Below are 45,761 nucleotides of genomic sequence, written 5' to 3'. Positions count from 1 at the left end.
ATCCAATCGTTCTTGGTCGAAAGATCGGATCTCGGAACAGGCATTTAGTTCAATTTTCTTAAACGAGATTCAGGTTATATAAAGTTGATGAGAACACTATGAAAAGCATGATAAAAATAACCGGATTAAGTTTAATTTTATTGTTTAATAATGTGGCATTGGCTGCTCAACAAAATGTAGTGTTAGTCACCCTTGACGGCGTACGCTGGCAGGAAGTATTTAATGGTGCCGATAAAAACCTGCTCAATAATAAAGAATTTGTTAAGCAACCAGCACAGTTAAGCAATGAATTTTGGGATGAAAGGGTGCAACAGCGCCAGCAATTATTAATGCCGTTTTTAACACAAACGATTGCCACTCAAGGCGTAATTATGGGCGACAGAGCAAACGGCTCAGCGATGTCAGTGAGTAATCCATGGTATTTTTCATACCCTGGTTATAACGAAATTCTTACCGGCGAAGTGGATGAAAACATTAACAGTAACGATAAAGTATTTAATCCAAATAAAACCATTTTAGAGCGATTAGATGCGCAGCCTGAATTTAAAAACAGCACGGCTTTATTTGGTAGCTGGGATGTGTTTCCTTACATTGTAAATACTAAGCGTAGTCATGTGTATGTAAACGCAGGATTTATGCCTATTGCCGATGATTTATTTGCCGATGCCCCCCTGTTAAACGCATTACAAACAGAAATCCCCAGCCCATGGCACAATGTGCGGCTTGATAGTTTTACCTATCGATTTGCTAAAGCCTATATGCTGGCGAAAAAGCCAAGATTATTGGTTATTAGCTTAGGAGAAACTGACGACTTTGCTCACGATGGCCATTACGATGCTTACTTAAAGTCGGCCAAACAAAGCGATGCATTTTTAAAAGATTTATGGCAAACCATTCAAAGCACAGCAGGTTATAAAAATAATACTACGTTAATTGTTACTACCGATCATGGCCGTGGCAGCTACGCAAACGATTGGCAACATCACAGCTCTAAACGGGCACTAGCGAAGTCGGAGCAGGGTAAAAAGGCATTTCCTGAGGGAATTATTGGCTCAGAGCATATTTGGCTTGCTGCCATTGGCCCTACAATTAAAGGTAATGGCTTAATAAAAACCGATAATGAGCTTAAACAAGCGCAAATTGCCGCCACCGTTTTAAAAGCACTTGGGCAAAACCCAAACACGATTAACCCTAATATGGCACCGGCTATTAACGAGATTTTAAAATGAAACAGTTACTAAAAACTTTTAATCATTCAGCGCTGTTACTTGCTTTTGTTATTAGTGGTGGCGCAATGGCTGCGCCGTCTAAAATATTGTTTGGCTCGTGTGGGCATCAAGATAAAGACATCCCCATCTTTAATGCGATTAACAAAGAGCAGGGTGATTTATTTATATTTTTAGGCGATAACATTTATGGCGATACTAACGACATGGCCGTGCTTAAAAATAAATACCAACGATTAGGGGCAAAGCCTGGCTTTAAAACCTTAAAAGCAAATACACCCCTAATAGCCATGTGGGACGATCACGACTATGGTCAAAACGATGCGGGTAAAGAGTATCCGCAAAAAGAAGCATCACGGCAAATTATGCTCGATTTTTGGCAAGAACCTGCTAATTCAAAACGCCGTACCCGCCCTGACGGCATTTATACCTCGTACATGTATGGCGAAGGCGAGCAAACCGTGCAGGTGATCATGCCTGACTTACGCTTTAATCGCGATAAGCTTAATTCAGTGAGCGAACTTGAGTATTTTACAAAGCGTAAAGCAAATAACCAAGGACCGTACAGTCCAACCGAAGTAAAAGGCGCGTCTATGCTTGGAGAGGCGCAGTGGCAATGGCTTGAAGCCGAACTTAAAAAGCCAGCAGCGATTAAACTAATTGCATCAAGCTTGCAGTTACTGCCTGATTTTACTGGCTGGGAATCGTGGGCAAATTTTCCAGAGGATAGAAACCGTTTATTTTCGTTAATAAAAAAACACCACGTAAATGGCGTGGTGATCATCAGCGGCGATACTCATTGGGGGGAAATTTCAAGGTATCAACACAATCTTGATTACCCACTCTTTGAAATGACCAGCTCAGGCCTGACTGAAAAATGGAAAGACGTTAGCCCAAATAAACATCGTGTCGGTGATTACACGCATAATGTTAACTATGGCGATTTAACCATTGATTGGCAGCAAGCAGATCCAGGCTTGTCACTTAAGCTCAAAGGCATTGATGGTAACGTAATAATGCAAAGTGACTTTAGCTTATCTAGCATAAGCCCATACCAATAGTTGGTTTAATATAAAAACGCACAGTGACTAAAGTGAGTCCTGTGCGTTTAAAAAATCAGCTAGCTACTGGCTAACATGCTGATTTATTAACGCCAATTCCTCCTTAGCGCTACCGCTTAAATTGAAAATACCTTACACTGGCTTTATCTCAAGTAAGGCTGGTATCGTATGCTCAATATTATTCAATCAAACCGTATGGAAGCCCTGCAAGCGCAGTTTCATCAACTGTTAAAGGTAAACCCGTTGCAAAGCCCATTTGATAAAGAAGTGGTGTTAGTGCAATCGCCGGGTATGTCGCAGTGGCTAAAAATTGGTTTAAGTGAAAATTTAGGCGTGGCTGCGCAGGTAGACTTTCCGCTGCCGTCGAGCTTTATTTGGCAGTTGTACCAGCAACTATTGCCAAACGTGCCTAAAGAGTCGGCGTTTAATAAACCGAACCTTGCTTGGAAACTGTTTGCAATTTTACCTACTTGTATTGACGAGCCACTGTATTTACCCCTAAAAACTTATTTAGAGGGGGATATTGACGGCCAAAAAACCTTTGCCCTATGTGAAAAAATAGCCGATGTGTACGACCAATATTTAATGTATCGCCCCCATTGGATAGCCACTTGGGATAGCGGTGTTGATACGCTTGACGATGTAGATATCAGCATTGCTCCTTGGCAACCCGATTTATGGCGCCGCCTTGTCAAATTAAGTAAAACACTTGGGCAAAGCCAATTTCACCGCGCCAACATGCAAGGACAATTACTCAGCGCCCTTGAGAGTATGGATAGCAGCTTATTGCCAAAGCGTATTAGCCTATTTGGTATATCTGCGATTGCCAGCTCACAGCTTGACGTGTTTGAAGCCTTGAGTAAAAAAACTGAGGTGTTTTTATTCTTTTTTAACCCCAGCGAGCATTATTGGGGCGATATAATCGATGAAAAAACAGCGGCTAAAATAAACGCTAAATACGCCAAAATGCCGCTGGTGGAAGCGCAGCAAAAAAAGCAAACGAATCCTGATGAAGAATACTATTTTATTGGTAATCCGTTGTTGTCGTCGTGGGGTAAACTCGGCCGCGATTATTTTGAGCAACTGGTGCAGCTTGATGCCCGTTGGATTGATGGTTTTATTGATGCGTTTGACGATACCTTACTTGGGCAAGTGCAAAGTGAAATATACCAACTTGCCTTTAAAGGTGAATCGCTTACCGATAACAAAGAATGGTTTATAAACGATGAGGGTAAACTGCCCATAAGTGCACACGATACCAGCATTACGTTAAGTGACTGCCACACGCCATTAAGGGAAGTCGAGCGCCTGCACGACTACTTACTCAATTTGTTTAATCAAAACCCAACGCTTACCCCCAAAGACATCATTGTGATGATGCCTGATGTAGGTATTTATAGCCCTTACATTGAGGCCGTTTTTGGTGGTGCGCAGGGCAGCCGATTTATACCATACGCCCTTGCCGATTTAGCCATAGAGCAAGAAAAACCAGTACTGAGCTCGTTTGCCAGTTTAGCTAATTTACCGTTTTCGCGCTTTGGCGTGTCGGATATTCTTGATTTATTACAGGTTACGCAAATTGCCGAAAAATTTGGCCTAGAGGCCCATGAATACGAGCAAATACATTATTGGCTTGAGCGAGTAGGGGTAAAGTGGGGTGTAAACGCTGAGCATAAACAAAGCTTTGATTTACCCGCCATTGATTTAAATACCTGGCAACATGGCTTGAACCGCTTATTACTGGGGATTGCCATGCGCGATGAACAGTGCCCATTTAATGGTATTTACAGTGCCGATGAAGTAGAAGGTATGGCGCTCGATACACTCAATAAGCTGGTGCATTTTATTGATGTGCTTCAAGACTTTAAAGCGAAACTCACCCCAGATGATACGCTTACCAATAAAGCCCATATATTAAGTGAATTACTCAATGCCGTGTATGAGAGCGAAAACGATGATAGCTGGGATTTATTAGTGCTGCAAAAAGTGCTCGAAGACATTGCGAAGCACCACGACAACGGCGACTATAGTAAAGCCGTTTCGCAGCGCATAGTGAGCTATCTAATCAAGCAAGGTATACAAGAAAAAGGTGTAGGCCAGCGCTTTTTAGTAGGACAAGTGAACTTTTGTACTCTCATGCCCATGCGTGCCGTCCCTTTTAAAGTGGTGTGTATGCTAGGCTTAAACGATGCCGATTACCCGCGCACGGTGCAGCCAATCGGATTTGATTTAGTGCCGTATTCTAAAAAGCAAAAAGGTGACCGTTCACGTAAACTCGATGACCGTTACCTCTTTTTAGAAGCGCTCTTAAGTGCTCGAGATAATTTATATATGAGCTACATTGGCCGCTCGTGTTTTGACAACCAGCCGCGCATGCCATCAACACTTGTCAGTGAATTGTTAGAATACATAGGTCGCAGCTTCAAACTTAGCGAACCCAGTGATAAACCCTTGCCTGAATGCCTTATTACGCAGCAGCATTTGCAGCCTTTTAATAGCCTGTATTACTCAGCTCCTAGCGATGAACAGGCGGGAGTAAATAATCACAGCTATAACCCAATTTGGCTGCCTAGCGAGGCCATTGAGCCAAAAGCAATCACTGCGCTTGATGTAACACCCCCAGAGCTACTTGATCTTGATGTGTTTATTCGTAGTGTATGCCATGCCCAAGAGAGCTTTTATCAACAAAGTTTAGGGTTACGCTTGCCGCAATTTAACGATATAGCGAAAGACGAAGAACCGTTTAGCCTAGATGCGCTGCGCCGTTATTTTTACCTTGACGAAATACTTGATGCAAACATTAACAATACGCCGCTCAGTACCGAGCAAATCCTGCAGCGCGGTGAGTTGCCGCAAGCCCATATTGGCAGCTTAATTTATGAGAGCATGCAACATCGCGTTGATGCGCTTGCAGGGCAAGTAAAACAACAAATAAAAGCGGGTAAAAGCGAACCGATAGAAGTGTTACTGTCGCTTGAAAATACCACTATTGAAGGCTGGCTAAACCATGTGTATATGCAAAAACAAGTGTTTTATCGCAGTGCCAGTATTAAAGCTAAAGATTTAATTAAAGGCTTTATTTATCATCTTGCTGCACAAAGCATGCAACAAGAGGTTGAAACTTTATTACTGGGTTTAGATAAACAAATTAGCTTTGCCCCTATGAGTAAAGCCAATGCCGACTTGCTGCTTGCAGATTGGTTTGAACTATATAAAGCATTGCGAAACGCGCCGGTGGCGTTTTTTCCGGTGAGTGGTTACGAATATGTGAAAAGCGGTGGCGATATGGCAAAAGCTAACAGTAAATTTAGCCCACAGTATATTGGCCGAGGTGAAGGGGAAAACCCTTATATTCGTCTCACGGTGCAATCGCTCAATGATTGCCAAGAGGAGTTTATACAATGGAGCGAAAAATTACTCGCCCCGTTATTTGAGCACGCCAAGGAGAGTGACTATGCAAGCGCTTAACCCACTCACTATGCCATTAAAGGGCCAAAGCTTAATTGAAGCCAGTGCTGGCACAGGTAAAACCTACACGATCACGGGTTTGTATTTACGCTATTTATTAGGCATGCAAATACCCGGTGAGCTGAGTACGCCATTGAGTGTTGAGCAAATTTTGGTGGTCACCTTTACCGATGCCGCCACGCAAGAAATTAAAGACCGCGTTCGTAGCCGTATTATTGCCGCGCGTGATGCGTTACTTGGGCAAGTACCTAATGATGAGCTAATTGAGGGTGTAATAGCAGGCGTTGATGACAAGCACCGTGCATTTGACTTACTCGATGCCGCAGCTAAATCAATGGACGAGGCGGCTATTTTTACCATTCATGGTTTTTGTCAGCGGATGCTAAAACAACATGCGTTTGAATCTGGTGTAGCATTTAACTTAGAGTTTATTTTAGATGAGCGCGAGATACTGCTTGAGACCATAAAAGATTTTTGGCGCGCGTTTGTCTACCCGCTTAATAAGCAAAAAACAAATGCAATTTTAGCTGTATTTGCCGCACCTGAATCATTATTTAGCCAAGTAAGCAGTATTTTAAATAAAGCGAACGCAGAGATAACACCGCAAGTAAATTTAGAGGATGTGTGGCAAGCGCGAGATGAATACTTGGCGCGTGTTCCTGCCTTAAAAAAAGCGTGCCTAGAGCAAGAGTTTATTGGTGCTGTGAAAGCATCCGATTTAAGCGGCTCAAAAACACCTGGGCGAAAGGGCAGTCTTGCTGCACTTGAAGCATTTTGCTTAGGCAATGATGACTTTTTTGAATTTGGTACCAGTAAGTATTCGTTTGAGGTGTGGAGTAGCGAGAACTTAAGTAATGCAGCTAATTATAAAAAAAATGGCACATTACTGACTCATCCACTTATTAGTCAATTCGATGCCTTAGCCGCACTTAACAACACCATCAACCAAGGGCTAAAAATTGCGATAGTGCAATATGCGGCGAGCTGGGTAAAAGCGGCCATAGTTAAACGCAAACAAGAACAAAGCGTGATCACCCCTGACGATTTACTGACTAATTTACACAGTGCCTTAAAGAGTGAACAAGGTGATGTGCTCGCACAAAAAATAGCGCAGTTATTTCCGGTGGCAATGATAGATGAGTTTCAGGATACTGACCCGATTCAGTACGGTATTTTTAGTAAAATTTATGCTCAAAGCAATACCACTTTAGCTATGATAGGCGATCCCAAACAAGCAATTTATGGGTTTAGGGGCGCAGATATATTTACCTACATTGGTGCCAAAGAGGCCGTAGAGCAGTCGCAACAATTTACCCTAGGCACTAATTTTCGCTCCAGCAGCGATATCGTCAACAGCGTAAATAGCTTGTTTAGTAAATACGACAACAGCTTTATTTATAACGACGCCATTCCATTTAATAAAGTGAAAGCCAAGGGTAAAAAAGCAGATGAGTCGTTTTTAATTGACGATAAACCTGCCACCGCGTTTGAATTTAATGTGTTTGTAGATGAAGCCGGCGATGAAAAAAATAAGCCCACCAGTAAAGGCATAGGGCAAGCACATTTAGCCACCCATTTTGCTAATAAAATAGTTACTTTACTTGAGCAAGCAAACCAAGGTGTTGCCTGTATTGGAGCTAACCCTGTCAGTGCTGCTGATATTTGTATTTTGGTGCGCGACCGCGTTGAAGCACAAATAATGAAGCAGGCCTTGAGCAAAGCCAATATTGCCAGTGTGTATTTGTCTCGCGACAGTGTATTTAGCCAAGAGTTAAGTCATCACTTGCTCAATTTTTTAACGGCTTTGCATGGTCAGTACGATGAGACATTACTTCGCGGTGTATTAGCCGGCCCGTTATTTTGTTTAAGCTATAACGATATTTTTGCTTTGGCCGATGATGAAAATGCATGGCAAGAACACTTAAACTTTTTTGCTCAACTTAGCCATATTTGGCACAAGCAAGGGGCTATGGCCATGCTTGAGCGCTTACTGAGTCATAATCAACTCAGTGCCAAATGGAAAGGCTTGGGCTATAACGTAGAACGTTGGCTTACCGACTTTAGACACCTTGGCGAAATACTGCAGCAAAAACAAATAGAGCTTGAAGGGACACTTCGTTTGTTGCGTTGGTTTGCGCAAAAGGTGAGCCAACAAGATGGCGAAACTGTGCAAGTACGTTTAGAGAGCGACGCAAATTTGGTTAAAATTGTCACTATGCATGCCTCAAAGGGGCTTGAATATCCATTGGTATTTATGCCCTTTGCCAGTGGCTGTCGTGAAACTAAAGACGCGCTTTATCACCATAACGGCAAGTTAATTTTTGATTTAAGTAAAGACGAAGACGCCTTGCAACAAGCAGAGCAAGAGCGCCTAGCCGAAGATTTACGCCTATTGTATGTCGCACTGACCCGTGCAGTGCATTTTTGTGCCTTGGGTGTATATAATATCGGGCAAGGGCAAAGTAGCCGCTTAGCGATTCAAAGTAGTGCGCTGGGGCATGTGTTGTTCTCAGGGTTAGCGTTAACCAGTAGCCAAACATGGCGCACTCACTTAAGTGAGTTTTGTGATGCCAATGATTCGATGGAATATCTGCAATTTACCTCGGGTGAATTACTCGAGCAGGGCATACTTCGCTTTAATAATGAACACGTTGAAAAGCAGGCGCTGAGTATTAATACTGTAACCACGCAGATTGAACGCGATTGGCGAGCAACCAGTTTTAGTGCCTTAAGCTTTAAAAAGCATACTGACCAACTGGCACCTGGGCGCAGCGATGAAGATCATCAAAGAGATGAGTTTGCGGTGCAACAAGATGAACTTCTCTCACCCTATAGTTTTCCAAAAGGTGCAAAACCAGGAAGTTGCTTACACGAAATATTCGAGCAACTTGATTTTACCAGCCCGCTTGTTCACCCCTCAAATCCAGAGCAAAACTTATCGGCAGTAATTAAACGTGCCTTTGAAAAATACCACATTAGTGAGCAATGGCAGCAAATTACCGAGCAATGGATACTCGATGCGCTTAGTTGCCCGTTAAATAGTGAAAATAATTTAAGCTTGAGTCAATTATCACCGAGTGATTGTCTTGTTGAAATGGAGTTTAACTTACCGCTTGCTAGCCTAAGTGCGCCTAAACTCAACGAAATGCTGATTAAACACTTTGGTTTTAGCCAAAGCAAACTTGAATTTGCCCATGTAAAAGGCTTATTAAAAGGCTTTATAGATTTAATTTTTTGCTACCAAGGCAAGTATTATATTTTAGATTATAAATCGAATTATTTGGGCAGTATCCCCGCAGATTATGAGCCAGAGCAGCTTGAGCAAGCCATGACCAGCCACCAATATCATTTACAGTATTTAATTTATACCGTAGCGCTGCATCGATTACTTAAACAACGTATTCCTGACTATGCCATAGAGACGCATTTAGGCGGCGTGTATTATACCTTTTTACGCGGTATGCCAGCGGGTGAAGGGGTGTACTTTAAACAGTTAAGTACAGAGCAAGTTATTATTTTAGATGGTTTGTTTAGCCAAGGAGCCATGCTATGAGTGATTTAAACCAACAACCCGGTTTGTTTGATGACTTTGACGACGCGCCTGTTGATGAGTCGTCGTTACTCAATGAACAAGCAGCGGACTCTGTAACTCAAACACCGAAAGTTGTGCCGCTGCTTAGCTATTTAACTGAGCAGCATCGCGTACGTGTTGTGGATGTAAAGCTGGCCGAATTACTCAGTGGTAACAATACTGAGCATGATCATGACGAATTATTTTATATTATTTTAATGCTGTGTTTATCGCAGCAAAGCCAGCATAGTTGTTTAACTCTAACAGAGGTTGATTGGACTAATCCGTTTAATTTACGCCAAAGCGACTTTACTAAATTAGAAGGCACCGTACCTGACACTCTCACCCCATTTAGTGACGATTTTACGACTGAGGCGGCAATAAATTACTTACACGCGCATCACAGTGTGGGGGATCACAAGCCGCTGCAATTGTTTAATCAGCGGTTGTATTTTACGCGTTTAGCAGGGTATGAGCAAACCTTAGCGCAGCGATTACTGGCAATGAGTGAGCGACAACTCAATATTGATGATGCAGTCCTTACTGAGTTATTAACACGCTACTTTCCTGATAATCCAACGCTTGATATTGATTGGCAAAAGGTCGCTTGTGCCATTGCCGCTACAAAAGGTTTTAGTGTGATCACGGGCGGGCCTGGTACAGGTAAAACCACCACGGTAACAAAGCTGTTAGCGATTTTGCAGTCGTTATATCAAGCGGCGCCATTGAGCATTAAATTAGTAGCACCCACCGGTAAGGCAGCGGCTCGGCTAACCGAGTCAATTTTAGGGGCTAAAAATAAGCTGAGTGAAATACCGGCTGATATTAATGCGTTGATCCCGCAAAGTGCGCAAACCATTCATCGGTTGTTGGGAGTTAAGCCATTTACCAATAAATTCCGGCACGATAAAAGCAATCCGTTGCATGTTGATGTATTGATTATTGATGAGGCCAGTATGGTCGACTTATCACTTATGGCTAAATTAATTGAGGCCTTGCCAGTGCATGCCCGATTGATTTTACTCGGCGATAAAGACCAACTCGCCTCGGTTGATACCGGCAGCGTAATGAGTGATTTATGCCAAGGGTTAGTGCTTGGGCAAACACCGCAATATTCAAAAGCACGCTGTGAGCAATTAAATAAGGTGTGCTTTAATGGCGCAGCTAAACTTGGCGCGCAAACTCAGAGTGAGTTTAAACTAGCTGATTGCATTGCCTTTTTACAACATAGTTATCGCTTTGATGCCAAAAGTGGCATAGGCCAATTGGCTTTGGCTGTTAATACCAATGATCGGGGTATTTTAAATTACGTTGAACAACAAAGTACGCAAGGGCATTTTAGCGATGTGATTTTAGACTACGATTTTGTCTCTACACCGATTGAAAAGCTTATAAACAGCGCGGCAAGTCACTACGGTGATTATTTAACACTGATTGCCCAAGGAGCTAGTGTTGCCAAAGTGCATGAGGCTTTTGCCCGCTATCAATTACTTGCAGCAGTGCGTGAAGGCGATTACGGCGTTAATAGTTTAAATCAACGTATTGAGCGGGTATTGCAACAGCAAGGGTTAATTAGCGTTAACCCTAATCAGCGGCATTACACGGGAATGCCTATTATGATTAGCCAAAACGATTATCAACTTAAACTTTTTAACGGTGATATAGGAATTTTAATGCCCGATGATAGCGGCCAACTCAAGGCAGTGTTTATTGATGAGCAGGGTAATGAACGGGCATTTTCACCCGCACGACTCCCAGCGCACGATAAAGTGTATGTAATGACCATTCATAAATCGCAAGGCTCAGAGTTTAGTTATACCGCGATGGTGTTACCACCGCTCAAGCAGGCGAGTATCGGTATTAATAGGCAATTAGTGTACACGGGAATTACCCGCGCAAAACAGACCTTTGAGCTGGTAGCAGATAAAAAAGTGCTGCAACTGGCGATGGGTAAAAGTGTGTCACGGGCATCAGGACTCTATGAGCGATTAGTGTAACGCAATGCTTATACTAATCGTTTATTTTTGGAGTTCGTTTTCTAAATAGGTTGGGTTGCCAGCCAAAATGGAGTGCGCCCAATCTTAAAAAAACACTGACCAACAGCGAACCAAGAATGCACCATAAATAAGGGGCTTCTAATAAAAATAGCGCGGCATAGGTCAAGCCTCCTGCAAAACAGGCGGTGGAGTAGAGCTCTTCTCGCATTACCAACGGCACTTCTCGACAGATCACGTCGCGTATTAAGCCACCAAATATCCCCGTCGTCATTCCCATTGTAAGCGCAACCACCATGGTTGTGCCTTCAATGAGCGCTTTTTCAATACCGACCACATTAAAGATAGCCATACCAATCGCATCAACCAACAACATGTAATAGTTAGACACATCGGGTAAGTGGCGAATAAACATAACAGTGACAAAAATAGCGCCATAGGTGACATATAAAAAATCTGGGTTGGCTATCCAAAAAACGGGTTGGTTAAGAAGAATATCTCTGAGCGTGCCACCGCCAAGCGCGGTGACTGAGCCAACCACCACCACTCCAAATCCGCCAATATCTTTATCATGGCCTAATAACGCACCTGAAATTGCAAAAAAAGCCACACCAATTAGGCTTAAAAAATTAAAATATTCTGCTGTCACTAAGGCGTCCTTTCCAATTTGAGAATTTATATAATTAAAGGTAAGCGAAAGGGGATTTATATTAGCTGAATAACACTAGGGTCTGTTTACCTTTCAAGGTTGAATTTGCAGCAGTCTGCTTGGTATTAAAGCAAGGCAGAGCCTGTGTGGTGTGGTTATTCCCCATAAATAGGCGATAACGCAGCATCAATGCCAAACAGGCGCTGCCCGAAGGGTTCTGCCTAGGGGCGATTTACTCTTTGTTGCCTACATGGATGTAGGTAAGGGGCGTGAGCAGGACGCGGAAGCTTTGCTCGGTTTTTACTTAGTCCACTAGGTTACAAACCTCGCGCCGTGATTAAACCGCCCCTAGCTTGAACAAATATTAATCCGCAAAGGTCAACAGACCCTAGCTTTACAAGCACAAGGTTATTACCCCTGTGCTTGTTACGTTGAGTTGTTATTGTAAGTAGTCAACAACCAGTTGAGATAATGATTCTACGCCGAGTTGTAAGGCGCTTTCGTCAACATAAAACTGAGGTGAATGATTACTTGCTGCCGTTTTAGCGTTTTGATCTTTTGGAGTGACGCCTAAAAAGTAAAATAGCCCAGGGGTTTCAAGCGCATAATAACTAAAGTCTTCTGCGCCGGTAATTAAATCGGTGGTAATAATGTTGTCAGCACCAGCAATACGGGCAAGCGTTGGGGTCATTTTTTGGGTGAGTGCTACATTGTTTAATGTGACAGGGTAGCCGTGATCTATATGCACATCAGCTTTAGCCCCCGCGGATTCGGCAACCAGCTCAGCGGTTTTAGCTAAACGTTTTTTAATATCGGCGCGCATAGTTTGATCAAAGGTTCTAATGGTACCAATCAACTCTACATTATCAGGGATTATATTTGAGCGTATGCCGCCATTAATTGCGCCAAACGAAATGACTGAAGGTGCTTTAGTTACATCAACTTGGCGAGAGGCGATTGTTTGAGTTGCCATAATAATTTGTGATGAAGCAACAATTGGGTCTACGCCATTCCATGGACGTGAACCATGTGTTTGACGCCCCGTTACGTTAATTGTGAAAGAATCTTCACTGGCCATTAGTGGCCCTTCACGAAAGCCAATTTGCCCTGTATTGAGTGAGCTGGTGACATGTAAACCAAACACGGCCTCAGGCTTTTGCTTAAATAAGCCTTCTTTTAACATCAGCTCAGCGCCACCTTCTTCGCCCTCGGGGGCACCTTCTTCAGCCGGTTGAAATACAAACAGTACTTCGCCCGCTAACTGATCTTTTATTTTTACCAGTGACTCTGCCACGGCCATTAAAATAGCAACATGAGTGTCGTGCCCGCAGGCATGCATAACGCCTACTTCATTGCCACGATAGGTTGATGTTTGTTTAGAGGCAAAGGGTAAATCAACTTGTTCGGTAACCGGTAAAGCATCCATATCAGCACGCAATGCGATTAGAGGGCCTTTTTTACCGCCACTTAATTTAGCCACAACACCGGTATGAGCAACACCGGTTTGTACTTCAAGACCCAGTGATTTTAAATGTTCAGTAATGTACTTGGCGGTTTCAAATTCGCGATTACTCAGCTCTGGATATTGATGTAAATGACGACGCCATGTAATGACTTTTTCACTCACACTTTGTGTTGCTTGTTCAAGTTGGGTGTTAACACTCGCGGCAAAACTAGGGGCGGAAATGGCGGTTAATAAAAAGCCACCACATATTATTTTTTTTATCATTATGATTCCTTGGTTGTTCGTATGTAACTAACTTACGCTATTACGCTGATAAAAAGTAGTGCCGTGCGATAGTTAACAAAAAAGTTCACGGTGTTTTCAATGGCGGTTTATAAAGCCCATAAACTGTTCCAAATAGCACAATAGTTTAGCGCTTTTGTCGTATTTTAACGCAGATATTTAGCCTTAACAGCGAAAATGATAACAAAATGTTGCATTTTTCAACTTTGTTCCCAATACTGGTCAATGCGTTACTTTTACCATGCACCGACAACAGCGTGTAACAAGCTAAGCATAATAAAAATATTGAATCAGTTAAGGATTAATATGAACAACACACACATATTTAAACGCGTCTCTTTATTTGCAGCAGCATTAAGCCTGCTAATGAGTTTTTCTGCGCTCAGTAAAGAGTATAAAGTAATTTTAATTCATGGTTTGCAGGTATCACAACTTACCAATAGAGCAGCCAGTGATGTGGTAAACGATGGACAAAGCTATTGGCAGTCTTATTGGGTGAATCGCGCAGATGAGCGCATCGATTGGCCTGCATATGAACGAATAGAAGGAAAAATCACCACCGATTGGGTATGGCCTAAACTACAGCAAATTTCTCGCTCAAATCTATGCGAGCTAGGCTGTGTATTTGTGACTCATTCAACCGGTGACTTAGTTGCCCGATATATTATAGATAACCAAGAAAACTGGCTTGAAAATGCCGGATTACAGCCGCTTAATATTATTGCCACCTTTGATTTAGCCGGTGCTGGTGGCGGCAGTGAATTGGCCGACTTAGCGGTGAGTACATTAACAGGCGCATCGTGGAATTTTGCTGTAGATGCCGCGCTAACGTGGTGGTTAGGCAGTGAAGTTAATGAGGCGGTAGGCGTATTGCACGATTTAAAAGTAAATAATGCACGCAGAATTGCGCCATTACCTGATGCACGCACACCTCGTTTACGTTTTGTAGCCGATGGTAATGCTTACTTAGGTTTAACGGCTGGATTTTTACGCGGTAATGACGACTCGGTAGTGGCTACTCACTCATCATGTGGTGCAAGCTCGGTAAACTCATTTGGTAGCTGTAGCACCAATATTGACACTAATGGGCGTTTAAAATCGCAAGGTGATGCTGTTAATAGTTTTATGCCATATCATTATCCATTAATGATGACTAACAGTTACAGTCATAATGAGATTCAACAAGCGCAGCGCCAAGGAAATGTAACGATTGCGATGAATAACATTACGGTAGCTGGCGACACGCTAGGGTTTGAAACCGAAGATGAAACCACAGGTAGTTGGTTTTGGAAGAAACAATATCGTTATGTAAAAGACTCAGATAATTTGAGTGCATCGGCACTTATATATAATGTGATCCCGTGATATAAGCATACTTAAAACATCGTGTAGTATACGTACTACACGTTTTATATAGGATAACTAACCGATGAAAAAGTCCTACGTGATTGGCTTTGCTATCAGCATGGGCCTACTTATGTGGTTTTTAATTGATGAGGGTCATGCAAGTTACCCCCTAAAACAAGACCCTCTCAATGATAAAAAGCCGATATCGACACCTCCTGCTCAGCAGCGTGCGCTAAGCCAACCTGTGACAAAGGCAACAACAAAAACCAGCTCAGTAACTCAGTCAGCATTTGATGAAGACTTAGCCAAAGCGGCATCGGCGGTGGCACAACAGTATCAACAAAGTTTGGCGTTTCCGCCTTATTCACAACCATTAACGGTATATGATGAGGACAGACTTAAGCCAAATCAGTTCTTTCCTGTTAGCAGCCCAGTGGGTGAGCAAGGAGGGGAGTTAACAGTGAGCTTGTCTCAATATCGGTATGTGTATCCACAAGCTATAGAGCTAACCGTAAGCGCCCCAAATTTAGGTAAGGCGGTAGTGACACTCAGTAATGCAGACACCAAAAAGTCGCTAAAAACGCAAAGCGGTGTGGCTCGTCAAAATGAGCTGGCAATGACATTTAAAGGTGAAGAAGACTATCCACGTAATTTACAATTATTAGTTGAAGCCGATATCGCGGGTAAAATAGTTCCTGTGGTGGCACAAATACACTATATGCCGCCTAGTGCAACGCTAACTAGCTTTAATAACGCGTATCCACGTAATGATAATATGATAGTGCCTGCTAATTTAACGGTTATAAAAAGTGGCTTATACCGTTTAAGAGCTAACTTATACAGTGGCACCTCGCCATTAGCACATTTAGTTGCTAAAGCACGTTTAAATGAGGGCAGTCAGCAAATTGACTTTAAAGCGCATTGGTCTGTTTTGCCCAAGCAAACGAATGACTTACGGTTAAGCGATTTTGTTGTTGAGCGTATGTCGCCAAGCCCAGGTGAGCTTAACAGTTTTGGTGAAAGTGAAATTAGCGAGTTTACTATTGAAGATTTTGCTTACGACAGCTTACAGCAGTTGCCTTATCAGGCAAACAAACAAGAAATGCAGAGTTTAGAGTTTTTACAAGGATTAGCTGCTGGTCAGTAGCAGCATAGAACAAAGTGAAGGGTTTGCATTACTGCAAACCCTTAAAAATTAGCTTAAATTAATGGTAACCACGTCGGCTTGGTGTGTTTCATCTTGTTCATGATTAACTGGCACTTTTGGAATATCTGGTTTATCGAGCGCGATATCGCCCCCATCAATAACGTCACCCGTTTGCAAGTTGGTAAAATCAAATAATTGATTATCAGCTAAGTGTGAAGGCACAACGTTTTGCATGGCGGTGAAAATACTCTCTATACGGCCTGGGTGCTCTTTATTCCATTGCTCTAGCATATTTTTAGTGTGTTTACGCTGTAAGTTTTCTTGTGAGCCACATAAATTACACGGAATAATAGGGTAGCCTTGGCTGAACGCATATTTGCTTATATCGGCTTCTTTACAATATGCCAGTGGGCGAATAACCATATGCTCACCGTTATCGCTCATTAGTTTAGCCGGCATACTTTTTAGTTTTCCGCCATAAAACATATTTAAAAACAAGGTTTCTATCATATCATCGCGGTGATGACCCAGTGCAATTTTAGTCGCACCTAACTCTTTAGCAGTGCGATATAAAATACCGCGGCGCAAGCGAGAGCAAAGCGAGCAGGTTGTTTTACCCTCAGGAATAATATCAGTTACAATACTGTAGGTATCTTCTTCTACAATTTTGTATTCAATATTTAAATTATCAAGATACTCAGGAAGCACATGCTCAGGAAAACCAGGTTGTTTTTGGTCGAGATTTACTGCAAATAAATCAAACTTGATAGGTGCAACACGTTGTAAATGTTGCAACATGTCGAGCATAGTGTAACTGTCTTTGCCACCCGATAAGCACACCATAATACGGTCACCTTCTTCAATCATGTTAAAGTCCATGACAGCTTGACCTGTGAGGCGGCGTAAACGCTTTTGAAGCTTATTTAAGTTGTATTGAGCTTTGGCTTGAGCAGAATGAGACACTACGCCCCCTTATAAAATAGTACGGCAAAATTAATTGCTAAAAATAAAGGGGCGTATTATAAGTCATATGTAATATGGGAGCTACTGCAAACGCTAACTTTCTGCAAGCGGGCTTACGTACCCATCAGGTTTAAGTGCAAGTACATCACAATCAAGGCTGTCAATAACATGCTCAGCAGTGTTGCCTACTAAGGCAGCGCTTAAGCCAGTCCGTCCGACCGTGCCAATAACCACTAATTCGCTGTTTAAGCGTTTTGCAACATCCGGTATCACATCTTCTGGCAATCCCTCTTCAATAAAGCATTGATCAGAGGTTAGGTTAAACTCATTAGCGAGTTCATTGGTTGATTCAATATGATGTTTTTTAACTGATTCGTTATATAACCCTGGGTTAAACTCAGGGATCTCTATGGCTATATTAACCGGTGTAGCAGGGTATGCATTGACTAAGTTAAGTTTAGCATTAGCCAGTTCACATAAAAATTGTGCATCTTTAATTATGCGTTTATTAAGTGACAGGTGCTGATCGTTTTCACTGACTGCATTAACAGCCGCTAAAATATTCCCATGTGCTGGCCACGCCATATCTTTTACAAATAATACAGGGGTTGGGCATTTTCTGACTAAGTGCCAGTCTGTTGGCGTGAAAATAACCGCTTTAAGCGCACCATGCTGATGAGTACCTTTGATCACTAGGTCATATTTATCATTAATAACGGTATTAATAATGGCTTCGTAAGGGCGGTTATGCCAAATGACTTGGGTATTAATATTAATGTTTTGATAAGGAGAGACAAGATCTTTTAACCATAGTTCGCGATCTTTTAACACCGCTTTACGCATTGCTTCACGTTCATCACCTGATAGCATAGTAGTCATTTCGTAAGAGAAATCATAAACCGTCATAAAGGCGGTAATGCTAGCCCCTGATTTTTTGGCTAAATCTAATGAACGCGCGAGGGCATTTTGATCGTCTTTAGTTGGGTCAATAACCGCGATAATACGTTTAATCGTTTCCATTGTGCTACTCCATTCACTTAACAGTTATACCTTGAGTGTAACGCAAATACACAACAGTTAAAGGGGTAGCACTAATATTCTTGTTCTATATCAAGAAATAAAGCTTCTCTAATTTTGAAACCCTTATCCTGCATGAACGTGTGTAGAGCTTTACAAAATTTAATTATTTTCAGGCTTTATTAAAGTGTTGTCTTGCACAGTGAATCCACTCGTTTTTTTCACAAAGCCCACTTCAGGTAGTAAGTTATAAACGTTATCTTTAATGGTAGAAAACAGATAACTCTTTCCACCTCTACTGAATAAGTTAATAAGATACCAATATTTCTTTTCAGGATAAACAGTCATATCAACGTCAATAAAGTGATTGTTATTGATATAAATGCCTCTTACGTATTTGTCATCTATTAGCTCGCCGGTTACATCTGACTGTATTCTAATGCCTCCCTTAGAACGTAAAACTGTATTGTGAGTAAAATAAATACTTCCCCAATTAAAAGGCTCCGTCACACTTTTTGGTTTATTTGGGTAAGCATTGAGGATAAACTTATCACTGTCTATGAAGGTATTAGCAATAATTTTTACGTTAGAGTAATAAGTAATTTCTATAGCGGTGCCTTTGGTGTTTTTGAAAGTGTTATATCTTACTAGAGCCTTTGATACAGGTTTAACCGTGGCAAATTTCAATGATCCCTTCAATCCCTCAAAAATATTATCTTCAACTGTAATATCATGCGTACCTCCATAGTTATTATTCCACGGGTGAGTAGTTGTTACTTGTGTGACATTTTCAAAGTAATTATTACGAATATCAATTCTGAAAGAATTGATATTCGTATCATGGGATGATAAGTGTGAAGACGTTGCTCTTATCGCTGCATCGCCAAAATCAAAAAATTGATTATGTTTAATTGAAATATCTTCGGAGCCGGCAAAAAGGATACCTTGCTCACCCCAAACATAATTAATTTTGTCTGTCGTTAACCCCCTAAAAATAAAACCATTAATTTCTATGAAGCGTGAATTATAAAAGGATAAAATATACTCTCCTTCAAATTGGTCACACTTTTTTAGTATAACGCCAGTATTAGCTGTAATAACAATATTGTTAAGATTTCTAACAATAATAGCTGAGCAGATGTCATAAACTCCTGGCTTGTCTATTTTAAGCTCAGAATTTTCTGCAGTGTTTAAAATCAAGTCTTTTAGTGCTTCTGAGTCATCAATGCCGTCATCGGGGATCATTGAGCTCGATGCTTGGCTACTATATAAAATACTTAAAGAAAGAGCGATAAATAGAAATAAAGATTTAGGCATAAGATTGTCCTTCTATGTAAGAGTTTAATAGGACGTAGTTGCTTTTATATTAAAAAATGAGCCAGACAATTCATTCATCGACTCTTAAAAGTGAATGGTTAATACCTCTACTCAAAGTGTTAGTAGAGATAGAGCATAATTGCAATAATTACGCTCCAATTCAGGGTAGGATTAATTTTAAAATGAGAAATGATTATTAACGAGGCTTAACAATCGCAGCCGTTTTGGCTAAAGCGTCATTATCTAAAATAGTAATAAATTTACCTTCTACTTTAATTAAGTCGGCTTTTTGAAAACGGCTTAATAAACGGCTGATAGTTTCTACTGTTAAACCAAGGTAGTTGCCAATTTCGCCGCGAGTCATGGTAAATCTAAATTCTTTACGTGAAAAACCACGCTCACCAAAACGCTCTGATAAGTTATAAATAAAGCTAGCAAGACGTTCTTCTGCTGATTTTTTATTAAGTAATAATAGCATTTCCTGATCGTAGGTTATTTCACTGCTCATTAAACGCATTATTTGTTGGCGCAATTTAGGCAGTTTACCGGCTAGTTCGTCAAGAGTTTCAAAGGGAATTTCACATACCATTGAGGTTTCTAGTGCTTGAGAAAAACTTTGATGTTGCATTTTATTGATGGCGTCAAAGCCAACAAGGTCACCCGCTAAATGAAAGCCTGTAATTTGTTCATCGCCTTGCTCTGACAAGGTATACGATTTAAACGACCCCGAACGAACTGCATAAATTGCATTTAAAGGTGCGCCCGACTCAAATAAGTAGTCACCCTTGTGTAATGGTTTTTTTCGCTCAATGATCTCATCAAGTTTATCCATTTCTTGGCCATTTAAAGAAAATGGTAAACATAACTGGCTAATACTGCAGTTATTACAGCTAATGGCACAATTACCTTTAGCACGACTTTGAGAAAAATCCATAAGTTCAATCCGTTAAATTTCTATGCACAACATTTACCAATGTTAATGCACTAGCTTGTCTGTTGCAATGATCAAAAGGTAGATACCATACCAAATGATAACACTGCCTAATATTATTCGCGTCCAAGGGTGATTAAAAAGCGTATTGAGCTTTTGTGCAGCCACACCTAAGGTGATCATGGCAGGGAACGTCCCTAGGGCAAATGCCAGCATAACCAGAGCACCATTTATGGCAGTGCCACTGGTCATCGCCCATGTGAGCGCAGAATATACTAAGCCGCACGGTAACCAGCCCCATAGTGCGCCATAACCAAGCGCTTTCAATGGGGAATCAATGGGCATTAAATATTTATTAAGTTTAATTAAGTGCTGCCAAATGAGGGTTTTGCCAAGTTTTTCGAGCCATTGTAATGTCGCGGCTAAGCGCATAATATAAACGCCAACCAGTAACATAAAAATACCAGCTAAAAATGACAAAAATAATGAAAAGGCAGAATTTTGCGTGGCAAACTGGCTACTAATACCCGCAACAAGGGCTCCTGCAAGCATATAACTTAAAGCTCTACCGCTGTTATAAGCTAGAGAATATAACCACGTTTGGCGTTTGTTGCTGGCAAGCTGTAATGAACTGGCAATACCGCCACACATAGCAATGCAATGGCCACTGCCAATTAAGCCCATTAAAAAAGCGCTAACAAAAACAGGGTCAATCATTACTTTTATTATGTTGCTCTTTATCGTCTTCAAACAAAATACTATGGCCTTGCTTGTTTAAATCAGAGAATTGCTCACCTTTTACTGCCCAAAAAAATACGCCAATAGCAATTAATACAAACAAAATAGCGATAGGAACTAAAATATAAATTATGCTCATAACTTTAATAGCCTTAGTGAATTACATATCACAATAATAGAGCTGGCAGACATACCAATAACGGCCATCCATGGCGCAACTAAGCCCATAGCCGCTAGCGGTAATATAGAGCCATTATATAATAAAGAAAGCGCCAAGTTTTGCTTAATTATACGCCGTGTTTGTTTAGCAATAGTTAACAAATGCGAGATAGAAGCTAAATCACTGTTAAGCAGCACAACATCGGCACTGTTTTTAGAGATATCAGCTCCTGTTTCCATGGCGATTGATAAGTGGGCGCTGGCAAATACTGGGCTGTCGTTTACGCCATCGCCAACCATAGCAACAACTTCACCTTGAGTTGACCAATGATCAACGGCGTCTTGTTTATCTTTTGGACTACAACTGGCTTGTACTGAATCAAGCTTTAATTTTTTTGCCACCTTGGCACCGGCATCTGAGGCGTCACCTGTTAGCATATGACAACTTAGATTGGCAGCCTTTAACGAGTTAATGAGTTTATCGGCATCTGTTTTTACTTTATCAACAAAGTAAAAGCGTGCAACGGGTTGCTTGTTTATGTAAAGGGTAGCTTGCGCATTGGTTTTTTTGGTATCAAACCAGCCACTTTTACCAATGGCGTAGTGCGTATTTTCGTATTGAGCGCTGATCCCAACCCCTGGATGGAGCTGTACATCGTCAAATTTACGCTGACCTTTAAACTCTTTAAAGGCACTAGCAATAGGGTGCTCCGAATAGCTCTCAAGCTGTGCTGCAATATCAAGAATTTGCTCTTTGCTGTATTTACCATCAAGTATGTCAACAACGTCGAGGCTAAATTTACCTTGCGTAAGCGTACCGGTTTTATCAAAAGCAACTAAAGTAAGTTTTGAGAGTGTTTCGAGCACATGTGCTTGCTTAATTAATATACCTTTACGAGTTAAGGTAGCCACAGCACACGTTAACGCGGTTGGAATAGCTAAACTTAATGCGCACGGGCAGGTGGCCACTAACACCGATATAGTGATCCAAAAAGCGACATCAGGGTCAATTTGATACCAGCCAATGGCGGTTAGAGAGGCAAATACCAGTAATACGGCAACAAACCACTGCGCTACTTTGTCGGTAATTTCTACTAACCGTGGGCGTTTTGTTAGGGCATTATGTTGCAGGCGAATAATTTGATTAAGCAGGGTATTTTGGCCCAGCTTATTGATTTTTATTTCAATAATACCATCATGATTAACCGTGCCCGCATACACGTTATGATCAATATACTTTCGTACTGGCTGATGTTCACCAGTCATCATAGACTCATCAACACTGGTGCTGCCTTTGACTAAGATGCCATCGGCAGGGATAGTTTCGCCTGCTTTTATTAAAACGATATCGTTAAGCTTGAGCTTTTTAGCGGCAATTATGTGCTCTTTGCCGTTTTCATCGAGTGTACGGGCAGTCAGTGGCAGTAGCTTTTGTAAGTTGGCTGTAAATTCACTGGCCTTTAAGCGCGCTCTAAATTCTAAGTATTTACCTAATAAGAGTAAAAAGGTAAACATACAAATAGATTCAAAGTAAACTTCACCGACTTCCATTACGGTGGCGTAACAGCTTGCGCCATAGGCACCAAAAATCGCCAATGATACCGGTAAATCCATATTCAGTTGTTTTGCTTTTAAGCCGTTAATTGCATTACTTAAAAAGGGCAGGGCGCTGTATAAAATAACGGGCGTTGCAAGGATCAAGCTGATCCATCTAAAGTACTGTTCAAAATTACTGTCCATCCCAGAGAACATGCCAAAGTACATAGCAAAGGCAAACATCATCACTTGCATGGTCATTAAGCCTGCCACGCCGAGGCGGCGAATATAGGCTTTAGCTGTTTGTTGTTTTTGCTGGGCTTCTAAATCTGATTGGAATGGATAGGCTTTGTAACCTATTTCAGCCAGTGAGGTGATTAGCTCACTTAAAGGGGTTGCGCTTTTATCCCATTGGATCATAGCGCGATTAGTTGAGGTGTTTACATCAACGCGCTTTACCGATTTAAGGTTAAGTAATTGCTTTTCAATAAGCCAGGCACAGGCGGCGCAGGTAATGCCCTCAACACTGAGAAGCACCTCAGAGTTGTCGTTATGCGTACTGATAAACTCATCTTGAATATCTTCATTGTCATAGCTTTTAATAAAAGCGAGTTGTTCAGGGACGAGTTGCTCTACTTTACCGGCACTAACAGTGCGATATTTGTAGTAGTCGGTCATCCTTTGGTCAATGATATTTTGTGCAACAGCTTGGCAGCCAATGCAACACATTGGCTCAGCGGTATTGTCTATAACAACATGTGCGCTAAATCCAGCAGGCACACTTTCAAGACAATGAAAGCAATTTTTAGACATACTAAATACTACTTATAGTTAGGAGTCACTAAAACGGTGGCGGTGGTTGGTAAAGTAATACTCTCTTTCATTTTCCAACTAGCATCAACAGGCTCAATAAACACTGAGTAAGCACCAGGCGTGTAGCTTTCTAATAATGCAGTAAACTCTTGATTAGCATTTGGAGTGAGGGTAGCTTCAAAATCATGAGCTTTTATAGTGCGATGAAAAAACGATAATTTTAGCGCGTGGATATTACTGGTATCGCCTTTGGTAAATTTAAAGCTGACACGCTCATCTGATACATTTAGGTCGCCATGTAAATACAACGCTTTTGCTTTATCAAACTTAACGAGTTCTAAGTTGATTGCTTTGCCTTTTTTATAGTAATCATCTACAACCATATCTGGGCCGTTACCAATGGCTGTAATAAATAAACTAATGCAGCCAATAATTGCAGCTAAAGGAAAGAAGATTAAAAACCAAGGCCAAAAATTTTTATACCACGGAGTCGGTTGCATAGTCGCTCTAAAATTAATTAATGTGCGGCTATATTATAATAAATAGAATGAAAAGACTAAAAAAAAGCCTCCGAGTGGAGGCTTTTTTGATCTGAATTAATCTACTGAAATAAAAAGATTAAAACTGAAACGTTTTGTTAACTTTATCGTTATTTATCTTGCGATAAGCTGTAAACGTAAGCAGTTAATAGGTGAATTTTATCTTCGCCTAAAATCTCTTTCCAAGCAGGCATTACACCAGCGCGGCCATGGTTAAGTGTTTCTTCAACTGCACGTTGAGAACCACCGTACAACCAAATGTTATCAGTTAGATTTGGTGCACCAAACGGTAAGTTGTGTGCAACTGAACCTTTACCATCTGCACCATGACATGCTGCACACATAGCAAATTTTGCTTTGCCTGCATCGGCATCTTTTTGGTTAACAGTACGACCAGATAGGCTAAGTACGTAAGCCGTCATTTCTTTAACGCCTTGCTCACCTAATGCATCACCCCAAGGTGGCATTGCTGCAACACGGCCTAAAAGTAATGTTTCTCTGATTTTGTCAGGTGTACCACCGTACAACCAATCGTTGTCAGTGAGGTTAGGGAAGCCAGTACCACCACGAGCATCAGAGCCATGACATTGTGCACAGTTTTGTGAGAACAAACGTTGACCAATTTCAACCGCTAGTTGACCTTGAGTTTGCTCATGTTTAGTGCCGTTTTCTAGCGCAACTTGCTGTGCTGCATCACCAGCAAATTTAGACTCTACTAGATCTAGAACAGGTATTTGAGCCAATTCATTAAAAATTGGGCCAAAACGCTCTTCAGCAGCGCGGTATTCAGCATCTAGCTTTACAAAACGGCCATCTTCTTTCGCTTCAAGGACTGCTTCTTTCGATTCAGTTAAAGAGGTAATACCTTGGTTTGAGCTTGTCCATTTTGCTAAACCTTCCCAATTACCTAAACCTGGGTAGGCTGCTAAGTAATAAACAGACCACACAAACGTTGCGAAGAACATGTAAGTCCACCATTTTGGTAGTGGATTGTTTAATTCTTCAATGCCGTCAAACTCATGTCCACAGCTTTCACCTTCTTTTACACCTACATAGTTTTTTAAGTTCCAAACTAGTAGACCAAAGATAATGATTAAGCATGCAAGGGTTAATACAATAACCCATATACTCCAAAAGCTAGTCATTTCTCAGACCCCTTTTCCTCGTTAGAGAGTGTATTGTTGTGTTTTTTTTCATCTTCAAATATGACATTAGCAGCGTCTTTAAAACGACTTTTACTACGCTTGCTATATGCCCATCCAACAATCACAATAAATAATACTAAAATTACCAGAGTCAAAATGCCTCTGTATGTCCCGTAGTCCATAATAATCTACTTCAAATGTGTGCCAAGTTGTTGCAAATAAGCGATAAGGGCTTGCATTTCTGTTGCACCTTTACCGTCATTCATTGCGTCAACTTTAGCAATGTCAGCGATTAATTCCTCGTCACTGCCATAACCTAGACCCGGGTGTTTTGGGTTTTCTGGATTGATAGCAAACGTGTCACGGAAAATTTGTAGTTTTTTCAGAGTTAAGCTTGTATCAAGCGTGTTCTCTGCTAACCAAGGGAAACTTGGCATATTAGACTCAGGAACCACGGCACGTGGATCCATTAAGTGCGCATAATGCCAATCATCTGAGTAACGTTTACCTACTCGTGCTAAGTCAGGGCCAGTTCGTTTAGAACCCCAAAGGAAAGGGTGATCCCATACTGACTCGCCTGCTACAGAGTAGTGACCGTAACGCTCAACTTCATCACGAAATGGACGGATCATTTGAGAATGACAGTTAGCACAACCTTCACGTACATAAATGTCGCGACCTTCAAACTCTAGTGCGTTTAACGGGCGTAACCCATCCACTGGCTTGGTTGTATCGTCTTGGAACATTAGCGGCGTAATTTCCACGAGTGCACCAAAGCTGATTGCAAAAACAGTCAAGATGGCCATAAGGCCGATGTTTTTCTCGATTATTTCGTGTTTATTTTGCGAATTTTTATTGCTCATTATCTGACTCCGTTATGCTAACTGCGCTTGTTCATCAAGTTCTAGCGAATTATTTTTCGCTGAAACTGTACGATAAACGTTATAAGCCATAATCAGCATACCTGCGACGATGAAAACACCACCTAAGAAACGCATAACATAGAAAGGATGAGAGGCTTCTAACGACTGTACAAAGCTGTACATTAATGTACCGTCAGAGTTAACTGCACGCCACATTAGACCTTGCATTACACCTGAAATCCACATTGCAACAATGTATAAAACAACACCCACTGTGTGTAACCAGAAGTGTGTATTGATTAATTTGATGCTGTACATACGACCTTGCGAGAATAACGCAGGGATAAGGTGGTAAATAGCACCGATAGAAATCATCGCAACCCAACCTAATGCACCTGAGTGAACGTGACCTACAGTCCAATCTGTGTAGTGCGATAACGCATTAACAGATTTAATTGCCATCATCGGGCCTTCAAATGTCGACATACCGTAGAAAGACAATGAAACCACTAAGAAACGTAAAACTGGGTCAGTACGTAGCTTATGCCATGCACCTGAGAGCGTCATAATACCGTTGATCATACCCCCCCAAGACGGTACGAATAAGATAATAGACATCACCATACCTAAGCTTTGCGTCCAATCAGGAAGCGCAGTGTAGTGAAGGTGGTGAGGACCTGCCCAAATGTAAAGCGAGATAAGAGCCCAAAAGTGAACAACCGATAAACGGTATGAGTAAACTGGACGACCCGCTTGCTTTGGTACAAAGTAATACATCATACCTAGGAAGCCAGCAGTTAGAAGGAAACCTACTGCATTGTGTCCGTACCACCACTGAACCATTGCATCAACCGCACCGGCGTAAATTGAGTATGATTTAGTTAGTGAGACAGGAACAGCCATGCTGTTAACAATATGAAGTACTGCAACAGTAATAATGAAACCAGCATAGAACCAGTTAGCTACATAAATATGCGCTACTTTGCGTTTTGCAATAGTGCCCATAAATACAATAGCGTAAGTTACCCAAACAACAGCAATTAAGATATCGATTGGCCACTCAAGTTCTGCATACTCTTTAGAACTTGAAATACCCATAGGTAGAGTAATTGCTGCTAGAACAATAACTAACTGCCAACCCCAGAAGGTAAAGGCGGCTAATTTGTCTGAAAGAAGGCGCGTTTGACATGTACGTTGTACGACGTAATAAGACGTCGCAAAAAGTGCACTTGTACCAAATGCGAAAATTACTGCGTTCGTGTGTAACGGACGAAGTCGAGAGTAAGTTAACCATGGTGTGTCAAAGTTAAGAGCTGGCCAAGCTAATTGGGCAGCTATCAGAACCCCAATACCCATGCCAACGATGCCCCAAATCACTGTCATAATAGCGAATTGGCGTACAACTTTATAATTGTACTCAGTTTGTGATGCTACTGTTTGGCTCATTTTCTGGCTTCCGCTGCAATAAATGCGTTTAGAAATGAATTACCTACTTGTAAAAGTAGGACCTACTATTATTCCAAAGTATACTATCTAAAACCCACAATATGTGGTTGTTAAAGATAATAATCTCAAGAAATACTTGTTTTTTTTGCGGTTGAAATGATAAATTTTTTGGCCTTAAAAAGATAGGTCAATTGCGTAATAATATGACATCAATCAAACTTTATTAACTTGCTGTCTATTTTTTGAGGTGATTTGTACCTTACTTGCCCATTAAAGCCGATAATCAACCAACGTGTCCAAATGTTGGACTAATACATTAGATACTTTGAGAACCTGCATGTATATATATAGAGTATGTTTACTTTCTTTTCTACTATTCTTACTAGGTTGTGACTTTTCTGGATCAACATCAACACCAAAAGTAAATCAATCACAAACAGAGTGTAAAAATAACAACTCGTGTATTTTTCCAAATCAAGTTAAAGTTTGGCTAAGCGAAGAAACCCTATCACCAGAGACACCGTTTTCAATTTACACTCAGTTACCGACTGGTGAAACAATAACAGCGGCTAAATTGGAGGGGGTAACTATGTATATGGGTTACATTCCCGTGCAATTTAAAAATCAGGGCAGCGTTTGGGTAGCTAATACTATGGTAGGGATTTGCTCGGAAAAAAACATGGTGTGGAAGCTTATTCTTACTACTGTCGATACAAACACTGGCATAAGTGAAAATGTTGAATATTTTTTTAACGTTACCTATTAAAGGCTTTCTACTCAGGCGTGGTTTTTAACTGCGCCATTCCCGTAAAATTATAGCGGAAAGCCAAATGCCTCACATTTAATAGTTATTTGCAATTAAAGTACATCTGATAAAATAACCATTCTGAATAAAGCTTTTACATACCCATTTACCTTCCAAGTTTATAACTTAAGCTCTGCTTGGCTTACTTTTTTAATTGTGCTCATACGTGCAATAAAGCACCTATATCATTTGTATGTAGATTTATCTAATGGACCCACTTTAGTAGCCGTTTTTAGTTTAATTGGCAGCCCGTCTTAAACCTTCAATACACATAAAATTTGCATGATTAAAACTTATAACAAAAAAATTCAGACTAAATAAACAATCTACTTGCATAAATATGGTTAGTAATTAACACCTAGTTTTACCGTTTTAATAACGAGCTGTGATTAACATGTTAATTTTCCTGTTTAGGGCACATTAATGTAATAATTACATTTGATTACAAACTCTACTCATTTGATTTCAGCTGTGTTTTTTATGTGATTACTTAGTCTTTAATTATTGATTATAAAGTGTTTTTATTAATTAACAATGAAACATACTGTAACCTTTGTTCCTTTCGCGGGACGTTTTAATTTTTATTGATTGCACCGTGATCGCTCATTAAGTTTTCATTCAGTTAAAGGCGCCTAAGTTGCTCCCGCTCACTCAAAATTCTCATAAAAGTGAGCATTACCAATTTAGGTAAATTTCCAACAAGTAGGGTTCATCCATGAAAAAATCAACTCTTGGTTTAGCTGTAATTGCAGCAATCCCAATGTTCTCAAGTGTTCAAGTTTTAGCTGCAGACGAAGCAGCAAAGTCAATTGAAAAAATTCAAGTAACGGGTTCTCGTATTAAGCGTTCAGATATGGAAACGGCTAGCCCAGTTACACTTATCGGTGCCGATGAAATTAAAGCATCAGGTGCAACATCTGTAGATAGCGTATTACAACAAATGACGGCTACGGGTGGTGCAATGACAAACCCTGGCGTTAATAATGGCTCTGGCGGTGGTGCATCTATAGATTTACGTGGTTTAGGTTCACAGCGTACTTTAGTACTTGTTAATGGTCGTCGTATGATCAATTCAGGTACTGGTGCGGCTTCAACGGTTGATTTAAATACTATTCCAGTATCAATGATCAAACAAATTGAAGTACTTAAAGACGGTGCTTCTGCAGTATACGGCACAGATGCTGTAGCTGGTGTTGTAAATATTATCCTTAAAAATGACTTTGAAGGTTTAGATTTAAACGTCAACACAGCCATGACTTCAAAACATGATGCGTCAGAAACATCAATCGACTTTACCTTAGGTACAACATTTGACAAAGGTAATATGGTTTTTGGTATTCAATACACTGATCGTGGTGAAGCAAGTCAAGGTGATCGTGGTTTCTCATCATGTCCTTTATTTGAAGGCGAAAATGGACTTTTCTGTGGCGGTTCTTCATTCAGCGAAGGCGGCCATATTTACAATGTTAATACAGCTAATATCATCAACGATAAAGGTGAAATCGAGAAGCAGGGTGTTGCTGACGATGCTGGTTTAAGTGGCCTTGGCGGTAACTTACACCGCTATACCGATGAAAACGATGCATACAACTATGCGTCTAAAAGCTACCTATACACACCTATGGAACGCTTAAACATCACAGGTTTAGGTAATTATGAACTAAATGATGACACAATGCTTTTCAGCGAGTTTACCTATACTAAGCGCTGGTCAGAGCAAAAGTTAGCACCACAGCCTATCAACTTTGGCTTTAAATATACCGAAGATATGGGTGACAGCTTACTGTCACAAACTTATGATAAGCGACAAGTCGTTAACGGTGCATTTGTAAAAGATGCTAATGATAATTACGTTACAACACCGACTAATTACGCCTATGGTGATGAAATAAGCTACCGTCGTCGCATGGCTGAAAGTGGTACTCGTGACTTATCGCAAACAGTTGATACTGTTCGTGTTGTTGTGGGTGCTGAAGGTATTATTGGTGATTATTCATGGGATGCATCAGCAAACTTTGGTCGCAATGATTCTGTTGATAAAATGAGTAATCTGCACAACGTTTCTGCAATCACAGAAGACTTAGCTGCAGGTACATTTAAGCCTTTAAATGAGGCATCTTGGTCACAAGAAAACATTCAAGATTATATATACACAGAGCAAAACTCAGGTGGAAGCCAGTTATTTATTTTGGCAGCCTCATTATCTGGTGAAATGTTTGAGTTACCTGCAGGTTATGCTGCATTTGCAGCGGGTGTAGAGCGTCGCCAAGAAAAGGCATGGTATAACCCTGATTCAATTGCTGCTCAAGGTCTAGGTAACGATCCACGTGTAGATCCAACAAGTGGTGGGTTTGATGTGAATGAGGCTTATGTTGAGTTTGCATTACCCTTACTATCTGAGCTTCCATTTGCAGAATATGTTGAATTAAGTGCGGCAATCCGCGCGTTTGATTACAGCACTTTTGGTTCTGATGAAACATGGAAACTTGGTTTTACTTGGAAAGCAAATGATGAATTGATGTTCCGTGGCGTACGTTCAACCGCATTCCGTGCTCCAACGGTAGATGAGCTTTACTCAGGTAATGCGCCATCTTATGAGCAAGTAAAATACCCAGGTGCTGATAGCCAGGCAGAAGTAACTGTGGGCGGTAATCAAAATCTAACACCAGAAGAAGCTGATACTTTAACGTTTGGTGTGGTGTACGAACCACAATGGTTTGAAGGTTTCTCAATGACCGTAGATTACTACGACATTGAAATCGAAAATGCTATTTCAACATACAACAACCAATTCGTTGTTGATCAATGTATTGGTAATTCAAACAGCAGTTCAAACGAACTTTGTGCAAGCACAGGTGCAATTTTACAAGCTGATGGTCGAATTGTGTTCAATAATCAGCTTCGTAATATTGGTTCTGAAAAAACATCTGGCATTGACTTAAATCTGAAGTATTCATTTGATGCATTAGGCTTAAGCTGGAGAGCTGGCCTTGATACAACATATTTAGATGAATACGTTGTTGATACGGGTGCTGTTGTAGATTACGCTGGTTACATTACGGGTGGCGCTGGTAGTTACGCAGATATCAAATCAAACTTTAACTTAACAGTTAAAGGAGATAACTGGGATGCAACTTATGAAGCACGCTACATTGCTGGCCTAGATAGCTTCGCATGTATTGATGGTGAGACATGTTATGCACCTTCAACGCCTTCAGTTGTGTACCATGACATTAGTGGATCTTACTTAATTAATGATACAGTGACATTGTCTGCAGGTGTTAATAACTTATTTGATAAAGAGCCACCGTATTACTCAGGTAATAACGATTCAAACACTGACCCGTACACGTTTGATACGTTAGGTCGTCGTTTATTCGCTGGCGTAAACGTTAAGTTCTAATTTTAATTCATTAGAACTACTAAAAGGCCTAGTTTTTACTAGGCCTTTTTTGTTGAACAAAATTAAAGAGGCACGTAAACTCAGGTAGGTAACCGAAGGAGGCATCATTGTTAAAGCAAGACGAAAATTTATCGTTTGTTATTGAACCGCAACTATCACCGCGTGCAGAGCAGCGTCTCGATCTTTATTTTTCTATCCCAAACGAAATGGGTATTAACGCGCAAACACTCAGCGAAGAGTCTTACTTTAATAACCAATTTAAATCTTTTGTAGCCTATAACGCGAATAACATTCATCTTCCATTGGTACGAAGCCGTTTTGTTAGTAAGAACAAAGGTGAGCAGCAAGATTACCGACAAAATTTAAATCTATATTGTTATCAAGTGCGTCTGGCAATTGATGCCGATATTAAAGATGCGTTAAAAATTCAAGAAAGCGATGAGTTTTATCAACGAGCCATGGAGCTCTGTGAACAAAGCCAAAGCCTACTTAGAAAACTCAGACGTTACACCCCAGATAACGAAAAGCTGATCCCGTTTTATACTAATGCTGATAACTACCTAAGCTGGCAAATTGAACAAACTTTTTTAAAGCTACTTGATGAAGGCCCGCGTAGTAGCGATCACGCTAAAGAACGAAACGACTTATTAAACTTTTGTAAGTCAGAGAGTGAGTATCGAGCAGAGCAGCAATATAATTCTGATTCAACACTTAAAGACGCCAACAGAATTACTAATAAGATGCGTTTACTCCAGCGTTTAATAGAGCATGGAGTGATTTTACAGCGTCAAACACGCTATCTTAATAGCTATTTAAAGCGGTTGGTAAAAGGCTCTGTAACGGCTGTTATAATGGCTTTTGTGATGGTGGTAATACTCAATGCGCGTTCTACCTTTACTGAAATAACCGCTTCATTAATTCTAATTTTAGGGGTTATTTACGGGCTAAGAGAAATATTTAAAGAAGATATTACCCGTATTATTTGGCGTGCTATTGTGCGAGGGCGGCCAAAATGGCGCTTTATTTTTAAAAACAGTATCACAAAAGATAAAGTGGCGAGTCAGTTTATTTGGTTAGAGTACACCCGGTTTAAAAAAATCCCCAAAGAAGTGAGGAAAATTTTTTCTAAGCGTCGTCAGCAAAACAAACAGGCGGCGCAATGGCTGCATTTTGCTAGTGAAACCCGGGTAAGTGCTAAAGAATTTTTGCCAGGCTACGATAGCTTGCAGCAAACGCTGCAATTTAATCTCGCACCGTTTGCACGTTATTTAAAAAAAGGGGAAGGGAAGCTCTATCATTTAGAAAACAATAAAATTTCTAAACAGGGAGTAGAAAGGCGCTATCAGTTAAACATGGTATTGGTTCTAACCGAACCGGATAAAACGCTCTATCAGCGTTACAAAATCACTTTAAACCGCAGTAAAATAGTCAATATAGAGCTTATTTACACCAGCGATGCAAAAAAAGAGGAATAACATACGTTATTCCTTTGTTGTCCTTATTTATCTGTTAGCCCTTTTTTGCTGTAAAGCGTTACTTTGTCTGATACCAGGGTAATTTCGATGTTTTTAGCGTCATCACCCCAAGTACAGCTAGTATGTAATGTTTTTTCTACACAGTTATCAGCACTGCCTAAAAGTGCTTCAACTTCTGTTTTGTCCATACCAATTTTAATTTTTTCGTAATTTTCCATGCTTACTTTTGAACAAGCAGCAAGACTCAGTGCTGCAGCAATTATTAGGAGCTTCTTCATAATTATTTTCCTACTGTTAATGGTTAAATTTTCGAATTTGTACAATCATACCCATACGAGGATGATCAAAGTAATGAATATCTTCGCTGAAAACGCGTCTAAATTGTGAAAAACGGGCTGATTCTAGCTCACCATTATCTTGCTTTTCACTAATATCGAAATCCGCATTAATGTATAAATAATGGCGTAAATGTATTTTCAATAAGCCATCTAACTCCCATTTCATGGTCGGAGACTGTGCTTCATTAAACAATGGCTCAAGAGTATCAAGTAAGCTAATAAAGTCGGAATTGGCGTAACTAAAACCGGTGTTCATATTGTTTTTTAATTGGTTGCCTGCAAATAAGTGCATACTAGGGGAGCGTGATTTACTTGCGCCTTCAAACCGCCAGCCGGTATGTAATATAGGGGTGAGTCCTTTGCGGTCTAAAGCTTGGCGTTGTTGTTCAAACTGCAGTTGTTCAGGAGCGAGCAGGTAAGTTTGCTCCATCGTATCTTGTACTGGTGCTTGAGGGGTTACTGGCAGCACATCGTAACTTTTTACATAATCAATGCTGTCATTACACGCTGCAGACTGTGGGTTTGAATTAACCAAAGTGTCAGCAAATGTACGTGTTTGAAAGCGTGGGTCACCGTTTATACACGCGTCCATTGCTTGGTTTTTATAAGCAGAGGCCAATAAATCTAAGGTGTTTTTATCTTCAATGGCGTCATGCTTTAAGCTAAAGTCTTCTTGTAAGTAAGGAGCAGGGTGCTGTTTAAATATTAACACCTCTACTTCAAACCAGCGCTCTGCAAATGCAGTACTGCTAAATAAGCAGCATAAAATAACCAGCGATTTTTTCAGCAACATTAATGGCTAACCTTTTTTTCGAAATCTGCAATCATAGCAGTGATCATTTTTAAGCGTTCACGGGCATTCGCCTCGCTAATGGCAAAGCGTAATTTATTTGCGCCATCCATTTTATAAATGTGTGGCGCACTTTGTATCAAACCAATAATGAAGCTAGGATTAACCTTGGTATTTTGACTAAACTCAAAGTAGCCTCCTTTCGGGTTAGCTTCTATTTTGGTTATGCCCAAATTGCTCGCCTGCATTTTTAGTTGTTGTAAACTAAATAGGTTTTTAGCTGCATCAGGTAATAAACCAAAGCGGTCTATCAATTCTACTTGCAGTTCATCAATATCAGCAAGGTTAGCACAACTTGCTACACGCTTGTACATACCTAAACGCGCGTTAACATCATGAATATAATCATCAGGTAACAAGGCAGGTAGCTTTAAATCAACTTCGGTTTGTTTTTGTAATAGATTTTCAAGGGTTGGCTCTTGACCATTTTTAAGCGCGTTAACAGCCTGTTCAAGCATTTCCATGTATAAATTAAAGCCAATGGTTTGCATTTGTCCAGATTGATCGTCTCCTAATAGCTCACCGGCACCACGAATTTCTAAATCGTGGGTTGCTAAGGCAAAGCCTGCGCCTAAATCTTCTAATGAGGCAATGGCATCTAAACGCTTTTTCGCATCTTTAGAGAGCGCTTTAGGGTTACCTGTGAGTAAATAAGCATAGGCTTGGTGATGACTTCTACCAACACGTCCGCGTAATTGATGCAGCTGAGCAAGACCGAGTTTATCGGCTCTGTCCATAATAATGGTATTTGCTGTGGGTACATCAATGCCGGTTTCAATAATCGTAGTACATACCAGTACATTGTATTTTTGGTGATAAAAATCGGTCATGATCTGCTCAAGCTCTTGCTCTCGCATTTGCCCGTGGGCTGAGGTAACTGTTGCCTCAGGCACCCATTCGCTAATTTCTTGAGCAACACGCTCAATGGTTTCTACATTGTTGTGTAAAAAGTACACCTGGCCGCCGCGTTTAATTTCACGCAGTACCGCTTCGCGAATAAGCTCTTCGTCGCGTTGGCGCACAAAAGTTTTAACGGCTAAGCGTTTAGCCGGTGGGGTAGCAATAATAGATAAATCGCGCATACCACTCATGGCCATATTTAAAGTACGGGGGATAGGCGTAGCGGTCAGGGTGAGTATGTCAACATCAGCTCTCAGGGCTTTAATTTTTTCTTTTTGGCGCACCCCAAATCGGTGTTCTTCATCAACAATTAACAGGCCTAAATCTTTAAAGTTGATGTCTTGTTGAATTAGTTTGTGCGTGCCAATAACCACGTCAAGCTTGCCATTACTCATTTTTTCAAGGGTTTCTTTTTGCTCTTTAGTTGAGTTAAACCGAGACAATACACCCACTTCAATTGGAAAATCAGCAAAGCGGTCTTTAAAGTTATCGTAGTGTTGTTGAGCAAGTAGGGTGGTAGGGACTAAAATAGCCACCTGCTTATTATCGTTAACCGCAACAAACGCTGCACGCATTGCTACTTCGGTTTTACCAAAGCCTACATCACCACAGACTAAGCGATCCATGGCTTGTTTTGATTGCATATCACCCAGTACAGCTTCAATAGCGTTACGTTGATCATCCGTTTCTTCAAACGGGAAGCTATCACTAAATTGACGATAAGCTTGGCCATCCAGCGTAAATTTATTACCCGGCTTTGCTTGGCGCTGAGCGTAGATATCGAGCAATTCAGCAGCGACATCGCGTACTTTTTCAGCGGCGCGTTTTTTTGCCTTATCCCACGCATCAGAGCCGAGCTTATGCAGTGGGGCACTGGCTTCTTCACCGCCAGAGTAACGGCTAAGCATATGAAGCGCTGATACCGGCACATAGAGCTTTGCTTCACCGGCATAAATAATGGTTACAAATTCAGTAACCACACCGGCAGCATCAATTGTTTGCAGTCCTTGATAACGGCCAACACCATGGTCAAGGTGCACAACCGGTTGGCCTTCTTTTAACTCTGCTAAGTTACGAATTAGCGCATCTTGGCTTGCTTCATACTTGTGCTTACGGCGTCTGCGTTGTGATACTTTAATTCCAAGCAATTCTTGCTCAGTAATAATGCTCAGGCTAGGTTTTGTGCTAAGCACAACACTTTGTTCAAGTGGGCTTACAATTAAACCAACGTCACTACTGCTGTTGGTAAATTGCTCAAAAGTATCAAATTCTTTAAATTTTAAGCCGCTGGGTTTTAATATACTCAGTAAGGATTCACGTCGACCATCCGACTCAACACTAATGACAACTCGGCCTTTTTTCTTTTTTTGCTCTGCCACATAGCTAATGAATGCGTTGTAAGGTTCATGTTGTTTATGATCAATGCGGACATTGGGTAATTCATTAACGGCAAGGTTTTTATTTCCGGCTTTAGTACCTAATTTTGCTTGCGATAAACGAATGCGGCCATAATTACCTAAGTTTGAAAATAGCTCATTGATTGGCTGGTACAATTCATCCGGTGGTAAAAGTGGGCGCAAGGGGTCCACACGGCGGTTTTCATAGCGTACATTAACATCGTGCCAAAAATTATCCGCCGCATGTTCTAAATCGCCTAATTGCATCACGGTTGTTGATTCAGGCAAATAGTCAAAAATAGTCGCCAAGCCATCAAAAAATAATGGCATGTAGTATTCAATACCTCCAGGCCAATTACCTTTACTAACTTGCATATAAACAGAGTCTTGCTCTGCGCTTGCGCCAAACTTTTTACGATAGTTTATTCTAAAGCGTTCAATATCCGTGTCGTTAGTGGGGAATTCATGGGCAGGGAGTAACTCAATTTTTTCAACTTTTTCGTCTGATCGTTGTGTTTCCACATCAAATAAGCGAATGGTATCAAGCTCGTCATCAAAAAAATCGAGCCTAAATGGGTGTTTACTGCCCATCGGATATAAATCAACAATAGAGCCACGTATTGCATATTCGCCATGCTCCATAACTTGTTGCACGTGCATGTAACCCGCTTGCTCTAAGTTTTCACGCAAAGCGTGGGTGTCTAATCTATCGCCCACTTTAAAATTAAGCGTTGAACCGTATATAAACGAAGCTGGGGCCGTGCGCAGCATCAGCGTTGATACAGGCATAATGAGCACGCTTTGTTGCTCGTTTTTCAGGGTATTAAGTGTTGCTAAGCGCGCGGAAATAATATCTTGATGGGGAGAGAAATGATCATAAGGCAATGTCTCCCAATCCGGAAATATCATTACCGGATTATCAGGAAGCAAATACTCTAATTCGGTTTCAAGGCGCAAAGCACTTGGTGTATCTGGCGTAACTATTAACACTAAGTTATCTTGTTGTTTTACACCTTGTGCAATGGCAATGCTCAAGCCACTGCCTAAAAGCTCGCCCCATTGAATTTTATCTTTTTGAGATTTTACCCAAGGCAAGGCTGCCCATTGCTCAAACGCCATTAATTACTCCATTAAATTAGGCTCTTAGCTGCTAAGAGCCATACTATTATTTAGTCGCGATAGATTTTTGTTAAATCTTGATAATGATCAATTCTGCGGTCGCGTAAATACGGCCAGATACGTCTTACGTTCTCGCTGCGTTTTTGATCAAGTTCAACCATTAATATTTGTTCACTTTGGTTATCAGCCTCTGCCAATATTTCGCCTTGGGGACCTGCAATAAACGAGTTACCCCAAAATAGAATGCCGTCACTTTGTCCACTCGGGTCGCGCTCAAGACCAACACGATTACAGCTAATCACTGGAACGCCATTAGCTACCGCATGGGCTCGTTGGCTAATAACCCAAGCATCTTTTTGGCGGGTTTGCTCATCTTTATCATCGCGTGGATCCCAGCCAATGGCTGTTGGATAAATTAAAAGCTCTGCACCTGCCATCGCCATTAAACGCGCCGCTTCAGGAAACCACTGATCCCAACACACCAGTACGCCAAGTTTGCCCACTGAGGTTTGAATAGGCTCAAAGCCTAAGTCGCCAGGAGTAAAGTAAAACTTTTCATAAAAGCCAGGGTCATCCGGTATATGCATTTTACGGTATTTACCGGCAATACTGCCGTCTTTTTCGAGCACCACTGCGGTATTGTGATAAAGGCCTGTAGCGCGCTTTTCAAATAAAGACGCGACAATCACAATACCAAGCTCTTTAGCAAGTTCACCTAACGTATTACTACTCGGCCCAGGTATTGTTTCGGCTAAATCAAAGACGTCGACATCTTCGGTTTGGCAAAAGTATAAACTACGGTGTAACTCTTGTAGCACAACAAGTTGTGCACCTTGACTGGCTGCATCGCGAATGCCAGCAATTGATTTTTCAATATTGTGTTCAGCGTTGTCACTGTTGCTTTGTTGCACTAAGGCAACTGATAAATTTGCAGGGCTTGTCATTGTGCTGCTCCAGCTAAAAATCCACGAGGTAATTGCATTGTAATGCAGTGAAGACTGCCAAATTGCTCAATAATAGGTAAACAATTTACCCCAATAATTGTGTGATCTGGGTATGCTTTTTGAACCTGTGCTAACGCGCGTTGGTCGTTTACATCGTTATAAGTAGGCACTAATACCGCATTGTTAATAATTAAGTAATTTGCATAGGTGGCGGGTAAGCGCGTGTTTTCATCATCGTACACGGCTTTTGGCCATGGCAACTCAATTAGCTTATATGGGGTGCGATCGGCAGTTTTAAAGCTTTGTAGTTGCTTTTGCATGGCATTAAGCGCGCTGAAGTGCTCATCGCTTTTATCGTCACATTGCACATACACAAGTGTATTATTTGGTGCAAAACGCACTAAGGTATCAATGTGGCTGTCCGTGTCGTCACCAGCTAGATAGCCATGATCAACCCATAAAAAATCTGTTGCGCCTAAGTGCACTTTTAAAAGCGCTTCTATGTCACTTGGGTTTAAATTTGGATTACGGTTTTTATTAAGCAAACATTCGCTGGTTGTTAGCAACACACCATGCTCGTTTATTTCAATACCGCCACCTTCAAGTACCATATCGAGCGCTTGATAGTGGTTTTTTTTGCTACTTAACTCTTTTACCAAAGTACGATTAATTTGATTATCTAATGCGCTTTCAAATTTATTGCCCCAACCATTGAAAGTAAAATCATATACTTTTAGTTGCTCAGGTGAGTCAATAGCGCTACAAGTAAGCGGGCCATGATCGCGAGCCCACGTATCGTTGGTAGGGGTTACTACAAAATGAACACGATTCAAAGAGATGTTAGCGCTATTTAGCAATGCTGTAATATGCATTTTTAAGGCGCTATTATGCGCCACAATAACAAGCTTTTGCTGCGTTGTTATATGCTTAGCAAGCTCAATATATACAGGTTCTACACGGGCTAAATTATCAGCCCAATCTGTGTCTTTATGCGGCCATGTAAGCATAACAGCGTCTTGCTCGGCCCATTCAGGTAAAAGTCTAAAGTTCATGGATTTTTAATACAAATAAAGATGGGGCTAGTTTAGCAGTTCAATTACTGCTAAGTCACTTCTAAATGAGCGTTTGGCTCACAATTTTAAAGCGATTTGAGAAGTAAATAAACGCTAGCTTTTATCGTTTGTACTCTCTTTGGCTTTTTCAAGTTGCTGGCGCTTTTTAAGCTGGCGAGTTTGCGCATGTAAGCTGGCTCTTACAACCAGCTCTTGGTCGCTGTCTCTTATTGATACAAATAACAGGGTATATTGGTAGTGCTCATTATCTTGTTTTTCAATGGCAACCACTTCGCTATAACAATACACCGCAGAGGCCTCGTGTTGTAAAAAAAGTTTAGTACGAAACTTTTGCCCTAATGTATACAAATGTTCACTGGTAAACTTAATGCCGCCACCGCCGTAACTGTCGCAATAGATTGAGTTATCTTCAGGTTGTTCAGAGGCTAAAATATGACTCATGATCAAATCTATTTTGCGCGACTGAGCTTGTAAAAAAGTAGTTAGTTCTTGGGCAATATCACCTAAATTACGCAAAGGGCCTAAGGCGCTTTGCTCTAAACTGCTTACTTCGTTAGCAAGTTTAAATAAAGGCGGAATATCAGCGTCAAGTTCAGCTAAGCTTTTTGGCACAGCCGAATCATCCACGGCAAACAGATTGACGCGATTACTTTCCTCAATTTGAAAGTAAAGCTCAAAATCTGATAATTTTTGATTATTCATATGTAACTCCTATCCGTTAATAGTAGCGTTGCGACTACTAAATTACTACACAACACGCCAATAAAATTAAGCTAAATATCTGTTTGCCCTCATTATAAAAAGCCAAATCAACTAAAATTGCGCTAACTTTCAATATTTACCAAACAGGCATAATGATTAAAAAAGTTTTAAAAGGTAATACGTTTACATTGCACTATGTATGTTAGCAACTAATAAATAACCAATAATTAACAAAACTCCTTGTAATTAGCCCTAAAACTCGTAATCTTACGGTAATAATAATAACAAGGGACTACCTACGTGGCTCGAGGACTTAAATTAGCCAGTACATTCTCAGACATATCCACGCAACTGCGGCGCTTCGTGTCTAAAATTGTGTTGCCTGACGATGTTGATGATATTGTTCAAGAAACCTTTGTTAAAAGTTATGAAGCTGAATTAAAGCAAGATATTCAATACACCCGTAGCTACATGTTAAAAACAGCTAAACACCTAGCACTTAATCATATAGCTAAATGGGATAATAAATTTAGTACCCCTTTAAATCACGAAACTGAACTCCCCAAATTGCTTAAATCAATGCAATTAGAAGACGAATACACCTCTAAAGAGCGTTTTTTATTATTTTGTCGGGCGACTGAGCAATTAAGTCCTGTTGTAAGAAAGTGCTTTATTTTAAAAAAAGTCTATGGAATGAGCCAAAAAGAGATCGCACAGCAAATGCAGCTAAGTCAAAGTACGGTAGAAAAACACATTGCCAAAGGGTTATTAAATACCATGCTATATATGCGCGAACAGTCACACGATGAGAGCGACCATTGCCAACAAAGTGCGGACATAATGAGGGCAGCAAAATGAATAACATCCATCAATTTACCTCAAAAGAATTAATATTAGAAAAAGCATCGCAATGGATCAGTGCTATTGACCGTGGCCTTACAAAAGAAGAGCAAGAACAATTTAAACTGTGGATGCTACAAAGTACTGCTCATCAAAATGCGGTGTATGAATTAGCTCAGCTTTGGGATGACCTGAGTGTACTTAACGAACTCAGCGTATTATTTCCAAATAAACAATCGGCTAATAGCAAAACAAAGCCTGCGTATGTATTTGGCATGGCAGCAAGTATTGTTGCTGCATTAATGATGTGCAGCTATTTATTGCTAAATATAGATAGCAATTTCAACAAAAATTTAGCCAAGGTAAATTATACAAAAATTTATAAAACAAAAGTTGGCGAGCAAGCAACCTATGTTTTACCAGATGGCACAATTGTACAACTTAATACCAATAGCTCATTGGAAGTCGCTTATAGCCAAGGCCGTAGGCAATTGTTACTAAGTCGTGGCGAGGGCCGTTTTAATGTTGCTAAAGATGCATCACGCCCATTCAGCGTGATGGCCGGTGATAAAAGCTTTACCGCTCTCGGCACTGTATTTAATGTGCAGCGCAATACTTCGTCAGATCTCGAGCTGGTTGTTACTGAGGGTAAAGTGATGATCACCGATCCTAGCGTTGCTGTTAATGCTGATGATTTTAAAGCGTATCAACAAGCTGATAATAACAATCATGAAATTCGTCAAATTAATGCCAATATTGTGATATCAGGTGAAAAAGCAGTTATTGAACAAAGCGTTACCAAACCAATCACACAGTTATCGGTTGATAATGTACAGCGTGACTTAGCTTGGCAAAATGGCATGTTGATATTTAATGGTGAGCAACTGGTTGATGCCTTAAACGAAGTCAGCCGTTATACCGCTACGCGGTTTGAACTATCATCTGATGAGTTAGCCCGTATAAAAGTGGCCGGTGTTTTTAAAGCGGGTGATGTGGCAGGGCTGTTAGAGAGCTTACAAAATAATTTTTCGATTGAACATGAACGTTTAGGCGAGCATGTTGTTAGCCTAAAATATCAAAAAAAATCATAGGTAATCGTAATGAAAATCACACCATTGCTAATCAATGTTGCTCATAAGGGTGTAAAAAGTAATTTAAAGATTAAAAAAATGATAAAAAACTATAGAGGATTTTTGTTTGCTAACTGTTTATATAAGTTGCGCAGTAACCATACGTGCCATTTAACTCAATTTGGCCTTGTTGCACCGCTGTTTTTAAGTATCAGTGTGTATGCAAGTCAAACCGAGGGGCAAATGATGCAATTTGATATAAAAGCGCAACGAGCAGACAAAGCCTTAATAGAATTTGCTAAGCAAACAGAACAAACTGTGGTTTTTTCGTATGAACTTGCCAAGCAATACGAAGCAAATTCGTTGTATGGATTTTATTCTCAACTTGATGCACTAAAAGCATTACTGGCTGAGACACAGCTCGATGCGGTTGTTGATCAAAATGGTTTACTGAGTATTAAACTCAAACAAATCAATAGGAAAGATAACAACATGATGAAGCTTTCAGGAGTTAGTGCAGCTGTATTACCTGCTTTACTTGCAGTTAATTCACAAGGAATCAATGCCGCTGAACAAAGCGCAGAACAAAACATCGAAAAAATTGCTATTGTAGGTAGTCGTGTGGCAGGGCGCTCAGTTGAAGACTTACCTGTCCCCGTTGATATTTTAAGTGCAGAAGCACTCGAAAATACCGGCCAAACAGAAGTTGGCCGCATGCTTCAAGCTATTGCACCTTCTTTTAACTTTTCAAGTTCATCTATCAGTGATGGTACTGACGCATTAAGACCAGCAACGCTACGTGGCCTAGGGCCAGATCAAACGTTGGTATTGATCAATGGTAAGCGTCGTCACCAAGCCAGTATTATTCACATTAATACTTCGGTGGGGCGTGGTACGGCGGGTACCGATATGAACGCTATTCCAGCCTCAGCAATTAAACGTATTGAAGTACTGCGTGATGGCGCTGCGGCTCAATATGGTTCTGATGCAATTGCCGGTGTTATAAATATTGTGCTCAAAGATGGCAGCGAAGGTGGTAAAGCCGCTATTAACTACGGTGAGTATTCAGAAGGTGATGGCGAAACTGTTAACATCGACTTTAATAAAGGCTTTGCTTTAGGTGACAATGGTTATTTAAATACAACTATAAACTACCGTGACCGCGCACCAACTAACCGTGCAGGGCTTCATGGTTCATGTCAATTTTATGGTTGTACTGAGCTCAGTGACGGCACGTTACTGGCAGGCGACCCGCGTGAACTAACCGCGCCACGCGATACATTTAGAATTGGCGATGCCGACTCTCAACAATTTGGTTTAACGGTTAACACCGGCTACGAATTAGGAGCGGGTGAACTATACGGTTTTATTACCTATTCAACGCGTGATAACGAATCAGCAGCATTTTTCCGTCATAATGCCAATGCCGGTGGTAACCCAGTATTACAAGATGGTGATGCGACAGTTCCGGCTGGCTTTTTACCAAAAATAAACACTACGATTGACGATATTTCATATAACTTTGGTTATAAAACGCAGTTTGATAACGACTCAAGCTTAGACTTATCGTACACCTATGGTGAAAACAGCATTGATTACACCACTAGCGATACGATTAATGCCTCTTATGCCAACTTCTTACGTTACGACCAAGGCTTAAGCGCTGCAGATATTCGCGCCACTATTCCACGTGAAGGTTACGCGTATGGTATGGAGTTATCACTGCAAACGATTAATCTTGATTTTACTCAAAATTTTGATGATTACTCATTAGCAATGGGCGCAGAAATACGCACCGATGAGTACCGTATTTTAGAGGGCAGCGAATACGCATACCGCGATTACGATACCAACAATGGTGTTAATATTTATGATGGACTAAGCGGTGGTATTGGTAGCGAAAATGCATCAGGTGGCACACAAGGCTTTGGTGGTTCATCGCCAGCATCGTCGGTTGATGAGTCGCGCGATGTGATCTCGTTTTACTTAGACGCTGAAGCTTACGTTATTGAGGATGTGATTATCTCAGGGGCGTTACGTTACGATAATTACAAAGGATTTGGCGATACAGTTAACTTTAAACTCGCGGGTAACTGGTCATTAACCGAAGATATTTCACTTCGTGGTGCATTAAGTTCAGGCTTTAGAGCGCCTTCAATGCAGCAGTTGTACTTTAACAACATCAGCACGCAGTTTGTTGTTGGCCCTAATGGCAATTTAGTGGCTGAAGAAGTGGGCACGTTTAGAAACGATTCAACCCTGGCGCAAAGTTTAGGTATTCCTAAGTTAACAGAAGAGAAATCTCAAAACCGCAGTTTAGGTATTGTTTATAATGTAAGCGATAATATTAATGTAACGCTTGATTACTACTCAATCGATATTGACGACCGTATTGTAATTAGTAATCGCCTAGGCAAAGGTTTATCAAACAGCCTTGATGCCGCGTTACTGAGCTCGGGTGCTGGTGCAGGACAGTTTTTCTTAAATGGGGCTGACACAGAAACGCAAGGTATCGACTTTGTAGCTACATGGAATACAGAAGGCCTAGGCGGCACACTTGATTTTACATTAGCGGCCAACTTTACCGAAACCGATGTGGTGTCGTTATTTACACCTGCAGGTTCTGGTCTTGAAACCGTGCCAGTCGATGATGTGTTTTCTGATCAAGAAATTTCTATCATTGAAGAATGGCAACCAGAAGATCGCATTAACTTAAGTGCGCTTTATCGCCGTGACGACTGGACTGTTAATTTATCACTTAATCGTTTTGGTGAGTACACAGTTGAAGATGGCGGTCGCCAGACTTACGGTGCTGAAATTTTAACTGACATTAAAGTTAATTATTTTGTAACTGATAACTTATCGGTAAATATTGGCGCAAATAACTTATTTGATGTTTATCCAGATGAAAACACCATAGGTAATTCACGTTCAGGCACTATTGTAGATGCTCAAGGTAATACCATTGTCAGCAGTGATGGGGTATTTAAGTACTCTCGTCGTTCAGCGCCATTTGGTTTTAACGGTGCTTACTACTACGTAGGTGCAGAATACCGCTTTTAATAAGGGTCTGTTGACCTTTTTGGATTAAAATTTGTTCAAACTAGGAGCGGTTTAATCGCGGCGCGAGGTTTGTAACCTAGTGGGCTAAGTAAAAACCGAGCAACA

Annotated in this window: 33 protein-coding genes; 13 read left to right on the top strand and 20 right to left on the bottom strand. The window is 40.9% G+C overall.

Annotated features, from left to right (window positions below):
* Positions 1-98: 98 nt before the first annotated feature.
* From AAEY57_RS09735 to recD, 5 genes are all read left to right on the top strand, one after another.
* Entirely contained in the window at positions 99-1,229 is a 1,131-nt protein-coding gene (locus AAEY57_RS09735) for an alkaline phosphatase family protein (RefSeq protein ID WP_024601366.1), read from the top strand.
* Positions 1,226-2,287: an alkaline phosphatase D family protein gene (locus AAEY57_RS09730; protein WP_290155993.1), complete on the top strand. Its 1,062-nt coding sequence runs from the start codon at positions 1,226-1,228 to the stop codon at positions 2,285-2,287. Before AAEY57_RS09735 ends, AAEY57_RS09730 begins: the two co-directional genes overlap by 4 nt.
* 168 nt (positions 2,288-2,455) lie before the next feature.
* Complete coding sequence (gene recC, locus AAEY57_RS09725) at positions 2,456-5,755, top strand: exodeoxyribonuclease V subunit gamma (protein WP_350607688.1); 3,300 nt, start codon at positions 2,456-2,458, stop codon at positions 5,753-5,755.
* A complete protein-coding gene (gene recB / locus AAEY57_RS09720; RefSeq protein WP_350607686.1) occupies positions 5,742-9,308 on the top strand; it encodes an exodeoxyribonuclease V subunit beta in 3,567 nt (1,188 codons plus the stop codon). Before recC ends, recB begins: the two co-directional genes overlap by 14 nt.
* Positions 9,305-11,323, top strand: a complete 2,019-nt coding sequence (gene recD / locus AAEY57_RS09715) for an exodeoxyribonuclease V subunit alpha (RefSeq protein ID WP_350607684.1) — start codon at positions 9,305-9,307, stop codon at positions 11,321-11,323. Before recB ends, recD begins: the two co-directional genes overlap by 4 nt.
* A gap of 13 nt (positions 11,324-11,336) precedes the next feature.
* Here recD and AAEY57_RS09710 read toward each other — a convergent pair whose 3' ends face one another.
* Positions 11,337-11,969, bottom strand: coding sequence for a trimeric intracellular cation channel family protein (locus AAEY57_RS09710; RefSeq protein WP_350607681.1), 633 nt, complete (start codon positions 11,967-11,969; stop codon positions 11,337-11,339).
* Positions 11,970-12,408: 439 nt separating this feature from the next.
* Positions 12,409-13,698, bottom strand: coding sequence for an amidohydrolase (locus tag AAEY57_RS09705; RefSeq protein WP_350607678.1), 1,290 nt, complete (start codon positions 13,696-13,698; stop codon positions 12,409-12,411).
* A 324-nt stretch (positions 13,699-14,022) separates the two neighbouring features.
* Between AAEY57_RS09705 and AAEY57_RS09700 the strand changes: the two genes are divergently transcribed.
* Complete coding sequence (locus AAEY57_RS09700) at positions 14,023-15,081, top strand: hypothetical protein (RefSeq protein ID WP_350607676.1); 1,059 nt, start codon at positions 14,023-14,025, stop codon at positions 15,079-15,081.
* A 64-nt stretch (positions 15,082-15,145) separates the two neighbouring features.
* Positions 15,146-16,210: a hypothetical protein gene (locus AAEY57_RS09695; RefSeq protein ID WP_350607674.1), complete on the top strand. Its 1,065-nt coding sequence runs from the start codon at positions 15,146-15,148 to the stop codon at positions 16,208-16,210.
* 48 nt (positions 16,211-16,258) lie between these two features.
* Here AAEY57_RS09695 and ttcA read toward each other — a convergent pair whose 3' ends face one another.
* The 12 genes from ttcA to ccoN all read right to left on the bottom strand — a co-directional run bounded on the left by ttcA (position 16,259) and on the right by ccoN (position 27,677).
* The gene (ttcA, locus tag AAEY57_RS09690; protein WP_214552969.1) at positions 16,259-17,173 is read right to left on the bottom strand and encodes a tRNA 2-thiocytidine(32) synthetase TtcA; all 915 of its coding nucleotides are present in this window, start codon (positions 17,171-17,173) and stop codon (positions 16,259-16,261) included.
* Between the two features lie 93 nt (positions 17,174-17,266).
* Positions 17,267-18,193 (bottom strand): universal stress protein UspE, encoded by a 927-nt coding sequence (gene uspE / locus AAEY57_RS09685; protein ID WP_350607672.1) that lies wholly within the window; start codon positions 18,191-18,193, stop codon positions 17,267-17,269.
* A gap of 159 nt (positions 18,194-18,352) precedes the next feature.
* Positions 18,353-19,507 (bottom strand): right-handed parallel beta-helix repeat-containing protein, encoded by a 1,155-nt coding sequence (locus tag AAEY57_RS09680; RefSeq protein ID WP_350607670.1) that lies wholly within the window; start codon positions 19,505-19,507, stop codon positions 18,353-18,355.
* Positions 19,508-19,703: 196 nt separating this feature from the next.
* Positions 19,704-20,441, bottom strand: coding sequence for an FNR family transcription factor (locus AAEY57_RS09675; protein WP_013464664.1), 738 nt, complete (start codon positions 20,439-20,441; stop codon positions 19,704-19,706).
* 42 nt (positions 20,442-20,483) lie between these two features.
* A complete protein-coding gene (locus tag AAEY57_RS09670) occupies positions 20,484-21,155 on the bottom strand; it encodes a sulfite exporter TauE/SafE family protein (protein WP_138687007.1) in 672 nt (223 codons plus the stop codon).
* Entirely contained in the window at positions 21,148-21,315 is a 168-nt protein-coding gene (ccoS, locus tag AAEY57_RS09665) for a cbb3-type cytochrome oxidase assembly protein CcoS (protein WP_008109812.1), read from the bottom strand. The genes AAEY57_RS09670 and ccoS overlap by 8 nt, the downstream gene beginning before the upstream one ends.
* Entirely contained in the window at positions 21,312-23,684 is a 2,373-nt protein-coding gene (locus AAEY57_RS09660) for a heavy metal translocating P-type ATPase (RefSeq protein ID WP_138687008.1), read from the bottom strand. Before AAEY57_RS09660 ends, ccoS begins: the two co-directional genes overlap by 4 nt.
* A gap of 8 nt (positions 23,685-23,692) precedes the next feature.
* On the bottom strand, positions 23,693-24,184 hold the full coding sequence (locus AAEY57_RS09655) for a FixH family protein (RefSeq protein ID WP_138687009.1): 492 nt from the start codon (positions 24,182-24,184) through the stop codon (positions 23,693-23,695).
* Between the two features lie 149 nt (positions 24,185-24,333).
* Positions 24,334-25,368 (bottom strand): cytochrome-c oxidase, cbb3-type subunit III, encoded by a 1,035-nt coding sequence (gene ccoP / locus AAEY57_RS09650; RefSeq protein WP_033102689.1) that lies wholly within the window; start codon positions 25,366-25,368, stop codon positions 24,334-24,336.
* Entirely contained in the window at positions 25,365-25,550 is a 186-nt protein-coding gene (locus AAEY57_RS09645) for a cbb3-type cytochrome oxidase subunit 3 (RefSeq protein WP_010389598.1), read from the bottom strand. Before AAEY57_RS09645 ends, ccoP begins: the two co-directional genes overlap by 4 nt.
* A gap of 6 nt (positions 25,551-25,556) precedes the next feature.
* The gene (gene ccoO, locus AAEY57_RS09640) at positions 25,557-26,231 is read right to left on the bottom strand and encodes a cytochrome-c oxidase, cbb3-type subunit II (RefSeq protein ID WP_033102690.1); all 675 of its coding nucleotides are present in this window, start codon (positions 26,229-26,231) and stop codon (positions 25,557-25,559) included.
* A 12-nt stretch (positions 26,232-26,243) separates the two neighbouring features.
* A complete protein-coding gene (ccoN, locus tag AAEY57_RS09635; protein ID WP_033102691.1) occupies positions 26,244-27,677 on the bottom strand; it encodes a cytochrome-c oxidase, cbb3-type subunit I in 1,434 nt (477 codons plus the stop codon).
* Between the two features lie 337 nt (positions 27,678-28,014).
* On the opposite strand from ccoN, the gene AAEY57_RS09630 reads away from it, so the two are divergent.
* From AAEY57_RS09630 to AAEY57_RS09620, 3 genes are all read left to right on the top strand, one after another.
* Positions 28,015-28,443 carry a hypothetical protein gene (locus AAEY57_RS09630; RefSeq protein WP_350607666.1) on the top strand — a complete coding sequence of 143 codons (429 nt, stop codon included), beginning with the start codon at positions 28,015-28,017 and terminating at the stop codon, positions 28,441-28,443.
* Between the two features lie 754 nt (positions 28,444-29,197).
* Positions 29,198-31,885, top strand: coding sequence for a TonB-dependent receptor (locus tag AAEY57_RS09625; RefSeq protein ID WP_013464672.1), 2,688 nt, complete (start codon positions 29,198-29,200; stop codon positions 31,883-31,885).
* Between the two features lie 107 nt (positions 31,886-31,992).
* Entirely contained in the window at positions 31,993-33,360 is a 1,368-nt protein-coding gene (locus AAEY57_RS09620) for a hypothetical protein (protein WP_013464673.1), read from the top strand.
* Positions 33,361-33,383: 23 nt separating this feature from the next.
* On the opposite strand, the gene AAEY57_RS09615 is transcribed toward AAEY57_RS09620, so the two are convergent.
* From AAEY57_RS09615 to AAEY57_RS09590, 6 genes are all read right to left on the bottom strand, one after another.
* Positions 33,384-33,638 (bottom strand): hypothetical protein, encoded by a 255-nt coding sequence (locus AAEY57_RS09615; RefSeq protein WP_013464674.1) that lies wholly within the window; start codon positions 33,636-33,638, stop codon positions 33,384-33,386.
* A gap of 16 nt (positions 33,639-33,654) precedes the next feature.
* Entirely contained in the window at positions 33,655-34,491 is an 837-nt protein-coding gene (locus AAEY57_RS09610; protein ID WP_350607662.1) for a peptidoglycan binding protein CsiV, read from the bottom strand.
* Positions 34,491-37,964, bottom strand: a complete 3,474-nt coding sequence (gene mfd, locus AAEY57_RS09605) for a transcription-repair coupling factor (protein WP_350607660.1) — start codon at positions 37,962-37,964, stop codon at positions 34,491-34,493. Before mfd ends, AAEY57_RS09610 begins: the two co-directional genes overlap by 1 nt.
* Positions 37,965-38,014: 50 nt before the next feature.
* Positions 38,015-38,908, bottom strand: coding sequence for a carbon-nitrogen hydrolase (locus AAEY57_RS09600; RefSeq protein WP_064662847.1), 894 nt, complete (start codon positions 38,906-38,908; stop codon positions 38,015-38,017).
* On the bottom strand, positions 38,905-39,960 hold the full coding sequence (locus AAEY57_RS09595) for an agmatine deiminase family protein (RefSeq protein ID WP_350607657.1): 1,056 nt from the start codon (positions 39,958-39,960) through the stop codon (positions 38,905-38,907). The genes AAEY57_RS09600 and AAEY57_RS09595 overlap by 4 nt, the downstream gene beginning before the upstream one ends.
* Before the next feature lie 114 nt (positions 39,961-40,074).
* On the bottom strand, positions 40,075-40,683 hold the full coding sequence (locus tag AAEY57_RS09590) for a PilZ domain-containing protein (protein WP_013464679.1): 609 nt from the start codon (positions 40,681-40,683) through the stop codon (positions 40,075-40,077).
* Between the two features lie 300 nt (positions 40,684-40,983).
* Between AAEY57_RS09590 and AAEY57_RS09585 the strand changes: the two genes are divergently transcribed.
* Genes AAEY57_RS09585 through AAEY57_RS09575 form a run of 3 tightly spaced genes read left to right on the top strand, consistent with a single transcriptional unit; the run spans position 40,984 to position 45,656 of the window.
* Positions 40,984-41,541: an RNA polymerase sigma factor gene (locus tag AAEY57_RS09585; RefSeq protein ID WP_013464680.1), complete on the top strand. Its 558-nt coding sequence runs from the start codon at positions 40,984-40,986 to the stop codon at positions 41,539-41,541.
* A complete protein-coding gene (locus AAEY57_RS09580) occupies positions 41,538-42,614 on the top strand; it encodes a FecR family protein (RefSeq protein WP_350607653.1) in 1,077 nt (358 codons plus the stop codon). The genes AAEY57_RS09585 and AAEY57_RS09580 overlap by 4 nt, the downstream gene beginning before the upstream one ends.
* Before the next feature lie 9 nt (positions 42,615-42,623).
* Positions 42,624-45,656 carry a TonB-dependent receptor plug domain-containing protein gene (locus AAEY57_RS09575; protein WP_033102698.1) on the top strand — a complete coding sequence of 1,011 codons (3,033 nt, stop codon included), beginning with the start codon at positions 42,624-42,626 and terminating at the stop codon, positions 45,654-45,656.
* The last annotated feature ends 105 nt before the right edge of the window (positions 45,657-45,761 follow it).

Source organism: Pseudoalteromonas sp. MER144-MNA-CIBAN-0113, assembly GCF_040308965.1.
GTDB lineage: Bacteria > Pseudomonadota > Gammaproteobacteria > Enterobacterales > Alteromonadaceae > Pseudoalteromonas > Pseudoalteromonas tetraodonis.
Note: the sequence above shows the minus strand (reverse complement) of the source record. Positions and strands in the feature narration are given on the sequence as shown.

Excerpts from the sequence above, each read along its gene's own strand:
- recC (WP_350607688.1), top strand. The coding sequence starts at position 2,456 with ATGCTCAATATTATTCAATCAAACCGTATGGAAGCCCTGCAAGCGCAG.
- ccoO (WP_033102690.1), bottom strand. The coding sequence starts at position 26,231 with ATGAGCAATAAAAATTCGCAAAATAAACACGAAATAATCGAGAAAAAC.
- AAEY57_RS09695 (WP_350607674.1), top strand. The coding sequence starts at position 15,146 with ATGAAAAAGTCCTACGTGATTGGCTTTGCTATCAGCATGGGCCTACTT.
- AAEY57_RS09575 (WP_033102698.1), top strand. The coding sequence starts at position 42,624 with ATGAAAATCACACCATTGCTAATCAATGTTGCTCATAAGGGTGTAAAA.
- AAEY57_RS09705 (WP_350607678.1), bottom strand. The coding sequence starts at position 13,698 with ATGATAAAAAAAATAATATGTGGTGGCTTTTTATTAACCGCCATTTCC.
- AAEY57_RS09670 (WP_138687007.1), bottom strand. The coding sequence starts at position 21,155 with ATGATTGACCCTGTTTTTGTTAGCGCTTTTTTAATGGGCTTAATTGGC.
- AAEY57_RS09625 (WP_013464672.1), top strand. The coding sequence starts at position 29,198 with ATGAAAAAATCAACTCTTGGTTTAGCTGTAATTGCAGCAATCCCAATG.
- AAEY57_RS09580 (WP_350607653.1), top strand. The coding sequence starts at position 41,538 with ATGAATAACATCCATCAATTTACCTCAAAAGAATTAATATTAGAAAAA.
- recB (WP_350607686.1), top strand. The coding sequence starts at position 5,742 with ATGCAAGCGCTTAACCCACTCACTATGCCATTAAAGGGCCAAAGCTTA.
- AAEY57_RS09730 (WP_290155993.1), top strand. The coding sequence starts at position 1,226 with ATGAAACAGTTACTAAAAACTTTTAATCATTCAGCGCTGTTACTTGCT.
- AAEY57_RS09735 (WP_024601366.1), top strand. The coding sequence starts at position 99 with ATGAAAAGCATGATAAAAATAACCGGATTAAGTTTAATTTTATTGTTT.
- AAEY57_RS09700 (WP_350607676.1), top strand. The coding sequence starts at position 14,023 with ATGAACAACACACACATATTTAAACGCGTCTCTTTATTTGCAGCAGCA.
- recD (WP_350607684.1), top strand. The coding sequence starts at position 9,305 with ATGAGTGATTTAAACCAACAACCCGGTTTGTTTGATGACTTTGACGAC.
- AAEY57_RS09610 (WP_350607662.1), bottom strand. The coding sequence starts at position 34,491 with ATGTTGCTGAAAAAATCGCTGGTTATTTTATGCTGCTTATTTAGCAGT.
- AAEY57_RS09645 (WP_010389598.1), bottom strand. The coding sequence starts at position 25,550 with ATGGACTACGGGACATACAGAGGCATTTTGACTCTGGTAATTTTAGTA.
- AAEY57_RS09600 (WP_064662847.1), bottom strand. The coding sequence starts at position 38,908 with ATGACAAGCCCTGCAAATTTATCAGTTGCCTTAGTGCAACAAAGCAAC.
- AAEY57_RS09590 (WP_013464679.1), bottom strand. The coding sequence starts at position 40,683 with ATGAATAATCAAAAATTATCAGATTTTGAGCTTTACTTTCAAATTGAG.
- ccoS (WP_008109812.1), bottom strand. The coding sequence starts at position 21,315 with ATGAGCATAATTTATATTTTAGTTCCTATCGCTATTTTGTTTGTATTA.
- AAEY57_RS09660 (WP_138687008.1), bottom strand. The coding sequence starts at position 23,684 with ATGTCTAAAAATTGCTTTCATTGTCTTGAAAGTGTGCCTGCTGGATTT.
- uspE (WP_350607672.1), bottom strand. The coding sequence starts at position 18,193 with ATGGAAACGATTAAACGTATTATCGCGGTTATTGACCCAACTAAAGAC.
- AAEY57_RS09680 (WP_350607670.1), bottom strand. The coding sequence starts at position 19,507 with ATGCCTAAATCTTTATTTCTATTTATCGCTCTTTCTTTAAGTATTTTA.
- AAEY57_RS09655 (WP_138687009.1), bottom strand. The coding sequence starts at position 24,184 with ATGCAACCGACTCCGTGGTATAAAAATTTTTGGCCTTGGTTTTTAATC.
- ccoN (WP_033102691.1), bottom strand. The coding sequence starts at position 27,677 with ATGAGCCAAACAGTAGCATCACAAACTGAGTACAATTATAAAGTTGTA.
- ccoP (WP_033102689.1), bottom strand. The coding sequence starts at position 25,368 with ATGACTAGCTTTTGGAGTATATGGGTTATTGTATTAACCCTTGCATGC.
- AAEY57_RS09675 (WP_013464664.1), bottom strand. The coding sequence starts at position 20,441 with ATGGATTTTTCTCAAAGTCGTGCTAAAGGTAATTGTGCCATTAGCTGT.
- AAEY57_RS09595 (WP_350607657.1), bottom strand. The coding sequence starts at position 39,960 with ATGAACTTTAGACTTTTACCTGAATGGGCCGAGCAAGACGCTGTTATG.
- AAEY57_RS09630 (WP_350607666.1), top strand. The coding sequence starts at position 28,015 with ATGTATATATATAGAGTATGTTTACTTTCTTTTCTACTATTCTTACTA.
- mfd (WP_350607660.1), bottom strand. The coding sequence starts at position 37,964 with ATGGCGTTTGAGCAATGGGCAGCCTTGCCTTGGGTAAAATCTCAAAAA.
- AAEY57_RS09615 (WP_013464674.1), bottom strand. The coding sequence starts at position 33,638 with ATGAAGAAGCTCCTAATAATTGCTGCAGCACTGAGTCTTGCTGCTTGT.